General features: G+C 71.9%; 46 protein-coding genes, 1 tRNA gene and 1 pseudogene (1 of these 48 running past the window's edge). 16 read left to right on the top strand and 32 right to left on the bottom strand.

Features of this window, described 5'->3' with window-relative positions; all coding sequences use genetic code 11:
* Positions 1-67: 67 nt before the first annotated feature.
* The 3 genes from AB0C20_RS06275 to AB0C20_RS06285 form a co-directional block, all read right to left on the bottom strand.
* The gene (locus AB0C20_RS06275) at positions 68-1228 is read right to left on the bottom strand and encodes a branched-chain amino acid ABC transporter substrate-binding protein (protein ID WP_238686058.1); all 1161 of its coding nucleotides are present in this window, start codon (positions 1226-1228) and stop codon (positions 68-70) included.
* Between the two features lie 257 nt (positions 1229-1485).
* Positions 1486-2655: a hypothetical protein gene (locus AB0C20_RS06280; RefSeq protein ID WP_357567505.1), complete on the bottom strand. Its 1170-nt coding sequence runs from the start codon at positions 2653-2655 to the stop codon at positions 1486-1488.
* A gap of 13 nt (positions 2656-2668) precedes the next feature.
* Positions 2669-3289 (bottom strand): response regulator, encoded by a 621-nt coding sequence (locus AB0C20_RS06285; protein WP_112582684.1) that lies wholly within the window; start codon positions 3287-3289, stop codon positions 2669-2671.
* A gap of 105 nt (positions 3290-3394) precedes the next feature.
* Here AB0C20_RS06285 and AB0C20_RS06290 point away from each other — a divergent pair.
* Both AB0C20_RS06290 and AB0C20_RS06295 read left to right on the top strand, forming a co-directional pair.
* Positions 3395-3471: transfer RNA gene (locus AB0C20_RS06290), tRNA-Leu, on the top strand.
* A 518-nt stretch (positions 3472-3989) separates the two neighbouring features.
* Positions 3990-4253 carry a hypothetical protein gene (locus AB0C20_RS06295; protein ID WP_266304925.1) on the top strand — a complete coding sequence of 88 codons (264 nt, stop codon included), beginning with the start codon at positions 3990-3992 and terminating at the stop codon, positions 4251-4253.
* A gap of 8 nt (positions 4254-4261) precedes the next feature.
* On the opposite strand, the gene AB0C20_RS06300 is transcribed toward AB0C20_RS06295, so the two are convergent.
* The gene (locus AB0C20_RS06300; RefSeq protein WP_357567506.1) at positions 4262-5113 is read right to left on the bottom strand and encodes an alpha/beta hydrolase; all 852 of its coding nucleotides are present in this window, start codon (positions 5111-5113) and stop codon (positions 4262-4264) included.
* Between the two features lie 126 nt (positions 5114-5239).
* Between AB0C20_RS06300 and AB0C20_RS06305 the strand changes: the two genes are divergently transcribed.
* Complete coding sequence (locus AB0C20_RS06305) at positions 5240-5890, top strand: epimerase (protein ID WP_357567507.1); 651 nt, start codon at positions 5240-5242, stop codon at positions 5888-5890.
* 3 nt (positions 5891-5893) lie between these two features.
* Here AB0C20_RS06305 and AB0C20_RS06310 read toward each other — a convergent pair whose 3' ends face one another.
* Positions 5894-7072: an aminotransferase class I/II-fold pyridoxal phosphate-dependent enzyme gene (locus AB0C20_RS06310; protein ID WP_357567508.1), complete on the bottom strand. Its 1179-nt coding sequence runs from the start codon at positions 7070-7072 to the stop codon at positions 5894-5896.
* An 83-nt stretch (positions 7073-7155) separates the two neighbouring features.
* Here AB0C20_RS06310 and AB0C20_RS06315 point away from each other — a divergent pair, with 83 nt between their 5' ends.
* Together AB0C20_RS06315 and AB0C20_RS06320 are read left to right on the top strand one after the other, a co-directional pair.
* Entirely contained in the window at positions 7156-7635 is a 480-nt protein-coding gene (locus AB0C20_RS06315; RefSeq protein ID WP_357567509.1) for an Lrp/AsnC family transcriptional regulator, read from the top strand.
* Positions 7636-7707: 72 nt separating this feature from the next.
* Positions 7708-8718: an LLM class flavin-dependent oxidoreductase gene (locus AB0C20_RS06320; protein WP_357190391.1), complete on the top strand. Its 1011-nt coding sequence runs from the start codon at positions 7708-7710 to the stop codon at positions 8716-8718.
* A gap of 200 nt (positions 8719-8918) precedes the next feature.
* Here the strand turns inward: AB0C20_RS06320 and AB0C20_RS06325 are convergent, their stop codons facing one another.
* Positions 8919-11165: a cellulose binding domain-containing protein gene (locus AB0C20_RS06325; RefSeq protein WP_357567510.1), complete on the bottom strand. Its 2247-nt coding sequence runs from the start codon at positions 11163-11165 to the stop codon at positions 8919-8921.
* A gap of 219 nt (positions 11166-11384) precedes the next feature.
* Between AB0C20_RS06325 and AB0C20_RS06330 the strand changes: the two genes are divergently transcribed.
* Positions 11385-12845 carry a pyridoxal-dependent decarboxylase gene (locus AB0C20_RS06330; RefSeq protein ID WP_357190396.1) on the top strand — a complete coding sequence of 487 codons (1461 nt, stop codon included), beginning with the start codon at positions 11385-11387 and terminating at the stop codon, positions 12843-12845.
* A 171-nt stretch (positions 12846-13016) separates the two neighbouring features.
* Here the strand turns inward: AB0C20_RS06330 and AB0C20_RS06335 are convergent, their stop codons facing one another.
* Both AB0C20_RS06335 and AB0C20_RS06340 read right to left on the bottom strand, forming a co-directional pair.
* Positions 13017-14003, bottom strand: coding sequence for a sulfite exporter TauE/SafE family protein (locus tag AB0C20_RS06335; protein WP_357567529.1), 987 nt, complete (start codon positions 14001-14003; stop codon positions 13017-13019).
* 273 nt (positions 14004-14276) lie between these two features.
* The gene (locus tag AB0C20_RS06340; protein ID WP_091407884.1) at positions 14277-14741 is read right to left on the bottom strand and encodes an Rrf2 family transcriptional regulator; all 465 of its coding nucleotides are present in this window, start codon (positions 14739-14741) and stop codon (positions 14277-14279) included.
* Between the two features lie 291 nt (positions 14742-15032).
* Between AB0C20_RS06340 and AB0C20_RS06345 the strand changes: the two genes are divergently transcribed.
* A complete protein-coding gene (locus tag AB0C20_RS06345; protein ID WP_357190398.1) occupies positions 15033-15701 on the top strand; it encodes a YceI family protein in 669 nt (222 codons plus the stop codon).
* A 70-nt stretch (positions 15702-15771) separates the two neighbouring features.
* Here the strand turns inward: AB0C20_RS06345 and AB0C20_RS06350 are convergent, their stop codons facing one another.
* From AB0C20_RS06350 to AB0C20_RS06365, 4 genes are all read right to left on the bottom strand, one after another.
* Entirely contained in the window at positions 15772-16656 is an 885-nt protein-coding gene (locus AB0C20_RS06350) for an acyl-CoA thioesterase II (protein ID WP_112582692.1), read from the bottom strand.
* The gene (pyk, locus tag AB0C20_RS06355; protein ID WP_357190401.1) at positions 16653-18101 is read right to left on the bottom strand and encodes a pyruvate kinase; all 1449 of its coding nucleotides are present in this window, start codon (positions 18099-18101) and stop codon (positions 16653-16655) included. The genes AB0C20_RS06350 and pyk overlap by 4 nt, the downstream gene beginning before the upstream one ends.
* A 234-nt stretch (positions 18102-18335) precedes the next feature.
* Positions 18336-19835, bottom strand: a complete 1500-nt coding sequence (locus AB0C20_RS06360; RefSeq protein WP_357567511.1) for an FAD-dependent oxidoreductase — start codon at positions 19833-19835, stop codon at positions 18336-18338.
* Between the two features lie 15 nt (positions 19836-19850).
* A complete protein-coding gene (locus tag AB0C20_RS06365) occupies positions 19851-20213 on the bottom strand; it encodes a YciI family protein (RefSeq protein ID WP_357190405.1) in 363 nt (120 codons plus the stop codon).
* 240 nt (positions 20214-20453) lie between these two features.
* On the opposite strand from AB0C20_RS06365, the gene AB0C20_RS06370 reads away from it, so the two are divergent.
* Positions 20454-21326 (top strand): aldo/keto reductase, encoded by an 873-nt coding sequence (locus tag AB0C20_RS06370; protein WP_357190407.1) that lies wholly within the window; start codon positions 20454-20456, stop codon positions 21324-21326.
* Between the two features lie 67 nt (positions 21327-21393).
* Here the strand turns inward: AB0C20_RS06370 and AB0C20_RS06375 are convergent, their stop codons facing one another.
* The 3 genes from AB0C20_RS06375 to AB0C20_RS06385 form a co-directional block, all read right to left on the bottom strand.
* Entirely contained in the window at positions 21394-21786 is a 393-nt protein-coding gene (locus tag AB0C20_RS06375; protein ID WP_357190409.1) for a hypothetical protein, read from the bottom strand.
* Between the two features lie 14 nt (positions 21787-21800).
* On the bottom strand, positions 21801-24005 hold the full coding sequence (locus AB0C20_RS06380; RefSeq protein WP_357567512.1) for a M48 family metalloprotease: 2205 nt from the start codon (positions 24003-24005) through the stop codon (positions 21801-21803).
* A 174-nt stretch (positions 24006-24179) separates the two neighbouring features.
* On the bottom strand, positions 24180-24974 hold the full coding sequence (locus AB0C20_RS06385; RefSeq protein ID WP_357567513.1) for an alpha/beta fold hydrolase: 795 nt from the start codon (positions 24972-24974) through the stop codon (positions 24180-24182).
* Positions 24975-25178: 204 nt separating this feature from the next.
* Between AB0C20_RS06385 and AB0C20_RS06390 the strand changes: the two genes are divergently transcribed.
* Positions 25179-26537: a pentapeptide repeat-containing protein gene (locus AB0C20_RS06390; protein ID WP_357567514.1), complete on the top strand. Its 1359-nt coding sequence runs from the start codon at positions 25179-25181 to the stop codon at positions 26535-26537.
* Between the two features lie 15 nt (positions 26538-26552).
* Here AB0C20_RS06390 and AB0C20_RS06395 read toward each other — a convergent pair whose 3' ends face one another.
* Entirely contained in the window at positions 26553-27134 is a 582-nt protein-coding gene (locus tag AB0C20_RS06395; RefSeq protein ID WP_266304914.1) for a TetR/AcrR family transcriptional regulator, read from the bottom strand.
* Between the two features lie 221 nt (positions 27135-27355).
* Here AB0C20_RS06395 and AB0C20_RS06400 point away from each other — a divergent pair, with 221 nt between their 5' ends.
* From AB0C20_RS06400 to AB0C20_RS06415, 4 genes are all read left to right on the top strand, one after another.
* Complete coding sequence (locus AB0C20_RS06400; RefSeq protein WP_357567515.1) at positions 27356-28822, top strand: MFS transporter; 1467 nt, start codon at positions 27356-27358, stop codon at positions 28820-28822.
* Between the two features lie 105 nt (positions 28823-28927).
* Positions 28928-29914: an SEC-C metal-binding domain-containing protein gene (locus tag AB0C20_RS06405; protein ID WP_357190422.1), complete on the top strand. Its 987-nt coding sequence runs from the start codon at positions 28928-28930 to the stop codon at positions 29912-29914.
* 218 nt (positions 29915-30132) lie between these two features.
* Positions 30133-30600, top strand: a complete 468-nt coding sequence (locus AB0C20_RS06410; protein ID WP_357567516.1) for a nitroreductase family deazaflavin-dependent oxidoreductase — start codon at positions 30133-30135, stop codon at positions 30598-30600.
* A 67-nt stretch (positions 30601-30667) separates the two neighbouring features.
* Positions 30668-31075, top strand: a complete 408-nt coding sequence (locus AB0C20_RS06415; RefSeq protein WP_357567517.1) for a hypothetical protein — start codon at positions 30668-30670, stop codon at positions 31073-31075.
* Between the two features lie 120 nt (positions 31076-31195).
* On the opposite strand, the gene AB0C20_RS06420 is transcribed toward AB0C20_RS06415, so the two are convergent.
* From AB0C20_RS06420 to AB0C20_RS06445, 6 genes are all read right to left on the bottom strand, one after another.
* Positions 31196-31804 carry a DUF6244 family protein gene (locus AB0C20_RS06420; protein ID WP_357567518.1) on the bottom strand — a complete coding sequence of 203 codons (609 nt, stop codon included), beginning with the start codon at positions 31802-31804 and terminating at the stop codon, positions 31196-31198.
* A gap of 133 nt (positions 31805-31937) precedes the next feature.
* Positions 31938-32576: a hypothetical protein gene (locus AB0C20_RS06425; protein WP_357567519.1), complete on the bottom strand. Its 639-nt coding sequence runs from the start codon at positions 32574-32576 to the stop codon at positions 31938-31940.
* A 322-nt stretch (positions 32577-32898) separates the two neighbouring features.
* Positions 32899-33333 carry a hypothetical protein gene (locus AB0C20_RS06430; protein ID WP_357190067.1) on the bottom strand — a complete coding sequence of 145 codons (435 nt, stop codon included), beginning with the start codon at positions 33331-33333 and terminating at the stop codon, positions 32899-32901.
* On the bottom strand, positions 33333-34205 hold the full coding sequence (locus AB0C20_RS06435; protein WP_357567520.1) for a hypothetical protein: 873 nt from the start codon (positions 34203-34205) through the stop codon (positions 33333-33335). Before AB0C20_RS06435 ends, AB0C20_RS06430 begins: the two co-directional genes overlap by 1 nt.
* Positions 34202-36754 carry an FtsK/SpoIIIE domain-containing protein gene (locus tag AB0C20_RS06440; protein WP_357567521.1) on the bottom strand — a complete coding sequence of 851 codons (2553 nt, stop codon included), beginning with the start codon at positions 36752-36754 and terminating at the stop codon, positions 34202-34204. Before AB0C20_RS06440 ends, AB0C20_RS06435 begins: the two co-directional genes overlap by 4 nt.
* Positions 36755-36851: 97 nt before the next feature.
* Positions 36852-39548 carry a hypothetical protein gene (locus tag AB0C20_RS06445; protein WP_357567522.1) on the bottom strand — a complete coding sequence of 899 codons (2697 nt, stop codon included), beginning with the start codon at positions 39546-39548 and terminating at the stop codon, positions 36852-36854.
* 145 nt (positions 39549-39693) lie between these two features.
* Between AB0C20_RS06445 and AB0C20_RS06450 the strand changes: the two genes are divergently transcribed.
* Positions 39694-41226, top strand: a complete 1533-nt coding sequence (locus AB0C20_RS06450) for a M1 family metallopeptidase (RefSeq protein ID WP_357190059.1) — start codon at positions 39694-39696, stop codon at positions 41224-41226.
* A 134-nt stretch (positions 41227-41360) separates the two neighbouring features.
* Here the strand turns inward: AB0C20_RS06450 and AB0C20_RS06455 are convergent, their stop codons facing one another.
* The 4 genes from AB0C20_RS06455 to gltB form a co-directional block, all read right to left on the bottom strand.
* Positions 41361-41882: a hypothetical protein gene (locus AB0C20_RS06455; protein WP_357567523.1), complete on the bottom strand. Its 522-nt coding sequence runs from the start codon at positions 41880-41882 to the stop codon at positions 41361-41363.
* Positions 41883-41951: 69 nt separating this feature from the next.
* On the bottom strand, positions 41952-43349 hold the full coding sequence (locus AB0C20_RS06460; protein WP_357190055.1) for an MFS transporter: 1398 nt from the start codon (positions 43347-43349) through the stop codon (positions 41952-41954).
* A gap of 174 nt (positions 43350-43523) precedes the next feature.
* On the bottom strand, positions 43524-45059 hold the full coding sequence (locus AB0C20_RS06465; protein WP_357190053.1) for a glutamate synthase subunit beta: 1536 nt from the start codon (positions 45057-45059) through the stop codon (positions 43524-43526).
* Positions 45052-49764 (bottom strand): glutamate synthase large subunit, encoded by a 4713-nt coding sequence (gene gltB / locus AB0C20_RS06470; protein WP_357567524.1) that lies wholly within the window; start codon positions 49762-49764, stop codon positions 45052-45054. Before gltB ends, AB0C20_RS06465 begins: the two co-directional genes overlap by 8 nt.
* 144 nt (positions 49765-49908) lie before the next feature.
* On the opposite strand from gltB, the pseudogene AB0C20_RS06475 reads away from it, so the two are divergent.
* Positions 49909-50340: pseudogene (locus tag AB0C20_RS06475) on the top strand (GNAT family N-acetyltransferase); the annotation flags it as partial.
* 97 nt (positions 50341-50437) lie between these two features.
* Here the strand turns inward: AB0C20_RS06475 and ricT are convergent.
* The 6 genes from ricT to tmk all read right to left on the bottom strand — a co-directional run bounded on the left by ricT (position 50438) and on the right by tmk (position 56441).
* A complete protein-coding gene (ricT, locus tag AB0C20_RS06480) occupies positions 50438-51277 on the bottom strand; it encodes a regulatory iron-sulfur-containing complex subunit RicT (RefSeq protein ID WP_238684762.1) in 840 nt (279 codons plus the stop codon).
* Positions 51278-51640: 363 nt separating this feature from the next.
* The gene (locus AB0C20_RS06485) at positions 51641-52321 is read right to left on the bottom strand and encodes a hypothetical protein (RefSeq protein ID WP_328651296.1); all 681 of its coding nucleotides are present in this window, start codon (positions 52319-52321) and stop codon (positions 51641-51643) included.
* Positions 52321-52626 (bottom strand): hypothetical protein, encoded by a 306-nt coding sequence (locus tag AB0C20_RS06490; RefSeq protein WP_357188900.1) that lies wholly within the window; start codon positions 52624-52626, stop codon positions 52321-52323. The genes AB0C20_RS06485 and AB0C20_RS06490 overlap by 1 nt, the downstream gene beginning before the upstream one ends.
* A 1-nt stretch (position 52627) precedes the next feature.
* A complete protein-coding gene (locus AB0C20_RS06495; RefSeq protein WP_007454690.1) occupies positions 52628-52957 on the bottom strand; it encodes a YbaB/EbfC family nucleoid-associated protein in 330 nt (109 codons plus the stop codon).
* A gap of 122 nt (positions 52958-53079) precedes the next feature.
* A complete protein-coding gene (locus AB0C20_RS06500; RefSeq protein ID WP_357567525.1) occupies positions 53080-54342 on the bottom strand; it encodes a DNA polymerase III subunit delta' in 1263 nt (420 codons plus the stop codon).
* The gene (gene tmk / locus AB0C20_RS06505) at positions 54342-56441 is read right to left on the bottom strand and encodes a dTMP kinase (RefSeq protein WP_357188926.1); all 2100 of its coding nucleotides are present in this window, start codon (positions 56439-56441) and stop codon (positions 54342-54344) included. Before tmk ends, AB0C20_RS06500 begins: the two co-directional genes overlap by 1 nt.
* A gap of 307 nt (positions 56442-56748) precedes the next feature.
* Between tmk and AB0C20_RS06510 the strand changes: the two genes are divergently transcribed.
* Positions 56749-57671, top strand: partial view of an amino acid deaminase/aldolase gene (locus AB0C20_RS06510; RefSeq protein ID WP_357188896.1) — the 5' portion only. The gene runs 283 nt beyond the window's last position; 923 of the gene's 1206 nt are visible here — the first part of the coding sequence; the start codon lies at positions 56749-56751; its stop codon lies beyond the right edge, outside the window.

Consider the following 57671-nt stretch of genomic DNA (forward strand, 5'->3'; position numbering starts at 1 on the left):
GGCCGGGAGCGAGCAGCTCCCGGCCGCACCCGCGATCACAACTCAATCGCCGAAGCAGCGACCAACATCAGGACTTCGGAATCTCCTGGTCCGGGACAACCTTGCCGCCGGTGACCTTGAAGGCCCAGACCTTGACCTGAGCCGGGTCCAGCTCGCCGGTCTCGGTGAACTTGTAGCTCGCCGCGACACCCTCGCCGCTGTAGCCCTTCACGAACTCCAGCAGGCCCTCACGGGTGGTCTTGCCAGCCTTGATACCGGCCAGCAGGATGTTCGCCGCGTCGTAGGCGGTGTCGCTGTAGGTGCCCGGGTCGGTGCCGTTGAGCGCCTTGAACTCCTGCACGAAGGTGCCACGGGCCTCAGCGGCCGGCTGGCACGGGCAGGTGAGGATGGTGCCCTCGGCCGCCGCCTGACCAGCGGAGGTGATGTACGCACCGTCGTTGACGCCGTCGCCGGCGACCAGCGGCGCGGTGACCCCGGCAGCGGTGAGCTGCTTACGGATCAGGCCGGCCTCCTGGTAGTAACCGCCGTAGAAGATCGCCTTCACGTTGGCGGCCTTGACCTTGGTGACCACGCCGGAGAACTCGGTCTGCTTGCCCTCGCCCTGGACCTTGTCCGAGCCGACAACCGCCGGGCCGAGCAGCTTCTTGACCTCGTCGGCCAGGCCGGCGCCGTACGCGGACTGGTCGTCGATGACGTAGACCTTGTCGGCCTTCATCACGTTCTTCATGTAGTTGCCGGCCGCCGGGCCCTGGCTGAAGTCGTTGCCGACCGCGCGGAAGAAGGTCTTCCACTTCTGGTCGGCCAGGCTCGGCCGGGTCGCGGACGGGGTGATGGTCACCAGGCCGGCCTCGTTGAACAGCGGGCCGGCGGCCTCGGACTCACCCGAGTAGGCCGGGCCGACGACGCCAAGGATCTTGGTGTCGTCGATCGCCTTCTGCGCCAGACCAGGCGCCTGGTCGGGGCTGCCCTGCGAGTCCAGGGAGGCCAGCTCGACCTTGCAGTCGGCGTTTTCCTTGTTGTACTTGTCGACGGCGAGCTTGACACCGTTGTTCTCGTTGATGCCGAGCGCGGCCGAGCTGCCGGTCAGCGCGCCGAAGAATGCGATCTTGCTGCCGCAGGCGTCACCGCCCCCGCCTGCCGCATCGTCGCCACTGGAGCATGCGGTTCCGCCGGCGACGAGCGCCACCATGGCGACCCCACCGATAACGCGCGCGAGCTTTTGCCTCAAGGCCCGAACCCTCCTCGTCCCATGGTCCGAACCACCCGCTGGCTATTGGCCCTTGCGGGGGCGGACGAACCAGACCGTCGTCGCCGGTCTGGGGCCGGACGTTATCCCACCGTGGAGCTGTGACGTAAGCCCCAAGCGAGCGGGTTGACCGAACCGTTACACGCCGTGGCGGATTGGAAACGATCCCTGTAAGAACCTTCGGTCGTGAAGCCTTTTCACCTTTGTTTCGTCGGCACCGGCCAGCGGGCTTCCGTCAGCTACCGATCGAGGTCTGAAACCCCCGCCCACCAGGCACGCGACGTTTTCCCATCGTCCGCCACCAGCAACAGTCGATCTCCCGTCGAGGTCACCGCGACAGCAGTGTCTCCGCTGTCCGGTACCGGCTGCGGCAAGATCATCGGCCGCCATGACTCGCCCACATCGACCGAGAGCCACAGTGTGTGACGGTCCCCGCCCCTCGTCACCGCCACCAACCTCTGCCCGACGGCCACCAGCCCCGCCGCCGACGCCACACCCGGTCCGGCCGCCCCGAATCCGCCCGCCGACCGCCAGCCCTGCGCGGTCAGCCGCCAACTGCCGAACCCCGCCCGCACCGGCCCGACCGCCACCGGCACGTCGCCAACCACCGCCACCCGTTGCGCCTGCCCCCGCCCGTCCACCACCGGCAGGGCAGCCCGCCGCCAGCTCCGGCCATCCGCCGAGGACCAGGCCAGCGGCGTCAGCGCGGTACCCCCAGGCGGCAACAGCGCACCCACCACCAACCAACCCGACGGCACGGCGACCACGTCGTACGCCGCCGTCCGCCCCCGCTCATCACCGGCCAACTCCGGTGCGCCCTCCACCAGCGCGAACCCGGCCGCGTCCGAGGAGATCCAGACCGCCGCACCGTCGATCCGACTACCGGCGATCAACCAGCCCTGCGGCCCCGCCGCCAACCGGGCCACGTTGACAGCGCGCGGCCCGGCGTACCGCTCGAAAGGCGCATCCACCTCGTGCAGCGTGCCGTCCGACGCCTGCCTCCAGGTGCCGGTACGGGGATTGCCGTGCGCGCCACCGCTCTTCGCCCCGACCGCGGCCAGCCGTCCGTCCCGGCAGGCCGCCGCGGAGAGCACGTGCTGCTTGCCGTAGAACGTCACCGGCGCCGTCGGCAGCGGCACCCAGGAACTGGCGTCCGGGCTGCTCCAGGCGGCCGGGCGGGTCTCCCCGGCCAGATCGACCACGCCGCCGACCACGTACCACCGGTCGGCACAGGCGGTGACGTCGCGCAGCACCGGTCGACCCGGCACACCCGGCGTGTCCGGCAGGACCACCGACTGCCAGGCCGGCCGGACCGGTGGCGGCCCCTCGCAGTCGGGACAGGCCGAGGACTCACAGGCGGCCACCAGCACGGCGAGAACGCCGAGCACCGCCCCCATCCGCCTCGACACGGGTCGATACCGGTCAGGGTGCCGGCAGGGTCACCTCGCCGCCGGCGGTCTCCGCGAGGATCCGCTCGGCAACCTCCTTCATTGTCATCCGGTGATCCATCGCCGTGCGCTGGATCCACTTGAACGCCTGCGGCTCGGTCATCCCGTACGTGGTCATCAGCGCGCCCTTGGCGCGCTCCACCGACTTACGGATCTCCAGGCGGTCCGTCAGGCTCGCGACCTCCGCCTCCAGGGCCGCGACCTCCGAGTACCGCGACAGCGCGATCTCCACCGCCGGGACCAGGTCGCTCTTCTGGAAAGGCTTCACCAGGTACGCCATCGCGCCGGCCGCCCGCGCCCGCTCCACCAGATCACGCTGGCTGAACGCGGTCAGAATGATCACCGGGGCGATCCGGGCACCGGCGATGCGCTCGGCGGCGGCCAACCCATCCATGATCGGCATCTTGATGTCGAGGATGACGAGGTCGGGCTTCAGCTCCTCGGCGAGGCGTACGGCTGTCTCGCCGTCACCGGCCTCCCCCACCACCTCGTAACCCTCTTCGACCAGCATCTCGGCGAGGTCCAGCCGGATCAGCGCCTCGTCCTCGGCGATCAGTACGCGCCTACGCTCGGCATCCGTCGGCATCTCAGCCACCAGCCCTACCCCCACCAGTCATAAGCCGACACCAACCCGACCGGGTGTCGCCGCCCTCAGCGTAGTAGGTAACCTATGGGAGGCCACCAGAGCATTCGGCCAAGCGTCCCCGTATTCCAACCGGCAGAGAAGCGGAGCTCAAACCTCCGACAGTGTGGGTTCGAATCCCACCGGGGGCACCAAAATTGTCGTACGGCTGTTCCAAAATCGTGCTGTGCACCCACCTGAACTGCGCCTACGAGCACGGCGTCAGCACCTCGCCGGCAGCACGGTCGCTGAGGTCGCCCGAGGACTGAGACTTCCCTATCCAACCGTTCGCGGCTGGTGCAGGGGGCCGGCTGAGCCACAACAGCAAGGCACCGAGTCCCGCTGCTTCCGCTGCCGACCCAACGTCAACATTCAGACAGATCCGTCGTCATACCTGTACCTACTTGGCCTCTACCTGGGCGACGGTCATCTCGTCACGTCCACCCGGGTCCCGGTGCTTCGCATCGCCTGCAGCGATAGCTGGCCAGGCCTGATCGAGGCCTGTGACGCCGCTATGCGAGCAGTGCTCGCCGCGAGGGTGCAGCGCGTCCAGCAGGTCGGCTGCGTCAGCGTGCAGAGTTCCGGCAAGCACTGGCCCTGCCTGCTCCCTCAGCATGGCCCTGGCAAAAAACACGAACGCCCGATCATCTTGGCCAACTGGCAACGCGAACTCGTGACGGCACACCCGGGCGACTTCCTGCGTGGACTGTTCCACTCCGACGGCTGCCGGTTCGCCAACCGGGTGACGGTGCGCGGCAAGGCGTACGTCTACCCGCGCTACATGTTCGTCAACGAGTCGGCCGACATCATGCGGCTCTGCCAGTGGAGCCTCGACCTGCTCGGCGTCGCCTGGCGGATGAACCGACGCAACTCGCTGTCGGTGGCGCGACGCGACGCCGTCGCCACACTGGACCGGCACGTCGGCCCCAAGTCCTGACCTGGCGCTCAGGCACGGGCCATGGCTGGCGCGCCGATGAAGTCCATGATCGCCTTGTTGACCTCGTCGGCGTGCGTCCACGGGATGCCGTGCGGGGCGCCCTTGAGGGTGACGAGCTTGCCGTTGGGCAGCATCGGTGCGAGCCGCTGGCCGGTGACCGGGTAGGGCAGCACCGCGTCCTGGTCGCCCTGGACGATGAGAATCGGCACGTCGACGCGGGGCACGTCGGCCCGGAAGTCGGTGGCGATGGCGTCGATGCACTGGTACATGGCACTGGCGGAGGCGAGCCGCCCGATGGCCCAGTGCGCCTGGAACGCTTCCTCGCTGACCTGTTTGCCCTTGGTCTTGTCGTAGTTGAAGAAGCTGGTGCAGAAGGCGGTGAGGTAGGCGAACCGGTCTGCCGCGATGGCCTGCTTGAAGCCGTCGAAGACGCTTCCGTCGACCCCCTCGGGGTTGTCGGAGGTCTTGCGCAGGAACGGCGCCAGTGGGCTGAGCAGTACGCCTCGGCTGACCCGCTCGGAGCCATACCTGCTGAGGTAGCGGGTCACCTCACCGGTGCCCATGGAGTGACCGGCGAGGATGGTGTCGCGCAGGTCCAACTCCGTCATGAGGGTGTCGAGGTCGGCGGCCAGGGTGTCGTAGTCGTATCCGGTGTCCGGTTGGCTGGAGGCGCCGAATCCCCGGCGATCGTAGGTGATCACCCGGTGGCCGGCGTTCAGCAGTGGGTTGGCCAGCTTCTCCATGGTGGCGCCGTTGAACGGGAAGCCGTGGATGAGCACGACCGGCTGGCCGGAGCCGTGGTCCTCGTAGTAGATGTCGATGGCGGTGCTGTTCTCGGTGCCCACGGTGATGAACGGCACGTTCGTCCTCCCCTGCCGGTGTGGTGGATTCGGGTCGGCGGGGCTTTCCCCAGCCGTCGGTGGTCATGCCGATCGTGGGAGCCTGCGAGGACGCGAGTGGCGAGGGCGACGACAGGGGTGGATCTGATGCGGGTGGTTGTCTTCGGCGCGACCGGGATGGTCGGTCAGGGCGTGTTGCGCGAGTGCCTGCTCGCCGATGACGTGCGCGAGGTGCTGACTGTCGGCCGGCGGCCGACTGGTGTGCGGGATCCGAAGCTGCGGGAGCTGACGGTGGCGGACGTGGGTGAGTTGCACGCGGTGCGGGCCGAGCTGACCGGTGTCGACGCGTGTTTCTACTGCCTGGGGGTGTCCTCATTGGGTCTGGACGAGGCCGCGTACACGCGGGTCAGCTACGACTACCCGATGGCGGCGGCACGATTGTTCGCGCAGGTGAGCCCACCTGTCACATTCGTCTACGTCTCGGGTCAGGGGACCGATTCGTCGGGTCGGGGTCGGGTGATGTGGGCGCGGGTCAAGGGGCGTGCCGAGAACGCGATCATGGATCTGCTGCCCAACGGTTACGCGGCGCGGCCGGGGTTCATCCAGCCGACGTACGGGGCGGTGTCGAAGACGCGGTGGTACCGGTTCGGGTACGCGGTCACCCGTCCGCTGTTTCCGGTGTTGCGTCGGTTGCTGCCGAATCAGGTCACCACTACAGACGGGATCGGTCGGGCGATGTTGCGGGTGGCTCGGCAGGGTTCGCCGGTGCGGGTGTTGGGCAACAGCGAGCTGCGCTGAGGGTCAGGCGATCGTGTCGAGGGCGTGGGCCAGGTCGGCGCGCAGGTCTTCGGGGTCTTCGAGGCCGACCGAGAGGCGCAGCAGGGCGGCGGCGGGTTTGGCGTCGCCCTCGACCGGCCGGTGGGTGAGCGAGGCGGGGTGCTGGATGAGGGTGTCGACGCCGCCGAGGGACACCGCGTGGGTGATGAGGCGGCAGGCGCCGGCGACGGCGGCCGCGGCGGGAGCGCCGCCGCGTACCTCGAAGGCGAGCAGGCCGCCGGGTCCGGACATCTGCCGCCCGACCAGCGCCGCCGGGTCGTGCACCGAGGGGTGGTGCACCCGGTGTACGGCGGGGTGGTCGGCGAGCCAGCCGGCGAGTTTCTCGGCGCTGGCCTGTTGGGCGCGGACCCGCAGCGGCAGGGTTTGCAGGCCGCGGTGCAGCAGGTAGCCGCCGAGGGGGTGCAGGATCGCGCCGGTGACCGCGCGGACCTGGCGTAGCCGTACGGCCCAGGTCTCGTCGCAGGCGACGACGCCGGCGAGGACGTCGCCGTGTCCGCCGATGCTCTTGGTGGCGCTGTGCAGGACGAGGGTGGCGCCGTGCCGGGCGGGTTGTTGCAGTACCGGGGTGGCGACGGTGTTGTCGACCAGTAGTGGGATGTCGCCGGCCGCGGCGGCGAGGGCGGCGATGTCGACCAGGTCGACTGTGGGGTTGGCGGGTGTCTCGACGATGACGAGTGCGGTGTCGGGGCGGATTGCGGCGGTGACCTCGTCGGGGCGCGTCCAGGTGACTGTGGTGCCGAGCAGGCCGGTGGCGAGGACGTGGTCGGTGCCGCCGTAGAGGGGTCGGACGGCGACGACGTGCCGGCGGTCGTCGCGGGCGGCGGCGAGCAGTGTGGCGGTGAGGGCGGCCATTCCGCTGGCGAAGGCGACGGCCTGGGCGGTGCCTTCCAGTTCGGCGAGGGCGGTTTCGAAGCGGGCGACTGTGGGGTTCCAGAGGCGTTGGTAGACGGCGCTGCCGTCGGTGGGGAGGGTGCCGCCGGTGGCGAGTTGCTCGTACGCGGCGCCGCCGTCGTCGACGGAGGGCAGCGGGTTGGTGGTGGACAGGTCGATGGGTGGTACGTGCACGCCGAGGGTGCGCAGGTCGTCGCGGCCGGCGTGTACGGCCCGGGTGTCCATCGTTGTCATGGCGGTAGCGTCGAACATATGGCGGCTGGTGGGCAATGGTTCGGCAGATGATTCTGCGGATCGGCTTGGTTTCCGTCATGGGTTCGGGCGAGGATGGCGCAATGCCCAGTGAGCCGAATGATCTGCGGCCGTACCCGGCCCTGGATGAGGTGGACCGCGCGATCCTGACCGAGCTGGCGGCGGACGGCCGACTGCCGAACAACGCCCTCGCCGAGCGGGTGGGTGTGGCGCCGTCGACGTGCCTGACGCGCACCCGGGCGCTGCGCGAGCGTGGTGCGATCCGTGGTTTCCACGCCGAGGTGGATCCGGCGGCGCTCGGTCTGCCGTTGCAGGCGTTGGTGTCGGTGCGGTTGACGGCGCACGAGCGGGCGGCGGTGGACGCGTTCCGGGCCCGGTCGGTGCGGCTGCCGGGGGTGGTGTCGGTGTTCCACGTGGCCGGCGCGGAGGACTACGTGTTGCATGTGCGGGCGGCGTCCGGCGACGCGTTGCGGGACTTCGTGCTGGACCATCTGGCGGTGGACCCGGTGGTGCAGCACACGCAGACCAGTTTGATCTTCGAGCAGGCGCGTGGGGTGGGCTGAGCGGCGGGTGAGGTGGCCGACGAAAACCCGGATGCCGGAACAAAGCCGGTCGGTGACGGGTTGGCTGACCGTGTGATCACCGTACCGTTGTCTGTTCTTGATCTTGCCCCGGTCGCCAAGGGCACCACCGCTGGCCAGGCGTTGCAGGCCACCACCGAGTTGGCCCGCCGCACTGAGGAGTTGGGCTATCACCGGTTCTGGGTGGCCGAGCACCACAACATGCCGGCGATCGCCAGCTCCGCCCCCGCTGTGCTGCTGGCGCACCTGGCGGCGAACACCTCGACGATCCGGCTGGGGTCGGGCGGGGTGATGCTGCCCAACCACGCGCCGTTGGTGGTGGCCGAGCAGTTCGGCACCCTGGAGGCGCTGCACCCGGGTCGGATCGACTTGGGCATCGGGCGGGCGCCGGGCACCGACCAGGTGACCGCGCTGGCGTTGCGGCGCACCATGGAGGGCCTGTCGGCGGAGGGTTTCCCGCGCGAGCTGACGGACCTGATGAACTACTTCAGCGGGGAGAAGCCGGGGCAGATCATCGCCACGCCGGGCCGCGGTGAGCAGCCGGCCGTGTGGCTGTTGGGCTCCAGCGGTTTCAGCGCCCAGCTCGCCGGTCTGCTCGGTCTGCCGTTCTCCTTCGCGCACCACTTCAGCTCGCAGAACACCCTGCCGGCGTTGGCCCTGTACCGGCAGAACTTCCGGCCGTCGCAGTGGCTGGACAAGCCGTACGCGATGGTGGCGGTCAACGCGGTGTGCGCGGAGACCGACGAGCGGGCCGAATGGTTGGCCGGGCCGAGCGCCCTGTCGTTCCTGAAGTTGCGCTCCGGGCGGCCGGAGCCGCTGTCCACGCCCGACGAGGCGGCGGCATACCCGTACTCGGAGATCGAGCGGGAGTTCGTCGTGGCGCGCCGTGACGGGCAGGCGATGGGCTCACCGGAGACGGTGCGTCGGCAGCTGACCGACCTGGTGGAGCGCACCGGCGCGGACGAGCTGATGCTGACCACGCTGGTGTACGACGTGCAGGACCGGGTGCGGTCGTACGAATTGATCGCCGAGCAGGTGGTGGGCGGTCTCCGCCAGAGCGCGTGAAACACGATCTTCACGTCAGCGTCACCCCGCCGACCCGGACGGTGCCTAATGTTGGTGCCGGTGGTGGTACGGCATTCCCGGTCGGGACGGGTTGGGAATGCCGCGGTGTGGCGCACCGGGCCGGAGCTGAGCGGATTCCGCGGCTGCGGCCCGGTGCCTGCCACCCTAGGCGACCCCACTCGGGACCGCTAGGGGTTGCATCAACGTAGGTAGATGTCTGGCGTGGGTGGGGTGCCCATTCCGTTGCCGATGAAGAACCCCGGGTGCGGCGGTTGGTTGTAGGCGGTGTTCTGCCACGCGATCGCCACCCGATACTGCGGGTCGTGCATCAGGGTGTAGATCCGGGTGCTGGTCGGGGTGGGTGTGCTGTAGATGCGCAGCGCACGGCTGTCGGTGGTCCGCCAGATCACCTCCTCGCGCCAGTCGCCCAGGATGTCGCCGGAGAGCGCCGGCGTGGACTTGGTGCCGTTGTTGGACGCCACCTGACTGCCGTCGAGCAGCCGGGTCTCGCCGCCGGTGCCGTACTTGTCGATCTTCGTGCCGTCGAGCAGTTCTCGCACCGGGTCGCCGTCCCACCAGGCGAGGAAGTTGGCCGAGGACGGCTTGCGGCCCACGTTCTGTCCCCTGGTGTTTGCCAGTCCGGCGACCGCTGACGACCACGACTCCGCGCCGGGGCTGCCCGCCCAGATGTCCGCGGAGACGCCCCGGCCGTTGTCGCCGGACGCCGGCGTGGACCAGAGGACCTGACCGGTACGGGCGTCGGCGAAGTAGGAGCTGGGCTTGCTGGCGTCCTCGTCGACCTTGAACACCTCCAGGCCGGCGCGGCCCGGGTCCAGGTCCCCCACGTGCATGGCGTCGCCGTGGCCGTTGCCGGTCGAGTGGAGCAGCCGGCCGTTGTCGTCGATGGTGGCGGCCCCGTACACGATCTCCTGGCGACCGTCGGCGTCGACGTCGGCCACGGAGAGCTGATGGTTGCCCTGACCGGCGGCGGCGCCGTTGCCGGAGGAGTTCGAGTCGAACGTCCAGCGCTTGGTCAGCGTGCCGTTGCGGAAGTCCCAGGCGGCGATCACCGCGCGGGTGTAGTAACCCCGGGCCATGATCAGCGAGGGGCGTTGCCCGTCCAGGTACGCGGTGCCGGCGAGGAACCGGTCCACCCGATTGCCGTACGAGTCACCCCAGGACGACACGGTGCCGCGCGGCGGGTCGTAGGTGACTGTGGAGGCGATCGCGCCGGTCTGCCCGTTGAACATGGTCAGGTACTCCGGGCCGGACAGCACGTAACCGCTGGAGTTGCGGTGGTCCGCCGACGACGAACCGATGAGCTGGCCGGTGCCGGAGCGGGTGCCGTCGGCGGTCTTCATTGCCACCTCGGCGCGGCCGTCGCCGTCGTAGTCGTACACCTGGAACTGGGTGTAGTGGGCGCCGGCCCGGATGTTGCGGCCCAGGTCGACCCGCCACAGCCGGGTGCCGGTGAGTGTGTACGCGTCGACGTAGACGTTGCCGGTGTAGCCGGACTGGGAGTTGTCCTTGGCGTTCGACGGTTCCCACTTCAGCACGATCTCGTAGGTGCCGTCGCCGTTGAGGTCACCGACGGAGGCGTCGCTGGCGCTGTACGAGTAGCTCTCGCCGCTGGGGGTGCTGCCCCCGGCCGGGACCTGCAACGGCACGTCCAGGTAGCCCGCGCCGAACTGCAACGCCGCCGCCGACGCCGCCTGCTCGGCGCCGCCCACCACGGCCCGCACCGTGTACGCCGAGCCGGCCGCCGCGCCACTGTCGAGGTAGTTGGTGGCACCGGTGATCGGGCTGGCGTTGACCCTGGTGGCGCCCCGGTAGAGGTTGAACGCCACCCCGGAGGTCTCGGTGCCGAGCAGCCGCCAGGAGACCAGGTTGCCGCTGCCGGAGCGGACGCTGATCAGCCCTCGGTCCAGCTTCTCCATCTGCACCACACCGGCCGACGGCGGAGGCGTGGTCGGAGGTGGCGTAGTGGGTGGCGGGGTGGTGGGCGGCGGGGTGGTCGGCTCGTCGGTGGGCGGTGCTCCGGTGCAGGTGGTGCCGTTGAGCGTGAAGCTGCCCGGCACCGGGTTGCTGCCGGTCCACGAACCGTTGAAGCCGAACGAGGCGCTGCCGTTCGTGGCGATGGCGGTGTTGTGGTCGACGTTGCGCGCTGTCACCTGGGCGCCGGACTGGGTGACGGCGGCGTTCCACGCCTGGGTGACCTGCTGGCCCGCTGTGTACGACCAGGCGACGGCCCACCCGGTGACCGGGTCGCCGAGGTTGGTGACTGTGACGTTGGCGCCGAAGCCACCCTGCCACTGGTTGGTGATCTGATAGTCGACCCGGCAGCCGACGGCGGCGGCCGAGGCGACGACCGTGCCGAGGGTGCCGGCCACGACGGTGGCCGCCGTCGTGGCGGCGAGCAGGATCAGCCGATGTCTGGACGGGTGCATGCACTGCCTCCGGGGATCCGGTGATGATCGCCACGACCCACCGGCCCTGCCCGGGAAGCACAGTGGACCGAACCCACCGCGACGGCGATGGACGGCGATCTGATCGGGGTGAAACGCCCTGGAACTCACGGATCCGACTCACCGCGCATCGTAAGGCAAGCGCTTTCCGCCCCGCAACATCGATGATTGCTGATCTTTACGGTCTTGCCCTCGCGATCGATGCCTGATCAACTCGTCCGGGTGAGCGCTCACCACATGGACCCTGACGAGTTTCGTCGAGCAGGCCACGCCGTCGTCGACTGGATCGCCGACTACTGGGCGACAGTGGAGCAACGACCGGTCGCCCCGGCCGACCCCCCGGGCACGGTGGCCGCCGCCCTGCCCAGCGAGCCGCCCACCACCGGCGGCGAGCCGGTCGAGGCGATCCTCGCCGACCTGGACTCGATCGTCGTACCGGGGCTGACCCACTGGCAGCACCCGGGCTTCTTCGGCTACTTCCCCGGCAACACCTCCGGCCCGAGCGTGCTCGGCGACCTGGTCAGCTCAGGGCTCGGCGTCCAGGGCATGCTCTGGGCCTCCAGCCCGGCCTGCACCGAGCTGGAGACCGTGATGATGGACTGGCTGGCCCACCTGATGGACCTGCCACAGCGGTTCCGCTCCACCGGCACCGGCGGTGGGGTCATCCAGGATTCAGCCTCCTCGGCGACGCTGGTGGCCACCCTGACCGCACTGCACAGGGCCAGCGGCGGCAGCTGGCGGCACACCGGCATCGACCGGCGCTACCGCGCCTACACCTCCGTCCACGGGCACTCGTCCATCGAGAAGGCCGTACGGATCGCCGGGCTGGGCAGCGACGGAATCCGGTCGATCGCTGTGGACCCGGACACCCAGGCGATGCTGCCGGGCGCGCTGCGCGCCGCCATCGAGACCGACCTGGCCGCCGGTGACGTGCCGGCCCTCGTGGTGGCGACCATCGGCACCACCTCCACCACCGCCGTCGACCCGCTGCCGGAGATCGGGGCCATCTGCGCCGAGTACGGGATCTGGCTGCACGTGGACGCCGCGTACGCGGGCTCCGCCGCCGTCTGCCCCGAACTGCGGTGGACGCACGCCGGCCTGGAGTACGCCGACTCCTACTGCTTCGATCCGCACAAGTGGCTACTCACCGGCTTCGACTGCGACGCGTTCTGGGTGGCCGATCGGGCCGAACTGATCGAGGCGCTGACCGTACTGCCGGAGTTCCTGCGCAACGCGGCCTCCGAATCCGGCGCGGTGATCGACTACCGGGACTGGCAGGTGCCGCTGGGCCGGCGGTTCCGGGCCCTCAAGCTGTGGTTCGTGCTGCGCTGGTACGGCGCCGAAGGGCTACGGGCGCACATCCGCTCCGGCGTGGCACTGGCCGAACGGTTCGCCGAGCGAGCCCGCGCCGACAACCGGTTCGAGTTGGCCGCGGCGCACCCGTTCTCGCTGGTCTGCTTCCGACTGCGCGCCGACGACGACACCAACGCGGCGTTGCTGGCCTCGGTGAACGCCACCGGACGGGTCCACCTCACCCACACCCGGGTCGCCGGCCGCTACACGCTGCGGCTGGCGGTCGGCTCACCCCAGACCACCGAAGCGCACATCGACGAAGCCTGGACCCTGCTCTCCGAGGCAGCCAACACCCTGCTCACCCCCTAACCCGCCGTCGCCCCGCGCCCCGCGCCAAGATCCGCGCAACTTCCCGGATGTTGCTGCCTCAGGCGCGCGAGAGACAGCAACATCCCTGATGTTGCGCGGATCTTGGTGACTCAACCTTGGCGATGACGACGTTTGACCGGGCATCGGCGGGTGGGTGGGCGCAACGGGGGTTCAGCGTGGGGTGGGCGTACCCGTCGCGGCCAGATCGGCCGGGGCCTCGCCGGCGGATACGGCGTCGGAAGCCTCGGCGGGCGCACCGCCAGCGGTGGCGGGAACGGCGATGGCGGCCTCGGCGCGGGCGCGGCGGGTACGGCGTAGGGCACGTAGGGCCAACACCAGGGCGGCCAGCCAGCCGGCGGCGAGCAGGGCGTAGAGGGCGGGGCGGGCCGGACCGTCCAGTTCGGCGGAACGCATCAGGGTGCGGGCGTTGGTCAGCACGATCACGCCGCCGACTGCCGCGCCGAGCAGTTGGGCGGGCACGATTCGCACCAGCCAGGCGGCCAGTGGGGCGGCGATGAGGCCGCCGATAAGCAGTGCGGCGACGGTGGGGAGCAGGAATCCCTCCGAGCCCAGCCCGATCAGGAAGCCGATGCTGGCCGCGCCGGCCACGACGAACTCGGCGGTGTCCACGGAGCCAATCACCTTGCGGGGTTCCATGCGGCCGGAGACCAGCAGCGCGGGGGTGGCCACCGGGCCCCACCCGCCGCCGCCGGTCGCGTCGACGAAGCCGGCGACCAGGCCCAGGGGGCCGAGGAAACGACCGCGGAGCCGTCCGCCGACCCGGTCGGTGCGCAGTGGTCGGGCGAAGCGGATCAGGAGGTACGCGCCGAGCGTGAAGAGGATGCCGGCCATCCAGGGTGCGGCGGCCTCGGTGGAGATCGAGCTGAGCAGGGTGGCACCGGCGAAGGCACCGATAGCGCCGGGTAGGGCGATGCGGGTCACCACCCGCCAGTCGACGTTGCCGAACCGCCAGTGCGCGACCCCGGCGGCGAGCGTGGTGCCGATCTCGGCCAGGTGCACCGAGGCCGAGGCGGCGGCCGGGGCAACCCCGGCGACCAGCAGCAATGTGGACGAGGTCAAGCCGTATGCCATGCCGAGCGAACCATCGATCAGTTGCGCGACGAGCCCGACCAGAGCGAGGACCAACAGCTTGCGCACGAGCGCCCCCAGACTTTTCGGCATCTCCTATCGACTTGGTCGACAATGCGGGATGGGGCAGCCGAGGTCAAGCCCCCGATCGGTGGATGGGACGCGTCCGGGCGGTGCGCCGGGTCAGCGGCCAGTGGCGCAGGGCCGGGAACCGAGCGGCGGCAATCCAGGCGCGCCGGGCCAGGGATCAGGCGACGCCAGGCCGGAAACCTGGCCGGCGTACAGGCCCAGGCGAAGGAGGCAGCTACCAGGGAACGTGGAGCCGGGAGGGCGAGCCGGCGCTCAGATCCAGGCGCGCGGGTCGGCGGCCAGCTCGGTGACCCGCGCGGGCAGCGTGCCGGCGGCCACGTCGGCGACGCTGACCAGTTCCAAGATTTCCCGCTCGCTTGCCCGTAGCGCGATCCAGACCTCCTGGAGAGCGTGCGCCGGGCCGTGGTAGCCGAGCTGCTCGGGACGCTGCCCGCGTACGTGGGCGAGGGGCCCGTCGATCACCCGGATGACCTCGGCGAGGGAGATCTCCTCGGCGGGGCGGGCCAGCCAGTAGCCGCCCTCCGGGCCACGCTGGGCGTGCACGATGCCGCCCCGGCGCAGCTGGAGAAGGATGCTCTCCAGGAACTTCGGCGGGATCTCCTGGGCGCGGGCGATCTGGTCGGCCGTCACCGGCCGGCCGCGCCCGGGGCCGCTGGCCGTCGCGGCAAGCTCGGCGGCCGCGCGGAGGGCATAGTCGACCCGAGCGGAGAGGCGCATGTCGGCAAGGTTAGTCGCTGGTCAACCGGGCAGGCGGGCGACCCTCGACCGATCGGCCACGCATCGATGGGAAGTAGCGCCGCTGACACCAGTCGAAGCCGCCGACGGGGACCGAAGAACGGCCACCGGTGGGGCCTGGTGAAGTACGTCATGATCCACCGTACGGTGGCGGCCGAAATGCTGGTCCGGAGCGTCCCTATGCTGGGCGTGAGTACGAATGTCTGGCCGTTTACCCGGCCGCCAGCAACATATTGATAAACACCCGGGTGTGCTCGGGGGGAAGGCAACACGATGACCGATATCGCCACACGTACCTGGGATGGCATGACCATCCCGGTGGCCGGCACCTATCTTCTCGATCAGGCGCACAAGCGGATCGGTTTCCTCTCCCGGCACATGATGGTGAGCCCGGTGCGCGGCGAGTTCGCCGAGGCCACGGCGGAGATCTTCGTGGCGGAGGATCCGCTGCTCTCCTCCGTGACGGCCACCATCATGTCGGCCAGCATCACCACCGGGAGTGTCGACCGGGACACGCATCTGAAGAGTGCCGACTTCCTCGATGTGGAGCGTTTTCCCACCCTCGAATATCGAAGCACCGGAATCAAATGGCAGGGCAACGAGGACCCCATATTCCAGTGGGCGCGTCTGCGCAACCACCGGTTGGGCGGACGAGGCCGAAGTCACATTGTTCCGCCGCAGTCCGACGGTATTCCCGGACGATTCGTCCTCACTGGCGAGTTGACAGTGAAGGGGATCACCCGGGCCGTCGACCTGGAGGTGAATTTTGGTGGTGCTCGTCAGGATCCGTACGGGCAGAACATCTTCGGATTCAGCGCGACGGCCGAGATGAACCGTGAGGACTACGGCCTGCTCTGGAATGTCGCCCTGGAGAGCGGCGGGGTGCTGGTCGGCAAGACGGTGCAGATCGAGATCGCCGGTGAAGCCATCTACCAGGCCTGAAACCACGTCATCCCCGCCAGTTGCCTGGCGGGGACGAGCGACGACTACTCGGCGGGGATGAGCCGGAGCGTCAGGCGCCGACGCGGCGCAGCAGACCCTCCTGGACGGCGCTGGCGATCTGCTGGCCGTCAGTGGTGAACATCCGGCCGGTGGCCAGCCCACGCGCGCCGGACGCCGACGGGCTCAGGCAGTCGTAGAGGAACCACTCGTCGGCCCGGAACGGCCGGTGGAACCACAGCGCGTGGTCCAGGCTCGCGCCGACCAACCCGCCCGGCCCCCACACCTCGCCGTGCGCGGAGAGCACCGAGTCCAGCAGGGTGAGGTCCGAGGCATAGGTGAGCGCGCAGGCGTGCAGCAGGGGGTCGTCGGGCAGTTTGCCGTCGATGCGCATCCAGACGCGCTGGTGCGGGTCGGCGGGCCGGTCGCCGGGGCGGACCCAGCCGGGCTCACCGACGTAGCGCACGTCGATCGGCCGTGGGATCTGGCCCCAGATTCCCAGCCGCTCCGGGTAGCGGGAGAGCCGGTCGGTCATCGTCGGCACGTCCTGCGGCGGGGGTACGTCCAGCGGGGCCGGGGCCTGGTGGTCCAGCCCCTCCTCGGCCCGCTGAAACGACGCCGACATGAAGAAGATCGGCTTGCCGTGCTGGAGGGCGACCGCGCGGCGGACCGAGAAGGACCGGCCGTCGCGGATGTTCTCCACCTCGTACGCGATCGGTTCGACCGGGTCGCCGGGGCGGACGAAGTAGCCGTGCAGCGAGTGCACGAACCGCTCCGGGTCGACGGTGCGGCCGGCGGCGACCAGGGCCTGACCGGCGACCTGGCCGCCGTACACCCGTTGTGGACCGACCGGGGGGCTCATCCCCCGGAAGGTCATCTCGCCGGTCGGGTCGAGGTCCAGCACTTCCAGCAGCTGGTCCACCGCCGCCTGGCCGACCGCGACCCGACCGTCGCTCACTGCAGGGCCCGCGCCGACGCGGCGTCGACCAGCGAGCCGAGCTGGTGTACGCGCAGCGTGTTCGTCGAGCCGGGGGTGCCGGGCGGGCTACCGGCCACGATCACCACGTAGTCACCGGGGTTGGCCCGGTCGAGGCCGAGCAGCGCCTGGTCGACCTGGCGGAACATGTCGTCGGTGTGCTGCACGAACGGCATCAGGAAGGTCTCCACGCCCCAGGTGAGGGCGAGCTGGTCGCGCACCTCAGGGACCGGCGTGAAGGCCAGCAGCGGCAGGTCGCAGTGCAGGCGGGACAGCCGTCGCACGGTGTCGCCGGTCTGCGAGAAGGCGACGAGGGCCTTGGCGTTGATGGCCCGGGCGATCGACGAGGCGGCGACGGTGAGGGCGCCACCGTGGGTACGCGGGTCGTGCTGCAAGCGCGGCACGCCGATGGAACCGGCCTCGGTGGTCGTCACGATCTTGGCCATGGTGCTGACGGTGAGCACTGGATACTTGCCGACGCTGGTCTCGCCGGAGAGCATCACCGCGTCCGCGCCGTCGAGCACGGCGTTGGCGACGTCGGAGGCCTCCGCCCGGGTGGGGCGGGAGTTCTCGATCATGGAGTCGAGCATCTGGGTGGCCACGATGACGGGCTTGGCGTTCTCCCGGCACAGCTGCACGGCGCGCTTCTGCACCAGCGGGACCTCGTCCAGCGGCATCTCGACACCAAGGTCACCGCGGGCGACCATGACGCCGTCGAAGGCCAGCACGATGGCCTCCAGGTGCTCCACCGCCTCCGGCTTCTCGACCTTGGCGAGCACCGGGCGGAACACACCCTCCTCGGCCATGATGTTGTGGACGAGCTTGATGTCCTCGGCCGAGCGGACGAAGGAGAGCGCCACCAGGTCGACACCGAGCCCCAGGGAGAAGCGCAGGTCCTCGGCGTCCTTGTCCGACATGGCGGGCACGCTGACCGCCACGTTGGGCAGCGACACGCCCTTGTTGTTGGAGACCGGGCCGCCCTCGGTGACGAGGCAGCGGATGTCGTTGCCGGTGACGTCGGTGACCTCGACGGCGACCCGACCGTCGTCGATCAGCAGCCGGTCGCCGGGCTTCACCTCGTGCGGCAGCTTTGTGTAGGTGCAGGAGACCCGCTCCTTGGTGCCGATGATGTCGTCGCCGGTGATCACGACCGAGTCGCCGGTGCGCCACTCGTGCGGGCCGTCGGCGAACTTACCGAGCCGGATCTTGGGGCCCTGCAGGTCGGCGAGGACGGCCACCGGCTTACCTGCCGCCTCCGACGCCTCCCGGACCAGTCGATAGACCGCCTCGTGGTCGGCGTGGCTGCCATGGCTGAAGTTGAGTCTCGCCACGTTCATGCCGGCCTCGACAAGACCCCGGATGCGCTCCGGGGACGAGGTGGCGGGACCCAGAGTGCAGACGATCTTTACGCGGCGTGTCACGCCCATCAGGCTAGTCTCTCCTTCAGGTCGGACTCGGGGCCGACCCCTTGCAGGCAGCGGAACAGTTGTCCAACGACGCGCGGCGCGCGTCGGGCCGGCGGGCGGAACCGCACCGGGAACGTTGTGGCGACGGGCATCAGCGACCGCGCGCCGGGAATCGTACGCCTCCGTTGGGGTGCGCTGTCGGGGTGCTCCCGGCGGCGGCCCACTCCGGGTGCCCCGAGGGCAGCGGGCGGCGGGTCATTCCCTGTGCCCTGAGGGCGGCAGGGTGGGCACCGCGTGCAGCAGGTCGCGGGGGTCGTAGCGGCGCTTGGCCCGGCGCAGCCGCGCCCAGTTCGCGCCGTAGGCGAGTCGGACCCGGTCGGTCTCCTCCGGGGCGAGCAGGTTGGGGTAGCCACCGGGCAGGGCGTGCGGGGCGAGCGCCCCCGAGGTCCGCTCGGCCCACTCGCGGTGCGGGCCTGCCTGGTCGCCGGGCGCCCACACCGCGATGATCTCGGCCATCAGGTGATCGGTGCGTAGCCCGAACGCCGTGTCGGAGGGTCGGATCCGGGCGGCCGCGCCGTGGAAGTGGTGTACGGCCAGCGCGGAGAACGGCGAGGTGACCTGCCGGGCCGCGTCGACGAGTGTGTCCACCGTGCCGTCGGGGAGCGCTGGCAACCATCGGGTCCGCAGCAGGTAGTGGTTGCCGTCGACCATCCCGCCGTCGAACATCCGCAACGCGTCCGCGTACGGCATCGGGCCGATCTGGTCGACCAGCGGGGTGCCCAGCGCGCGCAGCCGGTCCATCCACGGCGTCCCGGCGTCCAGGTCGGGGCCGCTGTAGAACGGGCAGACGAAGATCACGGGTTCGCCGGCCGGGCCGGGCAGGAAGCCGGCCATCACGGTCAGCTCGTCCGGCGCCTCGGCGACCAGCGCGCCGTAGCCGCGCAGCACGGCCGGCGCCTCGGAGAGCGCGAACATGATCATGCCGGCCAGCACGCCGGGCAGCCGGTGCGCGCGGAAGCGCAGCTCGGTGACGATGCCGAGGTTGCCACCGCCGCCGCGCAACGCCCAGTACAGCTCGGCGTCGTGCCGGGCGTCGGCGGTGACCCGGCGACCGTCGGCGAGAACCACCTCAGCGCCGAGCAGGCTGTCCACTGCCAGACCGAACCGGCCGCACAGCGGGCCGTACCCGCCGGCGAGGGTGAGCCCGGCCATCCCCACGGCACCGACCACGCCGGTGGGCACCACCAGGTCGTACGGGCGGGCGGCGGCGAGCAGTTCGGCCGCCGTGGCGCCGCCGCCGATGGTCACCGTGGCGGCGTCCGGGTCGACCCGGACGGAGCGCAGCCCGGTCAGATCGAGCGCCAGGGCGCCGTCGCGCAGCGCCCGGCCGGCCCAGTCGTGCCCTCCGGAACGAACCGAGAGGGGCAGGTGGCACCGCGTGGCGATGCGGACCGCCTCGGCCACCTCGTCGGAGTCCTGGCACTCGGCGACAAGCGCGGGCGTGCGCGCCACAGCGCCGTTCCAGAGCCGGGTGGTGGCGGCGTAACCGGGTTCGCCCGGTTCGTGCAGCCGGTCGCCGAGCAGGGCACGTAGTCGGGCGGCGGCCGACGCGACATCGGGGGTGGCGGCGGAGATCATGGCGACTCCTCGACCGGGGCCGACCCACGACACCGGGTACGCCCCGGCGGCGGCCCGCGCTGGGCGCGACCGTAGCACCGGCAGGCGGGCGAGCGCCGTCACCATCACGACAGCCACCGATGGATTCGCTGCTCAGCTGCCCGTCTTGACCAGCGGGAACTCCAGGGAACCGGCCGGGCAGAGGAAGGTCAGCACCTCCACCCGGTAGAGCCCGGCCTGCACCGCCGGGTCCGCCTCAAGCACGCTGCGCACATCGTCGACGCTCCCGGTACGGGCCAGCCCGAAGCCGATCGGCGGATCCGGCTCGCGCGCCGGCCCGTCCACCGAGCCGGCGACCAGGACGATGCCGCGTCGCTGCAACGCCTGCATGTGTTCGGCGTGCTCGGCCTGCAACCGCTGCACGGTCTCGGCGGGCAGTGCCCGCCCGGCCGCGCCGGGATAGATCACGATGCACTCGTACGTGTCGAGCGCGAAGTTGACCTGCGGCACTCCCATGGGTGCTCCCTTCGCCGTCGCGCCGGAACGCACCGGCTCCGGCCAGCGTCGCACGGACACCCCGGTCGTACCGGGCGCTTCCCGGCAACTCGGGTCGGCGCGCTGACGGCGTGTCAGCGCCCACAGTCGGCCGACCGGCGGCATGGCGGCGGGGTTCCGGGGGATGATCCATCGGCGGTGGGTGGGCTCTTCACGCCCGCTGTCCACGCCCGCCACGACGAGACGATTGGGGATCGGGCAATGGCGACAAATATCAGTGAGCAGCCCGCGAAGGCGTCCGGCACGTACCGGATCGGTGGCGATGTCACAGTCAACCGGCTCGGCTACGGGGCCATGCAGATCACCGGCCCGGGTGTCTGGGGTGACCCGAAGGACCCGGCCGAGGCGGTTCGCGTGCTGCGCCGTGCGGTCGAGCTGGGCGTGACGTTCATCGACACCGCCGACTCGTACGGGCCGTTCGTATCGGAGTTGCTGATTCGGGAGGCGCTGCACCCGTACGCCGATGATCTGGTGATCGCGACCAAGGGCGGGTTCACCCGTTCCGGACCGGGCGACTGGCGAGCGGTGGGCCGCCCGGAGTACCTGCGCCAGCAGTGCGAGCTGAGCCTGCGTCACCTCGGCCTGGACAGCATCCCGCTGTACCAGCTGCACCGGATCGACCCCAAGGTGCCGCTCGCCGACCAGCTCGGTGAGCTGGCCCTGCTGCGGGAGGAAGGCAAGATCCAGCACATCGGGCTGTCCGAGGTGAGCGTCGCGCAGATCGAGGAGTCCCGGGCGATCACCACCATCGCGTCGGTGCAGAACCTGTACAACCTCGCCAACCGCAGCGCCGAGGACGTGCTGGAGTACTGCGAGCGCAACGACCTCGCGTTCATCCCGTGGTTCCCGATCGCCACCGGTGAGTTGGCCCGCCCGGGCGGTCCGCTGGACGCCATCTCCACCGCGCACGGCGCGTCGCCCGCGCAGCTCGCGCTGGCCTGGCTGCTGCGCCGCTCGCCGGTGATGTTGCCAATCCCCGGCACGTCCTCGGTGGCGCACCTGGAGGAGAACGTGAGCGCGGCCGACGTGCGGCTCACCGACGACGAGTTCGAGGCGCTCGCCAAGGCGACCTGACCCGCCGCCCCGGGCGCCGTCGGGTCAGTCGACGGCGTCCGGACACGGGCTCCCGGGCGCCGTCGGGTCAGTCGACGGCGTTCGGACCGGGCTCTCGGGCGGCGCGCAGCGCCTCGGTCGCCTGGGCCAGCAGGCGAGCGGAGTCGGTCCGCCCGCTCACCTGCAACTCCACCTCGGTGTCCCCGGTCTGGATCCGGATGCTGGCCTCGGTGCGCTGCTGGTCCACCCAGGACTGCAGCAGGTTGAACAGTCCGGGAAGCAGACCCTGGGCGAGCACCGCGATGATCACCGCGTCGCTGAATCCCGGCCGGCCCCCGCCGCCGCCGGCCGGGCGGACTCCCGGCCGGTACTCGGGACGGCGGTGGATCCAGGTCAGCAGGTCGACCGACGGAGGCTGCCGCTGCCGGGGGTTGATGGTCAGCCGGACGGGCAGCCGGGCTGCGGTGTCGCTGTCGGTCACTGTCGGTCTCCCAGTCAGTCGGCGGCGGGTCGGAACGTCACGTTGTCACCGTCGGCGGTGGCGACGCCCGTGACGGTGAACGCGTTGTCGTCCTTGAACGGCGAGCTGCCGCCGAAGTAGGTGGTAGTGCCACTGGCCTCCACCCTGCCCTGGGTCTCGGTCGGGGTGGAGACCTGGGCGCTGGACGGGCCGGTGAGTTCGACGGCGAGCTTCGGGTACTCCAGGATCTTCCAGGTGATCTTCTGGGTGGAGCCGCCGTAGTAGCGGAACGGACAGCCCGGCGGGGCGGCGACCGTCTGCTTCGCGCACTCGTCCAACCAGGCGCGTACCTGCGCCTCGACGGCCTCGGTCGCCGCCGGCTTGAGCACCGGCGCCAGTTGCAGGACGGCGGCGGTCTCCCCCGGGCCGACCAGCATCGTCGTGCTCGGCGTCTCGCTGAGCGCACTGGACGGGCCGGTCGCCGTGTAGCCGCCGGGCAACAGCACCAGCGGGGCACCCTCGGTCGCGACCGGCAGCTCCACCCCGTTGAGCCGTACGCCTGGGTCGGCGATCGCGGCGTTGAACGGGGTCGGCCCGCCGCTCAACCGCCAGCCGTGGAACAGCCCGGCGGTGGTCTCGTCCTCGCGGCGCAGGGTGAGGGTGGTGGTCTCCCGCGCGTCACCCAGCCGGTACGCCACTGTGGCGGTGGCGCTGTCACCGTCGCGCTCCAACGAGCTGATCTCGACGTCGGTCGGTGGTTGGTAGCCCTTGCCGCGCAGCAGTTGGGCGAGCAGCTTGGTGTCGGTGTCGCTGCCCTGGTCGGTCAGGTAGCCGAGCGCGGCGTCGCTGTCCCGGTCGGCGAGCGCGGCGAAGTAGCCGTCGATCGCCGCCTGGGGCCGGAAGAACGCCCACTGCACCACGCCGAGCCCGCTGGTGCCGAGGCAGGCAACCAGTGTGAGGACGCCGACAAGCAGCCAGGCGCGGCGGGTGCCGACCTGGCCGGCGGAGTTGAACAGCCCGTCGACGGTGACGGGCTGTGCCGCTCCGGCGGGCGCGCCGGCCAGCGACGCCCGCTCCAACGCGTCGAGCCGCAGCTCGTGCGGCGGGTGGGTGGCGCAGACCGCCTCGTCCCAGCCGCTGCGTCCGGTCTCGAAGGACAGCCGCCGTTCCAGGATGCGCCGCAGGCCGTCGACGTGCCCGGTGAGCACGGCGCCGAGGTCGGCCCGGTACTCGGCCGCCCGCACGTCACGGGCGTGCAGTGGCAGCACCACGTACCGCATGGTGAGCAGCACCGGCCAGAAGAACACGAAGACCACGAAGTTGGTGCCCGGGTGCGGGAACGTCCGCATCAGCCAGGTCGGCAGGGCGTGCGCGAGGGTCAGCGGCAGGCCGACGCCGCGGACGAAGGCGCTGGTGATCTCGTCCCCGGTGCGCCAGTGCACCAGCTCGTGGCTGAGCAGCGCGGCCACCTCGTCGTCCGGTTCGGTCAGCACGGCCGTGGTGACCACCACGTGTCGGGCGTACGTGCGGGCGTTGCTCAGGACCGGGTCGTCCTCCATGAGTAGCCGGGGCACGCTGGGCAGGCCGAGCCGTCGGGCGCAGTCGTCGAGGATGGGGCGCAGCCGCGCGTACTCGCGGCGGCTGGGCTGGCGCGCACCCGAGACGACCAGTAGGCGGGGTTCGAGCAGCACCCGGTAGAGCGTGTAGAGGACACCGATCAGCGCCGCCGCGACGACAGTGCCGATCAGGCCGGTGAGCAGCGCGAAGGGCTCGTCGGCGACGCCCATCCAGGGCAGCGCCAGCACGGCGAGGAAGCCGACCAGGAAGCCGATGGCGAAGCCGGCGATGCCGCCGAGCAATCCACCGGAGCGGGTCAGGAACGCCTCGACCAGGGAGCCGATCAGCGGGGCGTCGCGCAGCACCTGGGGCACCTGGTCGTCGGCGCCGGTCCCGACGGCGAAGAGCCCGACGATGCCGAACGTGAGACCGCCCCAGAAGGCCAGGAGCAGCGCGACCGGCAGGTAGAACCAGGTGGCGAGGAACGCGCCGAGCACGCCGCGCCAGTCCCGCAGGATCCCGGCGCGCAGCCAGACCAGCGCGCTGGGGTAGCCCGGTGGGCGGTCGGCGAACCCGCCGGTGGGTGGCGGGGTGTCGGCCGACGGCGGCTGGGCGGCCCGGACGTCGAGCTGCGGCACTGTCGGCGGGGTGTTCTCCGGCGGCACTGTGGGCGGCTCGGTCATGAGCGCTGCTCCTTCTCGGAGGATGGCGTCCACTGTCGGGAATGGACAGCCGAAGCAGGCTATCGAGGACATCTGATGTCTGCCACACCGTTTGAGGGGATCGTCGCCCACCCGACACTCACCGTCGGGGGTTGCGGTGCGGCGGCCCCTCCGGGACCGCCGCACCGGAGCGGGTCAGAGCGCGAGGCAGTTGGGTCGCACCGGGCCGTCGACCAGGGCGCCGCGGACGATGGTGTACGCGGTGCCGTCGAGCACCAGACCGAGGTGCCCCACCACCCGCAGCGGGCAGTACGCCTGGATCAGCACGTTCGTCGCGCCGTCGTTGACGGCGGCGTTTCCGGTCGGCCGGACCAACTCGTCCTGCACGGTGCGGATGGTGGTGTAGCGCACCGCGCCCGGGGTGTCGTCGCCGGAGTTGAGGTCGGCGAGGAACGCCGAGCCGATGGCCATCTGTTGGCAGGCCACGACGCCGGCGCAGCCCCCCAGGCCCAGGAACGCCACGATGTTGGCGACGTATGTGCCGTACTGCGGTGTGCCCAGGCTGACGTAGCGACCGACGGTGGCGGTGCCGCCGAGCCGCTTGAGGTAGTACCTGCTGACCAGGCCCCCTTCGGAGTGGGCGACGACGTCCACGCTCGCCGCGCCGGTGCTGGCGCGGACCTGGTTGACGTAGCTGGCGAACGCGCGGGCCGAGGTGGGGATGTCACCGAGGCCCAGCCCGGGTAGCTGGTAGATGAAGGTGCGGTAGCCATCGGCGCGCAGGCGGGCGGCGATCGGCTCGTACGCGACGGCGACGCCGCTGAGCCCGCCGACCACGATGACGGGGTTGGCCGCCGCGGCGGCGAAGGGTGTCGTGGGGCCGGCGGTGGCCGGGGCGGGACGGGCGGGGGCGGCGGTCGCCGTGGCGGTGGACGCGAGTAGCGCGGCGGTGGCGAGGGCCAGCACGAGGGCGGTCTTTCGGAGCAGCATCGCTGCACCTCCGGGGGGAGGCACCCGGCGAACCGGGCAGGTGGGTGGGGGTGTCCGGTCGACCGTGCGACGATCATCCCCGCAACAATTCAGAAACGTCAATGACTTGTTACGCGCCGGTAACCCGTTGTTCCGACGGAGGCGTAAACGGTCATACCGTCACGCTCCATATCGGACGTCAACGCCGGCTGGCATGCTGTGGCCGTGGCTGTCGACGAACCCACCGAGCGCGAGCTGCGGGTGATGCCGTGGTGGCTGGTCCTGGTCGGCCTGCTGGTCGCCATCGCACTGGGCTGGCTGGTGCTGGACCTGCTGCTCACCGAGGCCGATCGGGCCAGCCAACCGGACACCCGCGCCACGCTGCGCATCGACGCGATCCGCACCGGCCTGACCGTCGTCGCCGGCACCGGCGGAGGGCTCGCGCTGCTGCTCGCCGCCCGCCGCCAGTGGATCACCGAACGCGCGCAGCGGCACCAGGAGAGCATCGCCGCACGGGACCAGGTGCACCGGGACCGGGTGCAGGCGCACGCCGAAGCGGTGGCCGAGGCCGCACAGCGCCACCAGGACCGGCAGTCCGGGGCCGCCGAGCACGACGCGGCGGAGCGCCGACTGACCGAGCTCTACACCCGGGCGGTCGAACTGCTCGGCAACGACAGCGCCGCGGTACGCCTCGGCGGCCTGCACGCGTTGGAGCGCCTCGGTCAGGACAACCCGGGGCAGCGCCCGACGATCGCGGCGGTGCTCTGCGCGTACCTGCGGATGCCGGCGCCGAACGGCGAGCCGCGCGAGACGGAGGTCCGACGCAGCGCGCAGCGCGTGCTCACCCGGCACCTGCGCGCGGACGACGCGGCGCACTGGCCGGAGCTGAGGCTCGACCTGGCCGGCGCCACGCTCGTCGACTTCGACGCCGCCGGCTGCACGCTCGTCGACGCGACCTTCACCGAGGCGGTGTTCACCGGCACGACCTCCTTCGCGGGCGCGACGGCGCGCGGGCGGCTCCTGCTCGGGGCGGCCACCTTCGGCGACGTGGTCTTCGACGATCTCACCGCCGAGGCGGAGGTCTTCCTGGACGCCGCCCGCTTCGAGGGTCAGGCCAGCTTCGACCGAGCCGGGTTCGCCGACGGCCTGTCCTGCCGGCGGTCGCGCTTCGCCGGCCCGACGTCATTTCACCGGGCGGTCTTCGACCAGTCGACCAGTTTCGACGCGACCCACTTCGGTGACGGGGCCAGGTTCCGGAAAGCCACCTTCCTCAGCGGCGTGTCGATGGAGCGCACCGAGTTCGCCGGGTACGCCGGGTTCAGCGCGGTCCGCTTCGCGGACATGGCGCTCTTCCGATGGACCGTGTTCGCCACCGAGGCGTGCTTCGAGCAGACCCGCTTCGAGGGCGCGGCGAACTTCGGCCGGGCGCGATTCCAGGGTGCGGGCAGGTTCGACGGTGCCGAGTTCAGCCAGCCGCCGCAGGTCGACCAGGCGCGGGCAGCGGCCGGCGGCGATCACGCGTGGCCCGCCGGCACGACTGTCGAACGGGTCGACGACGAGTGGCTGCTGCTGGTCGACAGCTGACCGGCCGGCTGGGTGTCAGCGCGGGGTGGCTGGCGGGCGCAGGCCGTCCAGGGCCACGCCGAGGACCCGGTCGCGCTGCTCGGGTGACGGGAACTGGGCCATGGTGAGGCCGCTGATCAGCCGCACCACGTCGTCGAAGCCGATGTCGTTCCGGACCACGCCGGCGGCCTGTGCGCGACGCATCAGCGGCTCACCGGCGGAGAAGATCTCCGCCCGGCAGCTGGTGAAGATCTCGGAGTCGTGCAGCAGTTGCTCGGCGAGCGCCCGCTTGGTGGCGACGTACGCGACGAAGCGGTGCAGCCAGGCGACGAGCGCGTCCCAGGGTGGCAGCTCGGCCAGCCCTTCGGCGGAGTGGCACAGCGCCCGGACCTCCTCGACGTAGACGGCCTCGAAGAGGTGCCGGCGGGTCGGGAAGTTGCGGTAGAGCGTGCCGATGCCCACGCCGGCCCGGCGGGCCACGTCCTCCAGGGAGGCGGCGGCGCCGTTCTCGGCGAACGCCTCGCGTGCCGCCGCGATCAGGGCGTCGTAGTTACGCCGCGCGTCGGCCCGCTTGGGCCGCTGGGCGAAGACCTCGGGCGCCTGCCCCGCGCTGGTCATGACGTGCGTCACCTCACTCTAGTTGCATCCGGAGGATGCCCTCCGCTAGCTTAGCGGAGGCACCCCTCCGGAATCCCGGAGGCCTGCCTCCGGTTACTCTACCTCGGGACCCGCCCGATCGTCGCCTGGCCACCCGATCGCCCGGACCCCGACAGACCACCCCGTCACAGACGACGGACGACAAGCCTTCATTCCCGTACGTAATCAGGGAGTTTTCTCTCGTGGCAGTGACCTCCCGACGCAGCTCGCGTCGGCTCACCTTCACCGTGCTCGCGGCCGGCGCCGGGTTCTTCGCGATGCTCCAGTCGCTGATCACCCCGGTGCTGCCGACCATCCAGCAGGACCTGCACACCTCCCAGAACACAGTGACCTGGGTCCTGACCGCCTACCTGCTCAGCGCGTCGATCTTCACGCCGATCCTCGGACGCGTCGGCGACATGGTCGGCAAGGAGCGGATGCTCGTCGTCTCGCTCGCCGCCCTCGCCCTCGGCTGCCTGCTGGCCGCCATCGCGCCGAACATCGGCATCCTCATCCTCGCCCGGGTCGTGCAGGGCATCGGCGGAGCGGTCTTCCCGCTGTCGTTCGGCATCATCCGCGACGAGTTCCCGGCCGCACGGGTCTCCACCGCGGTGGCCGCCATCTCGGCGATCGTCGCCGTCGGCGGTGGCCTGGGCATCGTGCTGGCCGGCCCGATCGTCAGCACGCTGGACTACCGCTGGCTGTTCTGGATCCCGATGGTCGTGGTCGGGCTGACCGCCGTGGCCGCGCACCTGTTCGTGCCCGAGTCGCCGGTCCGCACCCCCGGTCGCATCGACTGGCGCGCCACACTGCTGCTCTCCGGCTGGCTGGTCGCGTTGCTGCTGCCGATCAGCCAGGGCGCCACCTGGGGCTGGACCTCCACCCGGGTACTCGGTCTGCTGGCCCTGGCCGTGGTGCTGCTGGCCGGCTGGCTGGTCACCGAGTTGCGGTCCAACAACCCGCTGATCGACATGCGGATGATGCGCCTGCCCGGCGTCTGGACCACCAACCTGGTCGCCCTGCTCTATGGCGCGTCGATGTTCTCCATGTACGCGTTCCTCCCGCAGTTCCTGCAGACCCCTACCGCCGCCGGTTACGGCTTCGGCGCGAGCATCAGCCAGGCCGGTCTGCTCATGCTCCCGATGGTCAGCGCGATGTTCGTCGCCGGCGTCATCGCCGGGCGACTCCAGGCCGTCTTCAGCGCCAAGGCGCAGCTCGCCACCGGTGCCACATTCAACGTGGCCGCCTCCGCGATGCTCGCCACCGCGCACGACACCCGCTGGGAGGTCGCCATCGCCGGTGGCCTGGTCGGCCTCGGCATCGGCCTGGCCTTCGCGTCGATGGCCAACCTGATCGTCGCCAGCGTGCCCGCCAGCCAGACCGGCGTCGCGACCGGTATGAACGCCAACATCCGCACCATCGGCGGCGCGATCGGCGCGGCAGTGGTCAGCGGCGTGATCACCGCCCACCCGCAGGCCAACGGCCTGCCCCGGGAGGCCGGCTTCACGATGGGGTTTCTCGTCCTCACGGCGATCGCCCTGGCCGCCGCGCTCGCGGCCCTCGCCGTCCCGTCCGCCCGGCGGCCGTCGGCCGGTCGCCGGCCGTCCGCCGCGACGATCGTCGAGTCGGAGCTAGCCGGCGAGTTCGCCACCATGCCGGCGACCCGCTGAGGGAACGTGACGCAGCCCGGGCGGTTCGCCGCCCGGGCTGCTCCATGTCCAGGAGTACGCTGACCGCTCCCCCACCCACCGACAGTCGTCTTTCAGGATGCGCCCATGTCCGAGTTGCTGACCGCCGACCGCATCGACGAGATCGGCGTCCTGGGCTCCAAGAGCCCCGACCCGGCCGCGCTCGTCGCCGAACTGGTGGGCGCCGTCGACGAGGGGCGGGTCGCGGACCCCGACGACACCGGGTACGCCCTGCTGGTCGCCGCGGACATCCTGGAACAGGCCGGTGACCTGGCCGACGCGCTCGCCCTGGCCACCCGCGCCATCGCCGAGCAGCCGGACGACAACGCGTACGCCCGAGCGGTCCGCGGCGGTCTGCTGCTGCGTCTCGACCGCTCGGACGAGGGCATGGCCGAGCTGACCGCCCTGCGTCCGCTGCTGGAGACCGACCCCGCGGCCACGTACCTGATCGACGAGCTGGCCGAGTCCGGCCACGCCGACACGGCGCTGGAATGGCTCACCGGGGCACTGGACGCCATCCTGGAACGGACCCGCACCCAGCAGCACGAATCCGAGGACGCCCAGGACGAGGCCGCAGCCATGATCTACGGCCTGGCCCAGCGGCGGCACGACCTGCGCGAAGAGCAGGGCCTACCCCACGACGAGTACGACAACCTCGCCGACCGGCTGCGCGCCGCGAGCACCCACGCGCTCGACGCCCTGGACGACGGCCCGGCGACGCTGCTGTTCTGGCCGCAGGCGGAGTTCACCGCGCTGCTGCTGCGCTGGCCCACCCTGATCGACAGCTACCCCGCCACCTGGGACGAGCACCGCGCCCAGATCGAACGCGCCCTCGTCGACGCTTCCGGGATGGGCGGCGCCGACCTGGGCGTGGTCGTCGGCACTGTCGCCGACCTGGCGGCCTTCGCCGAACGCACCGGCAGCGACCCCACCAGCGAGGAAACCCTCGACGAGTACGCCGACAGCCTCGACGAGTCGGGCGTGACAGCCTGGCCGCCCGGCCGCAACGACACCTGCTGGTGCGGATCCGGCGCCAAGTACAAGAAGTGCTGCCTGCCGCGCTCGCGCGCCTGACCCTCCCCCGCCGGCTCGGTCCCTGCGGCCCGGGGAGCCTGCGGCCCCGGGAGGCCATGTCCCTGGAGAGCCTGATGTCTGTGAGTCATCACGATGACTCACAGACATCACGTTCGACCACAACCGCCGGCACCCTCTTGAGCGCCGGCCACCGCATAAGCCCCGCGTATGATCGACACCCCGTTCGACCGTCCGGGCTCGACGATGGAGGCGATGGCGTGACCACACACGAGCAGAACGAGACGGTCGAGGACAGCCCGGTCGGCTGGGTCGCCAGCCACATCCGGCGCTACGTACGGACCGACGGCGCCGACGGGGGCACCTTCCACGGCGTACCCTCGCTGCTGCTCACCACCCGCGGACGCCGATCGGGCACGCTGCGCCGCACGGCCCTGATGTACGGGCGCGACGGCGACAACTACCTGCTGGTGGCGTCCAACGGCGGCGCGGCCACGCACCCCGCCTGGTACCTGAACCTGAGCGCCGACCCGGCGGTGGAGATCCAGGTCGGCGCGGAGCGGATCACGGGTCGGGCCCGGACCGCCTCCGGCGAGGAGCGCGTCCGGCTGTGGCCGGTGATGACGAAGGTCTTCCCGACGTACGCCCGCTACGCGAAGGAGACCGACCGCGAGATCCCGGTCGTCGTCATCGAGCGCGCGCCTCGGAAAGAATCTCCCGCTGATTGATCTCCGTCACTGTCGGAGAGGGCTATGGTGACGCCAGGTAAGCACCCACTCCGGCAAGGAGAACCTCGTGCGCCGCATCATCACCACCATCGCACTACTCGGGCTGTCACTGTTCGTGATGCTGGCGCCCACTCCGGCCAGCGCGGCAAGTGACGGCGAGGTCACATCCGCGACCCTGGTCGCGCGCGGCGTCGCCGTGGACGTCAGCATCGCCGTGACCTGCCAATCCGGCCTGTCCGGTGGCGTCGAGCTGATCATTCGACAACGGTCGGGCGACAGGGTCGCATACGCCTCCGGTTGGGGTCCTGTCCACTGCACCGGCCAGCCGCAGATCGCGACCGGGCGGGCGTGGGTGGAGGGTGGCGGCCTCGTCATCAAGCCCGGTGTGGCCCTGATCAGCGGAGGCTTCGACCTGTGCGGCGACGTGGGCTGTGGCGGACCGCGGTTTGAGCAGACGTTCCGCATCACCCGCTGAACCGGCAAATCGAGGGTCAACCCGACCGCCGTCGCCAAGAGCGTCCCGGCGACCGCCTTCGGCAGCACGGCATGAACTCGGTGACTGTTGCCCAAGCGGCCCCGCTGCCACCACCCGTGGTCAGTTTCCCAGCGCTCGGACCTTGGCGATCGTCTCCTGCACATGCTGCTTGGCCGGGTCGCCACCCTGGGACGCCTGCGCGAGCGCCTGACGGTACGCATCGATCATGCCGACCAGTGGACCGGCGGCCACACCCTCCAGCGCGCCGGCGACGAGTGCTCGCGCCTCGGCGGCGTCCTGGGCTGCCGCTGCGGTCTTGGCCTTCGCCTCGTCCAGCTTCTGCGACGCCGCCGCCAACCTCGCGATGATCTGTGCTGCGCTCACGCGCACCTCCCCGTGATCGACCATCGCCTCCACCACCGCACCGGCGGAGACCACATGGGAGCGTACGAGATCCGCGCACCCCGCGCGACCGGCCGCTTGCTCCCGGGCCATCTGATGGACACTGGTCGCCCCAGCGAGCGGCTTCGACGGAGTTCGCCCAGCGGACACCCGACCGAGCACGAACGGCGACGAACACGCCGACGCCACCGACACCGGACGGTGCTGCTGCTCGGCCTGCTCGAAGACGAAGGTCTCACCGACCGCGAACTCGACGAAGTCCTCGTGGCCGCCGCACAGGCCGCCGACGACACGGAGCACGGCGCGGATCGGCAGCGACAGGCCCACCGGCCGACCAAACCAGCCCAAGATCGACACTAGATAGCTGAAGTCGGGGTATCCCGCTGGCGGGGATACCCCGACTTCCGTGAAACCGAGTGGATCATGCCCGCCGGCGAGCTCAGCCGGGCCGGCAAAAGCGCTACGGCGACGGCGGGCCGTTCTGGGCCCGGGTGATCAGGTCGTGCAACGGCTTGGTGCCGCTGCCGACCATCACACCGGTCACGACGGCGTCGACCCAGACCGCGATTCCGTTCCAGTCGGCGCCGGCGACCGCGTGCAGAACGTAGAACCCGCCGGCGCTGGACGCCACGGTGGCCATCCCGCTGGCGAGACCCCAGGCGACGATTGTGCGGTTCGCCTTCGCGCGCGCGACCTTGGCGGTGGCCACGGCGACGGCCTCGCGGTCAGCCTCGGTGGGGCCGTCGACCCGGCTGTTCACGTCGGTCACCGTTCGGGACAGCGCGGCCTCGGCGGCGCGTCCTGGCAGCCACCGGGAGAACGGTTCCAGGATCCGCTCGACCGCTGCGGCGAAGACCAACAGGGTGAGGAAGACGCCAGTGGTGTCCTCGGGCTGGATCTTCGCCGCGGAGGCGCCGCTGCGCCAGATCGCCCAGCCGGCGACCGCGCCGACTGCGATCAGCCCGAAACCGGCGACCACCGCGCCCGCGCCGGCCTGCTGTGACGCGGCGACGACCGACGGCCCTGGCTCCTGCTCGGGTCGGGGCGTCGCCGCACCGGCGTTGACCGGCGAAACCGCAATCCCGCCCCCTGTCGACATCGGCTCGACCTGGGTGGACGTCTGTCCCTGCAATTCCCTGACCAACCTTTCGACGGCCGCTCGCGAGACGTCGAGGCGTGATGATCCGGACCCTCGGCGAGCGGGTGGCGCACCGACTGCGCTCGGGGCGCGAGACTACGGCACTGAGGCGAACACAGTGGATGGCCGGGTTGGGTGGTCAGCCGGCCGATGTTCGACACGGGTTTCAGGATGTCGGGGTTTCCCACCGGCCCAGACACCCCGATTTCCGCAAAGCCGAGTGGATCATGCCCGGGACCAGTCGAGCCGGGGTCAGCGTGTAGGCGCCGCGGAGGTCTCGCCCCTACAGCAGGCTCCCGTGGGCGGTGACGACCAGTCGCCACTCCGGTGTTCGGAGGGTTCGCAGATCCGGGGCCACGACAGGTTCGCCGCCGGGCGCGCAGACCCCGTACACCTGCGACGCGACTGCCTCGGTGAGGAGGTGGTCGAAGTGGAACGAGCCTTCGAAGCCGAGCCAGACCACTGTGTCGCCGGCGGCACAGGCGACCCGCAGGCAGTGGGCCAGGTAGCGGTGCAGGAGCGGTGGCAGTTCGTCGAAGACCAGGTCGTACTCGGCGACACGGGCGTACGGTTCGTCCCGCTCGAGGGAGTAGGTCTGCACGTCGAGCGGCACGACGCCGCCGTCGGCGAATTCCGGCACCCGGGCCGTGACGCCCGGCACGAACACGCTGACGACCGGCTGCGCGGCGAAGCGCAGACCGGATGCCAGGTCAGTCATCAGCGCAGGCCGCGGACCATCAGCAGGTACGCGCAGTAGGCCATCGGCACCACCAGGAAACAGATCAGGAACCCGAGCGGCAGGTAGCGCGGCGGGGTGCCGGCGACCATCGCGGGTCGCCCCCACCGGCCCAGCACCAGGTACCCGCCGAAGAACGCCACCGCCGGCAACCCCGCGCAGATCCACGCGCCGAGGGTGAACCCGTCCACCAGACCGACACCGGAGGCGAGCACCAGCATCAGCACGAGCACCCCGGCCGCCGCGCCGCACCCGGCGTAGACGGCGACCGCCCGGGCCAGCGGCGACCACGTCGGCAGCAGCGCCGGCCGCTGGGCCAGCAACTCCGCCTGCTGCCCGTGCCGGTCGGCCTCGTCGGCCATCCGCCGGGCCAGCTCCAACTCGACCGCCGGGTCGGCCGCCGCCGCACGCTGCGCGGGTACCCCGCCGCCCGCCGGGCTCACCGCCGTCGGCAGCGCCAGCCGCGCCTCCCCCGCCGGCAGTTGGGGGTACGCCCCGACCCCCGCCCGCCCCGGCGCGCCGGCTGCGCCGGCGGGTTCCCCGTCCCCGGTTCCGGGTGCGGAGAAAGGGCCACCGGCAGCGGAGGGCGACCCGGGTGGACCGGGCCAGGCAACGGTCTCGCCGGGCCGTCCCGCCGTTGCGGCGGGGGTGGCGGGTGGTTGGTCGATGCCGATGGCTCGGCCGAGCTGGTCGAGGCGCTGCCCCTGGGCGGTCAGCCGCTGCTGGAGGTAGTCGACGGCGGCGTGCAGGTCGCGGCGGCGCGCGGATTCGGCCGCGGCGTGTTGTTCCCCGGCGCGGTGCTGGTCGGAGAGTTGTCGAGCCAGCGCCGCGTACTCCTCGAAGGACACTGTCACCGCTCCCCGTCCGGGTCGTGCCCGTCGCCGACGAACGGGACGATCAGCCGGGTGCGCTGGTCGTGCCGGTCGATCAGCAGCGCCCGGTCGGGGCGGGGCGTGTAGGTCAGGTCGTGCGCGCCGAGGTGCAGGGCCAGCTCGGCGCCGGGCACGTTGAGCGCGACCAGGCAGGCGACGTCGTCGCGGTTCTGGGTGCCGCCGAGGTCGTCGGCGAGTCGGCGGAGGCCTCGCCACCAGCCGAGCAGGTGCACTCCCTGCGCGGGCCCCTGGCGCAGAACGGTACGCAGGTCGTCCAGGCCGGAGCGGAACGTGCCGGGGTCGGTGGCACCGAGCACGGGCGCGGCGGCGTCCATGCCGAACACCACAAGGTATTCGCGGCCGGTGGGCTCGGCGGCCAACACGGCGATCCGGTCGCGCAGCCCGGCCGCGTCGAGGCGGTGCACCGGGTGGCCGGCGGCCCGCAGCAGCGTTTCGGTGTCGTCGGCGACCGGGTCGGCGACGGTGACCAGGCAGGCCAGGTGGAACCGCGCGTCGCCGGGGGTGTGCTGGCGGGCCAGGCTGAGTGTCGCGGCGCGCAGCACGTCCGCGCCGGTCGGTGCGGTGCCCACCACGGCGAGGTGCCGGCCGGGGGTGGTGTCCATCAGGAACAGTGCGGTGGTGCCGTGCACGTCGACGGTTCGGCCGACCAGGGCCATCGGGCGTCGACCACCGGGGCGCAGGCCGCCGAAGGTGGTGTCGTCCTCGATCCGCGCCGCTTCGTACCCCTTGAAGACCGCCGGTGCCCGCGAGCCCGGCGGGCGGGCCTGCCACAGGTCGTGGCGTAACGCGGCAAGGTCCGCCGCGGCGGCGTGCGCGTCGGGGAAGCGCAGCACGGTGTCGGCGCCGACCGCGCCGGCGGCGGTGTTGACCACGGCGGAACCGATCGGCAGGGCCGCCGCGGCGTCGTTGAGCTGGTCGAGCACCCCGCCACCGCCGGGCAGCGCCACCCGCAACGCGAACTGTCCGAAGATCGCCTCGGCGCGCCCGTAGAGGGCTTCGATGCCTGTCATGCTCTGGCTGGCGAGCACCAGGTGGATGCCGTACGAGCGGCCCTTGCGGGCCAACTCCTCCAGCAGGTCGACGGACTCGCGGGCCAGCGCGTCGTTGCCGGCGAGCAGCACGTGGAACTCGTCGATGACCGTCACGATGCGCGGCAGCGGATTGTCAGGGGGCAGGTCGGCGAGCTTGGTGACGCCGTGCCGTTTGAGCGCGGTGGCCCGGCGCTGCGCCTCCCGGCGCAGTTCGCGCAGCACCGCGAGACCGTACTCGCGGTCGGATTCGATGCCGACGGCACGGGCGTGCGGCAGCCAGGACGGGTCCCGACCGGTGGGCACGAACTCGGTGAAGCTCACGCCCTCCTTGAAGTCGAGCAGGTAGAGCTGCAACTCGGCAGGCGAGTAGCGGGCGGCCAGCCCGTAGAGGACGTCGAGGAGGAAGACGGTCTTGCCGGCGCCGGTGCGCCCGCCGACCAGCCAGTGCGGGGTGGCGTCGTCGAAGGCGAGCGTCAGCGCGGTGTCGCCGGCCACCGTCGAGGCGCCGCCGGCCCGGCCGATCACCGTCCGCAGACCGTTGCCGGCGGACTCGGCCCAACGCCGTTCGGGCAGCAGGTCGGTGAAGGGCAACGCGTCGGCGCGACGGTTGGCGGCGCCGAGGTGCTCGGCGAGCGCGCGTACCGAGGCGGGCGGCGGGTCGCCATCGAGCAGGACGGGCGCGGCGAGCCCGCTGCCGTCGGGGCTGAACGGGGTGCCGGGCGGGTCACCGACGTGCGCGTACCCCTGGTTGAGCCGCACCGCTGTGGTGCCGCCCAGCGGCGGCGCGGTCTCGCCGGGCAGCCGGGGCGGGTGGCCGGCGAGCAGCACGCACACGGCGGCGGCCGGGCCCGCGTGGGTGAGCGCGGCGAGCCGGGCCAGCTCGCGCGGCGGCGGTGCGGCGGTGGCGACCACCACCAGCAGTCGGCGGGCGGCCTGCTGGCCGTGCTGCGCGGCGCGGGCGTGCTGCTCGGCGGCGTCCAGCAGCGCGGCCACCTCGGCCTCACCGGTGGCCGGCGGGTCGAGCACCCCGGCGTCGAGCAGCGGTCGCAGCGGGCCGAAGGTGGCACCGAGCGCTGCGGTGTCGATGCCGGCGACGCGGACCTGACCGGGCGGCGCGGTGGCGACCAGCCGCAGCACCAGCGCCCGCAGCAGCCCGGCGACCTGCGGGTCGCGGGCGTCGGTGTCCACTGCGAGGTGGTGGCCGCCGCCGAGCGGGACCAGCACCGGAAAGGCGCCGTCCGCTGTGGACGCCTCGCCGATCCGCACCGCGGCCGGATCGTCGGTCAGCGGGGTGACGCCCGGGGCGGGGGTTGCCAGGGCCGCGCCGAGGCGGGCGAGGCGGGTCACCAGGTCGTCGGCGCCGACCGGCGCGACGGTGGTCGGTGCCGCCCCCAGGGCGCTGCGGGCGGTGTCCAGATGCGCCCGAGCCGCCCGGTGGGAGTTGACCGCCTGCCCGTACGCCGACGCGAGCCTGCCCACCCTCTGCCCCCAACGCCACGGCCGCCTGGTCCCAGGAACCCTAACGGACACCGGCGGCACCCGGACAGTCCTGCGAGGACGTGTCACGCGGGACCGGTCAGGCGGGGCCGCACGCCGCCGGGCCGGAGGCGTCGGCGGCCCCGCAGCGGAACACCTCCACCGGCGCCCTCGCCACGTCGGGCACCTGCTCCACACGCATCAGGGCCAGCCGCTTGTCGACCGGCTCCCCCGAGTCGGGCGTGAACCGGATCAGCCCGGCCACGCCCGGGTAGCCCTGCCCGGCGTTCTGCCGGAGCACCTCCGCGTGCACGCCCACCGGGTTCACCGAATCCGGCTTCCAGCGTTGCCGGGGGTCGGCGTGGTGCAGCCGGGCGGCGAGGCTCTCCACCGCCCGGACCAGCATCATCGACGCGTCGTAGGCGAGGCTGACCCGCTCGCCGACCTGCTCCTCGGAGCCGGGCCGGCAGCGCGGCGGGTCGAGCAGGTCGTCGGCCTGGATCCAGGACAGGAAGCTGGCCCGGGCGTCGTCGTCGCGCCGGTCCTGGGCGGCCCGCAGCGCAGCGCAGGTGGCCAGGGCCGCCTTGGAGACGTACGTGACGGGCAGGTTGCCGGGTGCTGCGGCGCGCAGCCCCGGGTTGGCCATGTACCGGTTGGCCGAGTCGTCGGCGACGAGGTGTCGGGGCGGGTTGCCGCCGCACTCGCGCAACGCCCGCAGGAAACCGTCGAACTCCGACCACCGACCCGCGTAGAAGAGCATCCCGGTGTAGCCGCACTCGTCGGTCAGCCGCTGCCCGGTGCGCCACGCGTCGAGGCGGGTGAGCCGGGGGCCGAACTGTTGTCGGAGCCCGTCGACGAGGGTGCCCACGTAGAGGTCCTCGGTGAGAGTGCTGCCCTCCAGAGTGGTGTAGAAGACGTGCGCCTCGTCGACCTTCAGCACCTGCTTGGCGTACGCGTCGACCAGCTTCACCTGGTCCTTGTTCGGTGCGGAGATCTGGAGGTAGAGGCGGGAGTTGGCGTCCATCTTGTCGGCGGAGAGGGTGGGCGCCAGCACCGGCAGCCCGACCTGGTTCAGCTCGCGCAGCGCGCGGGCGGTGCTGGTGCGGCTCTCCACCAGCCCGACCACGCCGAGCACCGTGGGGTCGTCCCGGGCCAGCTCGGCCAGCATCGCCACCGCCCGGTCGGCGTAGATCATCTGGCGGCCACCGTTGGCCACCACGATCCGCAGCAGCGCGGCGCCGTTGGCGCCGGCCGACTCCTTCAGCAAGGCGTACTGGGCGGTGGCCATGCCTTCGAGTTCCTCGCGCTCGGAGACGTACGACTCCTCGTCCGCGCGGGTCAGATTGCCGGTCAGGGTGCCCAGGTAGACCAGGGTGAGGAAGGGCCGTCGTCGGTCGCTGCGCTGCCAGACCTCCTCGGCGGCGCGGTTCTGCGCGAAGATGCGCTTCTGGACTGTGCGCAGCCGGTCCTGGCCGGGGTCGTTGTTGAACACCTGCGAGGCGCTGTCGCTGTAGCCGACACACTCGCCTTTGCCGACCACCTCGACCGAGACCTGGCCGGTGAGCGAGGGGTGACAGCCCGGTCCCCACCGGCTGGCCACCCACAGGCCGAGCACCGCCACCAGCACCAGGCAGAGCGCCGTCGGCAGGAAGCGTCGCGACCACCACGGCGGGTCGGGCGCGGAGAAGGGGCGCACCCCGGCACGGGAGGGTGGGCCGGTGTCGGTGTCGTCGGGGCGCAGCGCCACGAGCCAGGCGGCCGGGCGGCGCAGGCGGCGCATCTCCGGCAGCGCCTCGACCCACTCGTCGAATGCCTCGTCGGCTTCGGTCAACGGGTGCGGCTCGGGCAGTTCCGGCGGGGGCCGCCCACCGGACGCGATGACGAGCAGCGGGTCGTTGCGGCCGGTCTCGGTACGGACGTCGCCGATCAGTCGGACCAGGTCCCCGCCGACGTTGCCGGGGGCGACGTGGTCGATCAGCAGAGCCGGGTACGCGGTGCGCCGCCAGTCCGACGGGCGCCACGGCCGACGCCGGTACGCCTGCCGCAGGTCCTCCAGGAACGCGTGCAGCAGCAGCTTGTTGACCTGGTCGGGTTGCTCCCCGTCGCGCCAGCCCGCGGTGAGGCGCTCGGCGAAGCCGAGGAAGGTGACCGACTGCCGGGGCGCCAGGTACTGCTGACGCATGAACCAGTTGTAGTGCCGCCCGAGCACCGGCACCCGACCGGAGACGGCAGCCCGGAAGACCACCCCCGGCACGGCCCGACGGACCAGCCAGAGCAGCACCTGGGAGACGATGCTGACCGCGTCGCCGCCGGAGGGCAACGCCTCCGGCGTGCGCGGGCCCCTGCGGTCGCGCAGGCGGCGGACCAGGGCGGCGCGGCTGTCGTCGGCGTCGACGCCCAGGCTGAGGCTCTGCTGCATCAGCCAGTCGGCGAGCGGATAGTGCCGGAAGCGCAGCCGGGCGGCGCCGAAGGCCTCCAGGGAGAGCTGCCGGTGCAGCTCGCGCAGCAGCGCCGGCACGTCCCCGGCGCCGGGCGGCGCGTCGGCGTCCAGCACGGCGTGCGGGACCCGCCGCCGTGGGCCCTGGCCGAGGAACCGGCGCAGCGGCACCATCAGATCCGCGGTGTCGGAGCGGACCAGCCACAGCAGCGGCAGCCGGCGATCGCCGCGACGGGGTCGCCGCAGCAGCCGGGCGAGCAGCGCGAACAACTCCAGGCCGCCGGCCGGCAGCCGTTCCCGGCCCGCTGTCGACTGCCGTTGGCCGATCAACTCCCGATTGGGTAACTCCGAGCGTCGCACGTGTCACCTCCGATCAACACAGTGTGACCTTGCGGTGCAAGGGACGCCAGAGCGCGACGACCGCCGATGGGTGTGGCAGGCCGACGACGTTCACAGTTGTCGATTAGGTTGGCCTGGCGAACACCCGATGGAGGGAGTCCACCCCGTGCGACGAGTCCTCACGGCGGCCACCACCGCCCTGACCCTCACCACCGCCGGCACCATGCTCGCCGGCACCCCCGGCCAGGCCGCCCCGACGGGCTGGGGCCGTCCGGTCGTCTCGGCCGCGCCGCAACCCGGCGCGCCCGGACTGGGCGACAGTTACTTCCCCGACTACGGCAACGGCGGCTACGACGTCGAGCACTACGACGTCCGGCTGCGCTACGAACCGGCCACCGACCTGCTCACCGGCACCACCACCATCCTCGCCACCGCCACCGCGGACCTTTCGACGTTCAATCTGGACTTCCTGCTCGACGTCGAGTCGGTTCGGGTCAACGGTTGGGCGGCGAGCACCAGCACCGCTGGTGCGCACGAGTTGGTGGTCACCCCGGCCCGCACTGTGACCCGGGGCCAGCAGCTCACCATCGTCGTGCGCTACTCCGGTGTCCCGTCGGAGGCCCTGGTCAACGGCTACACCGGCTGGACGCGTACCGACGACGGCGCCCTCGCCGTCAACGAGCCCGAGTCCGCGTGGTGGTGGTTCCCGAGCAACGACCACCCGCTGGACAAGGCGACCTACGACATCTCGGTGTCGGTGCCCACCGGCGTCGAGGTGATCAGCAACGGCGTGCAGCCGAGCCCGCCGCTGGCCGAGGCCGGCAACCGCACCCGGTGGATCTGGCGGACCACCTCCCCCACCGCCACCTACCTGGCGTTCATGGCCATCGGCCAGTACGACATAGTCACCGACACCGCCCCGAGCGGCCAGCCGGTGATCAACGCGTACAGCACCTCGCTGGGGGCCCTCGGGCCGGCCGCGCGGGCCAGCATCGAGCGGACCGCCGAGATCGTCGACTGGGGGAGCGGGATCTTCGGCCCGTACCCGTTCGAGGCGCAGGGCGGCGTGGCCGGGCCGATCGACGGCATCAGCTTCGCGCTGGAGACGCAGACCCGCCCGGTGTACGGGCCGGGCTTCTGGCGACGCGGCGCCAACACCTACGTGGTGACGCACGAGCTGGCCCACCAGTGGTTCGGCGACTCGGTCTCGGTGGCCGACTGGCGCAACATCTGGCTCAACGAGGGCTTCGCCTCGTACGCCGAGTGGCTCTGGTCGGAGGAGCAGGGCGAGGGCACCGCCCAGGAGGTCTTCGACTTCACCTACGCCAGTTACCCGGCCGACGACGGGTTCTGGCAGGTGCTGCCCGGCGCCCCGGGTGCCGCTCGGATCTTCGACAACGCCGTCTACGACCGGGGTGCGATGACCCTGCACCAGTTGCGGCTGGCCGTCGGCGACGACGCGTTCTTCGAGATCCTGCCGACCTGGACCGCCGAGCGCCGCTACGGCAACGGCACCATCGAGCAGTTCCAGGCACTGGCCGAGCAAATCTCCGGGCTGGACCTGGACGACCTGTTCACCACCTGGCTGTTCACCGCCGGCCGGCCCGACGTGGCGAGCGCCGCCCGTAAGGCCGCCCCGCCGACCGAGCCGAAGTCCTGGGCCAAGATCCGCGAGTCGCACCACCTGATGTCGCACTAGCCCCACGCCCGCGTCGATCATGGAGTTGTGGTGCCTCACAGACCGGGCACCGGTGGGCATTCCGCCCACCACAACTCCATGATCGACGCGGCGGGGGTGCGGCAGCTCGTCCGACGGTGCTGGCGGGTGGGGTTCTACGGGGTTTGGGCCGGCCGGGCGTTTGTCGCCTCGGTCGTGCTCGCCTCGACGGCGCGGATGTGCCGGTACGCGAACCAGAGCGGCGGGAACGCCCCGACCGCGAAGGACAGGTCGACGACCGTCCAGAACCAGGGGATGTCCCGGATCGGGCCGCAGATCAGGGCCAGCGGAACGATGCCGGCACAGGCGATCATGCCGACCTGCACCACCCAGACGTTGCGCACCGGGTCGCGCAGTGGCCCCCAGAAGGCCACCGCCAGCACCAGGTGGGCGAAGGCCAACCAGTCGGTGCCGTAGAGCAGGAACGGGTAGTCCTCGCCGGCCGTCACGAGCCCGGTGTGCACCCGCTCTATCCAGGCGACCAGAGCGGGCAGTTGACCGGCGAGCGGATCCAGTACGCGCAGCAGCCAGCGCACCTCGATCTCCAGCGGGAAGGCTGTGACACCACTCAGGAAGAGCCCGATCAGCACGATCCACAGCCATCGGCGGGTTCGCCGTAGCCGCTCCTCTATGTCCATGATCGCAGCGTAACGATGATCTTCGTGTCGCCCTGTCCCGGAAGCGGGCCGCTGGGGGTGACCGCTGTCTCAGCGGTTCGCGACCGGCCCGGCGGTGACCAACTCCCGGAGCCGAACTCCGCCCGACCGCATCGCCCCGGCTTCGGCGGGCGCGATGACGCAGACCGCACCGGCGGGCCGGACCATGCGGGCGGCCCGGAACGCCGCTCGTCGTACCGGATGGCGGGGCCGCGGAACGACGAGCGCGAGGGTCGCGGCGCGGCCACGCTGCCGATCCAGGGCGACGCCGGCCGCCGTCGTGGCGATCGCCGCTGCGGCTCCGGCGAGGACGAGCGTCTGCCGGGGCCCGGCGTGTTCGGCGAGCCAGCCGAGCAGCGGGGCGCCGACCGCGGCGGAGACCGAGCCGGTGACCGCCAGGGCGGCGAGCACCCGGCCCCGCATCGCGCCGTCGGTGTCGAGCTGGGCGCGGGTGCCCACTGTGGTGTCGATGACCACCGCGGCGGCGGCGATCGGCAGGATCACCGCGGCGAAGCTCCAGGTGCCCGGTGCGAGGCCGGCGACGATCTGCAACCCGCTGGCGAGCAGGCCCGCGACGACGAGCGTCCGGTAGCCCAGGGAACGCCGGCGGGCCGCGACGAGCGCGCCCACCACAGTGCCGACCGCGAACACCGTCGACAGCAGGCCGTACCCGGAGGCGCCGGCGTTCAGTGGCCCGTCGCTCATCGCGGCCATTGTCACCTGGTAGTTGCGGCCCAGGCTGCCGAGCACGAACGACAGGGCGAGCGCGAGGAGCAGCACCGGCTGCCCACGCAGGTAGGCGAACCCGGCGCGGACACCGCCCCGTGCCCGGCCGGCGTCCAGGGCCGAGAGGCCGGGCACGGCTCCCGGGCGTACGGCGAACAGCGCCACCACCACTGCGGCGAAGCTGGCCGCGTTGATGCCGAACAGCAGGGCGGGTCCGACGGCGGCCACCACCACGGCACCGAGGCTCATGCCGAGGATGCGGCCGGCGGAGTTGGTGAGCGAGCCGAGCGCCAGCGCGTTGCCCAGCGTCTCCCGGTCGACGAGGCTGGCGGCCCAGCGCCCCATCACCGGCCCTTCGATCGCCGAGACGGCACCGGTGGCCAGCGAGATCGCGAAGATCAGCGGCAGGCCGCCGACCCCGGTCACTGCGACCGCCGCCAGTCCGGCGGCGAGCACCGCGTGGGCGCCCTGGGCGGCGATCAGCAACGGGCGGGCGGGCAGCCGGTCGGCCAGCACGCCGCCCCAGACGCTGAGCAGCAGCGTGGGCGCCGCCTGGAGCAGCACGGCGAAGCCCATTGACGTCGCCGAGCCGGTCTCCTTCAGGACGTACCAGTTGACCCCGAGGACCTGCATCCAGGTGCCGATGACGGAGACGAAGCCGGCGAGCGCCCAGATCCGGTAGTTGCGGTGGCGCAACGCGGCGAAGGTGGCACCTCTGGCCACGACGGACCTCCAGCGATCGGCAGCATGATCATTCACACCGATCGCGGCGCGGTTCGGCAGCCGACAAGTCTTGCCGGCTTAAACCTTTTTGCCCACCTTTGTGAGCGGCTTCACCAGCGGGAATGCCCGGCCGGTGCGGTGGCGGACCTGCCGCACCGACCGGGCGCCCGTACCTCAGCGAGCGGCGAGAGCCTGCGCGGCCGGGCCCACCGGGGCCGGCAACGCACCAACACCGCCCAGATAGCCGTGGATGGCGGCGGCGACCGCCCGCCCCTCGGCGATGGCCCAGACGATCAACGAAGCGCCCCGGTGCATGTCACCGGCCACGAACACCCCGTCGGCGTCGGTCTGCCAGTCGTCGCCGGCGTCGATGGCGCCCCGAGGGTTTCGGGCCACGCCGAACTGCGCCAGCAGCGGCTGCTGCTCGGTGCCCTCGAAACCGATCGCCAGCAGCACCAGGTCGGCCGGCAACTCCCGCTCGGAGCCCGGCACCACAGTGACGACCCGCCGGCCGTCGCGCTTCTCCACTGTCACCTCGGCGATCCGCACCGCCCGCACCTGACCGGTGCCGTCGTCCACGAACTCCTGCACCGCCACGGCGAAGACCCGCTCGCCACCCTCCTCGTGCGCCGGGTAGCTGCGCAGCACCCACGGCCAGGTCGGCCACGGGTCCCGTGCCTCGTCGCGCTCCTGCGGCGGCTGCGGGTACAGGTCGAGCTGGTGCACGCCCGCGGCGCCCTGGCGGTGCGCGACGCCGAGACAGTCGGCCGCCGTGTCACCGCCACCGATGATCACCACGTGCTTGCCGGCCGCGTCGATAGGGGTGCCGTCCGGCAACACCGCCCGCGCCAGCCGACGCTCGGCGGTGGCCACCACGCCGGCCTGGTCGGTGGCCGCCGTGGCGACCGCGCGATTCGCCGCGACCAGGTGCGCCATCGCCTGGTGTACGCCCCGAAGCGCCCGCCCCGGGGTCTCCGGCGTGTCCCTGCCCTGCAACGCCCCACAGGCCAGCAGCACCGCGTCGTGCTCGGCACGCAACTGCTCGGCGGTCACGTCCACCCCGACGTTCACGCCGGTACGGAAGCGCACCCCCTCGGCGGTGAGCTGGGCCAGCCGGGCATCGATGTGCCGCTTCTCCAACTTGAAGTCGGGAATGCCGTACCGGAGCAGACCACCGATCGCGTCGTCGCGTTCGTACACAGTCACCGCGTGACCGGCGCGGGCCAACTGCTGGGCGGCGGCGAGGCCGGCGGGCCCGGAGCCGACGACGGCGACCGACCGGCCCGACGGCGCCGGCACCGGACGGGGGGTGAACCCGCGCGCCGCGGCGGCGTCGGCGATTTCCACCTCGACCTGCTTGATGGTCACCGGTTGACCGCCGGAGATGCCGAGCACGCAGGCCGCCTCGCAGGGCGCGGGGCAGAGCCGACCGGTGAACTCCGGGAAGTTGTTCGTGGCGTGCAGCGACTCCGCGGCGGCGTCCCAGTTGCCGGTGCGCACCAGGTCGTTCCAGTCCGGGATGCGGTTGCCCAGCGGGCAGCCGTCGTGGCAGAACGGGATGCCGCAGTCCATGCATCGGGTGGCCTGCTCACGGACCAGTTCCTCACCGGCCGGCGGGTACACCTCCCGCCAGTCGCTGATCCGCACCGGCACCGGGCGGCGGGCCGGCAGCCGCCGGTCGTAGCGCAGGAAACCGTTCGGGTCAGGCACGTGCCACCTCCTGGGCAGCCACCCGCGGGGCGGGCGGCACCGGCATCGCCGGCACAGCGGGCGCGGTCAGTTCTGTCATGACCGCGTCGTCGACGTCGCGGCCGGCTGCTTCGGCGGCCCGCATGATCTCCAGCACCCGGCGGTAGTCGCGGGGTACCACGGCGGTGAACTCGGCCACCGCCTCCGGCCATCGCTTGAGCAGCTCCTCGGCGACCGCCGACCCGGTCTCGGCCACGTGTCGTTGGACCAACTCGTGCAGGAGCGACTGCTCCTGCTCGCCCAGCGGCAACAGGTCGACCAGCTCCGCGTTGACCCGGGCCTGATCCAGGTGGTGCACGAACGCCGTGCCGCCGGACATGCCCGCCGCGAAGTTCCGGCCGGTCGCGCCCAGCACCACCACGGTGCCGCCGGTCATGTACTCGCAGCCATGGTCTCCGACGCCCTCGACCACTGCGGTAGCGCCGGAGTTGCGCACCGCGAACCGCTCCCCCACCCGGCCGCGCAGGAAGACCTCGCCCGCCGTGGCCCCGTACAGGATGGTGTTGCCGGCGATGATCTGATCCTCGGCCCGCTGCCCCGGCTCGGCGTCCGGGTCGAGGAACGGCGCGGCGGCGTCCGGACGGACGATGAGCCGACCCCCGGAGAGGCCCTTGCCGACGTAGTCGTTGGCGTCGCCGTGCAGACGCAGGGTCACCCCGCGCGGCAGGAACGCGCCGAAGGACTGCCCAGCCGTGCCGTGCAGCACGAACTCGATGGTGTCGTCGGGGAGGCCGGCACCGCCGAAGCGACGGGTCACCTCACCGCCGAGCATCGCGCCGACGCTGCGGTGCTCGTTGCGCACCGCCACCTCGACGCGCACCGGCGCCCCGTCCGCCAGAGCCGGACGGGCCAGCGCGATCAGCTCGTTGTCGAGCGCCTGATCCAGGCCGTGATCCTGCGCGCGGATCCCGCGTCGGGCCGCGCCGGCCGGCAGCTCCGGCAGGTGCAGGACGGGCGCCAGGTCCAAGCCGTGCGCCTTCCAGTGCGTCAGCGCCGGGGCCACGTCGAGCACCTCGGACTGCCCGATCGCCTCCTCGATCGACCGGAAACCCAGCTCGGCCAGGTACCCCCGGACCTCCTCGGCGAGGAAGAGGAAGAAGTTCTCCACGAACTCCGGCTTGCCGGTGAAGCGCTCCCGCAGCACCGGATTCTGCGTGGCGATGCCGACCGGGCAGGTGTCCAGGTGGCAGACCCGCATCATCACGCAGCCCTCGACGATCAGCGGCGCTGTCGCGAAGCCGAACTCCTCCGCGCCGAGCAGCGCCGCGATCAGCACGTCCCGGCCGGTCTTGAGCTGGCCGTCGACCTGCACCGTGACCCGGTCGCGCAGCTTGTTGAGCAACAACGTCTGCTGCGCCTCGGCCAACCCCAGCTCCCACGGGGTGCCGGCGTGCTTGAGCGAGTTCATCGGGGAGGCGCCCGTGCCGCCGTCGTGGCCGGAGATCAGGATGACGTCCGCCTTGAGCTTCGCCACCCCGGCGGCGACGGTGCCGACGCCGACCTCGCTGACCAACTTGACGTGCACCCGGGCCGCCGGGTTGACGCACTTCAGATCGTGCACCAGCTGGGCGAGGTCCTCGATGGAGTAGATGTCGTGGTGCGGAGGCGGCGAGATCAGACCCACGCCGGGGGTGGCGTGCCGGGTCCGGGCGATCCACGGCCACACCTTGTTGCCGGGCAGCTGACCGCCCTCACCCGGCTTGGCGCCCTGGGCCATCTTGATCTGGAGGTCGTCGGCGTTGACCAGGTATTCGCTTGTCACACCGAAACGGCCGCTGGCGATCTGCTTGACCGCCGAACGCCGGGCCGGGTCGTGCAGCCGCTCGACGTCCTCGCCACCCTCACCGGTGTTGGACTTGCCGCCGAGCCGGTTCATGGCGATGGCGAGCGTCTCGTGCGCCTCCGCCGAGATCGACCCGTACGACATGGCGCCGGTGGCGAACCGCTTGACGATCTCGGTGGCCGGCTCGACCTCCTCGATCGGCACCGCCGGACGAACTCCGGTGCGCACTGTGAACAACCCGCGCAGCGAACCGGCCTGCGCCGCGAGCGCGTCGACCTTTGCGGTGTACTGCCGGAAGACGTCGTACTGCCGGCTGCGGGTGGCGTGTTGCAGCAGGAAGACCGTCTCCGGGTTGAACAGGTGCAGCTCACCCTCGCGGCGCCACTGGTACTCGCCACCGACCTCCAACCGGTCGGAGGCGGCGGCGCCGGCCGGCGGCCAGGCCAGCGCGTGCCGGGCGGCCACCTCGGTGTGCACGCCCGCGAGACCCACCCCGCCGATGCGGCTGGGGGTGCCCCGGAAGTAGCGCTCGACCAGCCGGCTGTCCAGGCCGACCGCCTCGAAGACCTGCGCACCGCAGTACGAGGAGACCGTCGAGATGCCCATCTTGGACATGATCTTCAGGACGCCCTTGCCGAGCGCCTTCGCGTAGTTGCGCACCCCGGCGGCGGGCTCCACCCCGGCCAACGTGCCGGTGGCGATCATGTCCTCGACCGACTCGAACGCCAGGTACGGGTTCACCGCCGCCGCGCCGTAGCCGATCAGCACCGCCGCGTGGTGCACCTCCCGGCAGTCCCCGGACTCGACGATCAACGCCGCCCGCGTACGGGTCTGCTCGCGGACCAGGTGCTGGTGCACGGCGGCGGTGAGCAGCAGCGACGGGATCGGCGCCAGGTCGGCGTTGGAGTCCCGGTCGGAGAGCACCAGGATGCGCACGCCGTCCTCGATCGCCTCGGAGACGTGCCGGCAGATCTCGGTCAGCCGCGCCTTGATCCCCGCGGCGCCCTCCCGGATCCGGTACAGCCCGGAGACCCGGACGGCCTTGAAGCCGGGCAGGTCGCCGTCCTCGTCGATGGAGAGGATCTTCGCCAGCTCGTCGTTGTCGATGATCGGGTGCGGGAGCACGATCTGCCGGCAGCTCGCGGCGCCCGGGTCGAGCAGGTTGCCCTCCGGCCCGATTGTCGACGCCAGGCTGGTCACCAACTCCTCGCGGATGGCGTCCAGCGGCGGGTTGGTGACCTGGGCGAAGAGCTGGTGGAAGTAGTCGTAGAGCAGCCGCGGCCGGGTGGACAGCGGCGCGATCGGGGTGTCCGTGCCCATCGAGCCGAGCGGCTCGACGCCGGTGCGGGCCATCGGCCCGAGCAGGATCTTCAGCTCTTCCACGGTGTAGCCGAAGGTCTGCTGCCGGCGGCGCACCGAGTCGTGCGTGTAGACGGTGTGCTCGCGGGCCGGCAGGTCGTTCAGCTCGATCAGCCCGGCGTGCAGCCACTCGCCGTACGGCTGGGCGGCGGCCAACTCGGACTTGATCTCCTCGTCGTGCACGATCCGCCCGGCCACCGTGTCGACCAGGAACATCCGGCCCGGCTGGAGGCGCCCCTTGGCGACCACGTGGGCCGGGTCGAGGTCGAGGACACCCGCCTCGGAGCCGAGCACCACGAGCCCGTCGTCGGTCTGCCACCAGCGCCCCGGGCGCAGCCCGTTGCGGTCCAGCACCGCGCCGACGATCTCGCCGTCGGTGAAGGCCACCGACGCCGGACCGTCCCACGGCTCCATCAGGCTGGCGTGGAAGCGGTAGAAGGCGCGTTTGGCCGGGTCCATCCCCGGGTCGTTTTCCCAGGCCTCGGGGATCATCATGAGCACCGCGTGCGGCAGGCTCCGGCCGGCCAGGTGCAGCAACTCCAGGACCTCGTCGAAGTTCGCCGAGTCGGAGGCGGCGGGGGTGCAGACCGGGAAGACCCGCCGGATGTTGCCCGGCACGTTCGGCGAGCGCAGGAGCGCCTCGCGGGCCTGCATCCAGTTGCGGTTGCCCCGGATCGTGTTGATCTCGCCGTTGTGGGCGATGAACCGGTACGGGTGCGCCAGCGGCCAGGACGGGAAGGTGTTAGTGGAGAAGCGGGAGTGCACCAGCGCGATGGCGCTGTCCACCCGCTCGTCGCGCAGGTCCGGGTAGAACGCCGGCAACTGGTCGGGCGTGAGCATGCCCTTGTAGACCATGGTGCGGCTGGACAGCGACGGGAAGTACGCCGGGACGCCGCGCTCGGCGGTCTCCCGTTCGGCCTGCTTGCGCAGGCAGAACGCCACCCGGTCCAGTTCGAGGCCGCGCAGCGGGGAGCCGGCCGGCCCGTCGGGCGTGTCGGTGAGGCGGTGCGCGGCCAGGAAGAGCTGCCGGACCCGGGGCATCGCCGCCAGGGCGGTCTCGCCCAGGTCACTCGGGTCGATCGGCACGTCCCGCCAGCCGAGCAGGTCGGCACCCTCGACCAGCGCGTACTTCTCGACCACCCGGCGGGCACGCGCCTCGGCGGCATCGTCGTCCGGGAGGAAGACCAGCCCCGTGGCGTACTCGCCCGCTGGGGGAAGCACGACGTCGGCCACCGCGCGCAGGAACGCGTCGGGCACCTGGATCATGATGCCGGCGCCGTCGCCGGTGTTCGGCTCCGCGCCACGGGCGCCCCGGTGGTCCAGCCGACAGAGCGCGCCGAGCCCATTGGCGACGACCGAGTGTGAACGCCGGCCGTGCAGGTCCGCCACGAAGGCCACGCCGCAGGCATCGTGCTCCTGCGCTGGGTCGTAGAGACCCTGGGCGGACGGACGGGGGTGGGGCGTCGGGGACGCCTGCGGGCTGTGCGGGTGCGGCTGTTCTGTGTCCGCGTACGGCTGAGCCACCGGGCCTCCTGTCGTCACTCAGGTTGGATCATGGTGGGGACGACGTCGGCCCGTGGGTCTATTGAGTCTACGTTAGGGCCGGGGTCGCACGGCCACCCGAGATTGATCACACCGTCCACTGGCTGGGACGTGTAGTCTCGCGCGGTGGATCCGCTACACAAGCACGTCTTCGACCGGTTGGAACGCTTCTACGACGCGGTGCCCCGCGACGTCGCCGGTGCGGAGGAACATGGCGCGCTGGTGCTGTTCGTCCGCGAAGGTGCCGGCTGGCCGTTCTACGCCCGCCCACGGATCGACGCCACCGAGCCGCCGTCGCTGGCCGACGTGGTCTCGGTCCGCGAGCGCCAGCGGAAGCTGGGCCTGCCAGAAGCCTTCGAATGGGTGCACGAGACGGCCCCCGAGCTGCTGGCGGTGGCCCGCTCGGCGGGGCTCAGCGTGCTGGAGGCACCGCTGATGGTGCTCGACCCGAGCGCGCTGCCCGACCCGGCGACGCTGTCCGACGCGGCGGTGCGGGTGCTGGCGGCCGACTCCCCCGGCTTCGCCGCCGACGTCGCCGCACGGCGTGCGGTGGCAAGTCATGACGGACCCGATTCCTGACGCAAACTTCTTGATCAACTGGGCTAAGCGGCGGGCGGGAGCCGGGGGGGCGGGCGGGAGGGGAACGGGCGCGGGGTTAGGGGGTGTATTGCTGGTCGTGGGCTTGGCGGGAACCGCAGACGTCGGCGCGGGAGCACATTGAGCGGGAGCCGTCCGCGTCCAGGCGTACCGTCACCGCGTCTCTCGGGACGCTGTGGCCGACGACCCGGCCGTCACCCTCGGGGGTGGAGACCCGACTGCCGACCGCCGGGGCGGTCTCCTGAAAGCGCTGGTACAGCGGGTGCTCGTACTTGAGGCAGCACATCAGTCGACCGCACGCGCCGGAGATACGCAGCGGGTTGAGCGGTAGGTCCTGGTCCTTCGCCATCCGGATGGTCACCGGCTCGAAGTCGGTGAGGAACGTGGCGCAGCACAGGTCCCGACCGCAGGAGCCGATGCCGCCCTGCACCCGCGCGGAGTCGCGTGCGGAGAGCTGGCGCAGCTCCACCCGGCAGTGCAGGGTCGCGCCCAGGTCACGGACCAGGGACCGGAAGTCCACCCGGTGCGGAGCGGTGAAGTAGACGGTGCTGCGCTCACCGCCGCTCTCGGCGGAGCCGAGCACATGGTCGACCGCCACCACCTTCATCGGCAGGCCGTGCGAGCGGATCAGCCGTTTCGCGGCGACCTTGGCCTCGGCCTTGCGCCGACGCAACGCCTCGTCCCGGCGGAGGTCGTCGTCGCCGGCCAGCCCGACCAGGCGGGGGAAGCCGTCGGTCTCCTCGGTCACCCACTGCGCGGCCCACACGCACTCCGCCACCTCGGGCCCGTCATCGGTGGGAACCAGCACCCGGTCGCCCACCTGCGGACGCAACTCGCCCGGGTCGAGGTAGTAGAGCCGCCCGTACCGGTTGAAGCTGACCGCGCAGAGCATGCCCATCCCCCCACCCTACGACGGGTCACGCCGCGAAGCGCAGCGGCCGGCTACGCCCCGCTCCCATTCATGACCGTCGACTCGACCTATTGCCGAACGTCCCGTCGTGCCGTTGCTGCTCGCCCGGACGGTTGAATCCGGGGCCGGGCAGGAGACAAGACGTGCCTCGGCGGCGTTGAGTGGAGGCAGACCTGCGGGGGTGCAGGGGGAAGACCACGGCGTCGCCGTGGGCGCCGGCTTCAGGTCAGGTGCCCGCGAGCGACGCCGTGGCCTGTCCGGGGCAACGCGATCGCAGCCAGAGGACCAAGAACCGGGGCAACGCGAGCGCAGCCAGAGGCAACACCGCCTCGGCCGCAGGGCCGGGCTCGGTTACCAGCCGACCCGGGTGGGCTGGTCGTAGCGGGGTCGGCCGTCCGTTGGCGGGCGCCACGCGGTCTCGGCCAGGCTCGGCGCCCACTGACGCAGCAGCGTCTCCGCACCGTCGTACGCGACGCAGAGCACCGCCAGCACCCGTGCGGCGATTTCGGCGGCGTCGGCCACACCGGGCCCGACCGGCCCGGGGCGCGTCGACGCACCGGTGGCGGTGGCGGCGACCACGGCGACCGCTTCGGCCGAGCGGAGCACGTCGGCCAACGTGCGGGCCAGCGCAAGACGGCTGCCCTCCACCCAGTCGGCGAGGGCGTCGGCGTAACCGGCTGTGGATTCGAGTCGCCCGACCAGGCTGTCCGGCCCCTCGTCGAGGTGGCGTAACAGCGCCGCCCGTTGTTGCCCGTACGCAGTGGCGGCCGGACCGGACCAGAGCACCGAGTCGGTGAGCGCGGCGGAGACGTCGTCGTACCCCCGGACGAGCCGGCGCACCGCGTGGCCGGCGCTGGCGAGCGGCACCGGGTGCAGGTCGAGGAAGCTGCGAACCGCGTCGCCCGGCAGCACCTGCATGCGGCGCAGCAGCGGCCAGACCCGGTGCCCCTCGGGGACGCCGGCCGCGATCAGTCTGTCCACCCGGCGAAGCAGGTCGAGGCCGGGCTCGGCGAGCCGGTCCAGCGCGTCCATCACGGTTCCCCGGTTAGCCGGCGGCGGGCCGCCCGGTCGACCTCGGCGTAGCGATCGGCGGCCTCCCGCACGGCAGCCGCGGCGGCGGCCAGTCGACCGGCAGCGGCGCGGGCCTCCCGGGCCCGATCGTCGGTGGCGGTGGTCCACTGCCGGTGCAGCGCCCGACCGATCTCGCCCGGGCGGCCCGGTGCGTCGGCGCCGAACGCGGCCTGGGCCGGATCGGTGGCGGTGACGGTGTGCGAAACGACTGTGAGCGTGGCGCTCGCCTCGTCCAGTCGGGCGGAGAGCGCGCGCAGTGTGTCCATCTCAGGCCCCCGCGAGCGGTCGGTAGGCGGCGAACGTCTCGTTGTGCAGCTTTTCCCGGGCCCATTCGGCGGCGTCGGCTGCCGCGGTGACCGCGGCCTGCACGGAACCGGCCACGTCGCGCGGACTGCGGGTGTGCAGCGGCCCGAGGAACCGGACGTCGGTGATGCGTCCACCGGCGGTGACCACCACCTCGACAAGGCCGTCCGGCGAGCGGACGGTCACCTCGACGGTCGACACCGCCTGGTCGAACTCGGCCTGGAGGGACTCGATCCGGCGGTAGCGTCGCACCGCCTCCTCGATCCAGGCTTCGTCGATCTCCCCCCGCGGCATCGGCCGACTCCTCCCGGGTGATCCATCACTCAGTGTGGTGCCACCGTCACCACGGCACAGGGACCGTACCGCACCACAATCGGGCCTGTCGATGCCTGTGGACAACGGCCGGGGAGTGCGGGTCAGCCCTTCCAGAGGGCGAGCATCATCGCCTCGACCGCGATCCTCGGCTTGACGTTCGCCTCGATCGCCGCACGGCAGGCGAGCACTGCCTCCAACCGGCGCAGCGACCCCTCGGAGTCCCACTTCTGCGCGCCGGCGCCGGCCAGGGCAGCCGTGTCGGTGTGCACCGGCGCGACGGGTGCGCGCAGCGCCATGGTGAGCGCGTCCCGGTAGAAGCCGGCGAGGTCGACCAGCGCTCGGTCGAGTGCGTCCCGCTGGGCCCGGGTGGCCCGGGACTTCTGCCGCTTCTCCAGCTCCTTGAGCTGCCCGGCAGCGCCTCGCATGGCGCTGGCCGCGCCCCGGCCGGTGCCGCCCGCGCCGAGCGCGGTCTCCAGTGCCGCACGCTCGGTCGTGTCGGCCTCGGTGACCGACGCCTCGGCCTCCGCCTCGGCCGCCTCGATCAGCGCGGACGCCGCGTCGAACGCCGCGCCGACACCTGTCAACCGGCGGGGCACCGCGAGCACCGCCTCGCGTCGTTTGCGGGCCTCCGGGTCGCGGGCCAGCCGGCGGGCCCGACCCACGTGGCCCTGCGCGGCCGCCGCCGCCCACTGCGCCACGTCGGGCGCGATGCCGTCCCGACGAACCAGCACCTCGGCCACCGCGGCTGCCGGCGGCTGCCGCAGGGGTACGACCCGGCAGCGCGACCGGATGGTCACCGAGATGTCGTCCGGGTGGGTGGACGGGGCGCAGAGCAGGAAGACCGTCCGCGGCGGGGGTTCCTCGATCGCCTTGAGCAGCGCGTTGCCGGCGGCCTCGGTGAGCCGGTCGGCGTCCTCGATGACCACCACCTGCCAGCGCCCGCCGGACGGGGTGCTGGCCGCGCGGAGCACCAGGGCGCGCATTTCGCCGACGCCGATGGAGAGCCCTTCCGGCACTACCATCCGCACGTCGGCGTTGGTGCCGCCCATCGTGGTGTGGCAGCCGGGGCACTCACCGCAGCCGGTGCCGTGCGCGCACTGGAGTGCGGCGGCGAACGCCCGTGCGGCGACCGAGCGGCCGGAGCCAGGAGGCCCGGTGAAGATCCACGCGTGCGTCATCCCGGTGGACGGGTCCACCCCGCCGGTCACTGCGTCGTCGGCAGCCTGCTCGTCACCGCTGGCCGGGCCGGCGGTGACCAACGCGGCCGCGCCAGTACGCAGCACGGCGGCCGCCGCGGCGGCGGCGCGCCGCAGCTCGACCACCGCCTCGTCCTGACCGACCAGGTCGGCGAAGACGTCCGGCATCAGGTCTTGTGCTCCATCGTCACCAGCTCCGCGTCGGATAACTCAGGCTGCACCGAGGTGTCCGGGCCCTGTGCCGGCCGCGGGTGCACGATGCCACCCGGCTTGCCGAGCATCTCCTCGACCCGCCGGACCACCTGCCCGGTGATCTCGTCGGCCGGCCGGGACGCGTCGAGCACCAGGTAGCGCTTCGGGTCGGCGGCGGCGAGGTCGAGGAACGCGTACCGGACGCGTTCGTGGAAGGCGACCGACTCGGCCTCCAGCCGGTCGGTGCCGGTGTTGCGCGAGGCCACCCGGGACAGGCCGGTGCGCGGTTCGATGTCCAGCAGCACCACCAGGTCGGGCTTGAGCCCTCCGGTGGCCCAGGAGGAGAGCCAGGAGACCTCGTCGACGGGCAGTGTCCGGCCGGCGCCCTGGTACGCCAGGGACGAGTCGACGTACCGGTCACTGATCACCACGCCGCCCCGAACCAGCGCGGGCCGGACGATTGTGGCCACGTGGTGCGCCCGGTCGGCGGCGTAGAGCAGCGCCTCGGCCCGGGGGGAGGGCGCGTCGTCGCCGGAGGTGTCCAGCACCAGCGACCGGATTCGCCGGCCGACGCCGGTGGCCCCGGGCTCGCGGGTGACCACTACCTCTCGGCCGTGACCGCGTAGCCGCTCGGAGAGCGCGGTGAGCTGGCTGGACTTTCCCGCGCCCTCGCCGCCCTCGAAGACCACGAAGAGCCCGGCGGAGACGAACGGCTCGGCGGGCATCAGCGGACGGCCTCGGATGGAGCCCCACAGGTCGGCGAGGACCGGGACACCCTTCTTGTCGTCCATCTGGCCGAACGCGCTGATCCCGGCGAAGATGCCGGCGGCACCGGCGGCGAGCAGCAGCAGTCGGGTGGAGGAGACGGAGATGCCGAGGTCGGCGATTGTCAGTTTGCGGGAGCCGCCGACACCGACCAACACGCTGCTCAGCCCGATGGCCAGGATCAGCACCAGTCGGGTGCCGATCTGCACCACCGCGAAGACCCGGCCACGCACCTCGTCGGCCACCTCGCCGCCCAGCAGCGTGGTGCCGGCCAGGAAGGCCATTCCGGCACCGGCGCCGACCAGCACCGCGCCGACGATAGCCATGGACAGGTGGATGGCGAAGGCGAGGGTCATCACAGCGGCGCTGGCCAGCACGATGCTCATGCCGAACCAGCGGCGCCGGGACATCTCCTTGACGACCATCGGGCCGAGCCCGATGCCGAGCGCCAGGCCGACGAAGATGGCACCGAAGAGCAGTGAGAACGCCGCGTCGCCAGCGCCCAGCGAGTTGGCGAAGAACTTGGCAGTGCCGACCACGATGCCGCCGCCGGCGAACGCGCCGAAGATGCCCAGCACCAGGCCGCGGACGAGCGGGGTCTGGCCGATGTACTTCCAGCCCTCGGAGAACTGCCGGAACATGCTCTGCTCGGCACGCTCGGCCTCACCGCGTTGCGCCTCGCTGATCTCCTTGATCCCGAATGCCACCACCAGCGCGGTGGCGAGCCGTGAGAAGGAGTTGATCCAGAGCGCGAGCTGGGCCGGCTCGGCCCAGGAGGGCAGGTCGCCGCCGACGGCACCACGGACGCCACGGTCGAGCACGGCAAGGCCGATGGCGGCGGCGACCGGGGTGAGGCCGTAGGTGGTGATCAGGGTGAGCTGGTTGGCCGCTTCCAGCCGGGCCCGCGGGATCAGGTTCGGGACCGCGGCCTCCTTGGCCGGGATCCAGAGCAGGGTGAGCGACTCGATCAGGAAGGTGGCGATCAGCGCCCAGCCGACCACCAGACCGCCTGCGGCGCCACTGAGGGCGTAGAGCGGAATGGAGGCGAAGAGCACGAAGCGCAGCAGGTCGCAGATGACCATCGTCCAGCGCCGGTCGAACCGGTCGGCGAAGACGCCGGCCACCGGGCCGAGCACCAGCGCGGGCAGCAGCCGGATCGCGGTGACCCCGCCGAACGCCGCGCCCTGGGCGGTGCTGCCCTGCACCTGCGAGGCGGCGAAGAGGGCGGTGGCCAGCAGGCCGAGCCAGTCACCGAAGGAGGCCGCGCCGAGCACGATCCACAGCCGGCGGAACGGCCGGATGCGCAGCACGGACCGGATTGCGGCATAACCGGACGGATCAACCTGACCGCCGTTGGGCTGCTTGGCGGCGTTGTCCGACTGGTCACCCGAGCGCGACACGCCGGGCGACTCGCCGCTGTTCTGGCTTTCGATGGCCGTACCTCCACGTGCCGGCCCATCGCTGGGCACCTCCGGTGCAACACTCTAGACCCGGTGGGGGCCACCCCCCGGGCGACATTCTCCTGCTCGCTGAGCCTAGGCCGCCGGGGGTACCGACCGCAGCCCGGACGTACGCGAGGGTATTTCGCATTCTCCGTCCGACAGTTAGCGTGCACACGTGGCCATCGAAAGCGACAAACTTCGCGAGCGCCTGGATCGGGCGACTGCCCACCTCGACCCCCCGTACGCGGTGGTCGACCTCACCGCCTTCGACGCCAATTCGGTCGCCCTGGCCGATCGCGCCGCCGGAAAGCCGGTCCGCCTCGCCAGCAAGTCGGTCCGCAGCCGGGAGTTGATCAGTAGAGCCCTCGCCCGGCCCGGCTGGCAGGGCGTGATGGCGTTCACAGTGCCCGAGGCGATCTGGCTGGTCCGCGCCGGCGTCAGCGACGACGTGCTTGTCGCGTACCCGAGCGCGGACCGGGCCGCCCTCGCCGAACTGGGCGCCGACCCGACGCTCGCCGCCGCGATCACCCTGATGATCGACAGCACCGGCCAACTCGACCTCATCGACGCCGTCGAGGCTCCGGGGCAGCGCGCCGAGCTGCGACTCTGCCTGGATCTGGACGCCTCCTGGCGACCGCTGCGTGGGGTGCACGTCGGCGTCCGCCGCTCGCCGGTGCACAGCGCGCGGGCAGCCGGCACGCTCGCCGCAGCCGTCGCCGGCCGGCCCGGCTTCCGGCTGGTCGGGCTGATGTCGTACGAGGCGCAGATCGCCGGCCTGGGTGACGCGCCGCCGGGCAAGACGCTGCTGGCGGGCGCGATCAGGCTGGCCCAGCGCGGGTCGTACCGCGAGTTGCTGGCCCGCCGTGGCGCGGCGGTCGCCGCGGTACGCGAGCACGCCGACCTGGAGTTCGTCAACGGCGGCGGCACCGGCAGCGTGGCCGCGACCAGCGCCGATCCCGCGGTCACCGAGATCACCGCGGGATCGGGCCTGTACGGGCCGACGTTGTTCGACGCGTACCGCGCCTGGCGGCCCACTCCGGCAGCGTTCTTCGCCTGCGCTGTGGTCCGCCGACCGACGCCGGAGCTGGCGACCGTGCT

It is taken from the genome of Micromonospora sp. NPDC048843 (assembly GCF_040649965.1).
Lineage (GTDB): Bacteria > Actinomycetota > Actinomycetes > Mycobacteriales > Micromonosporaceae > Micromonospora > Micromonospora hortensis.

Bases quoted from the DNA above. Each gene is read 5' to 3' on its own strand.
- AB0C20_RS06305 (WP_357567507.1), top strand. From the start codon at position 5,240: ATGCGGGTGGTTGTCTTCGGCGCGACCGGGATGGTCGGTCAGGGCGTG.
- AB0C20_RS06310 (WP_357567508.1), bottom strand. From the start codon at position 7,072: ATGTTCGACGCTACCGCCATGACAACGATGGACACCCGGGCCGTACAC.
- AB0C20_RS06315 (WP_357567509.1), top strand. From the start codon at position 7,156: ATGCCCAGTGAGCCGAATGATCTGCGGCCGTACCCGGCCCTGGATGAG.
- AB0C20_RS06325 (WP_357567510.1), bottom strand. From the start codon at position 11,165: ATGCACCCGTCCAGACATCGGCTGATCCTGCTCGCCGCCACGACGGCG.
- AB0C20_RS06330 (WP_357190396.1), top strand. From the start codon at position 11,385: ATGCCTGATCAACTCGTCCGGGTGAGCGCTCACCACATGGACCCTGAC.
- AB0C20_RS06340 (WP_091407884.1), bottom strand. From the start codon at position 14,741: ATGCGCCTCTCCGCTCGGGTCGACTATGCCCTCCGCGCGGCCGCCGAG.
- AB0C20_RS06345 (WP_357190398.1), top strand. From the start codon at position 15,033: ATGACCGATATCGCCACACGTACCTGGGATGGCATGACCATCCCGGTG.
- pyk (WP_357190401.1), bottom strand. From the start codon at position 18,101: ATGGGCGTGACACGCCGCGTAAAGATCGTCTGCACTCTGGGTCCCGCC.
- AB0C20_RS06365 (WP_357190405.1), bottom strand. From the start codon at position 20,213: ATGGGAGTGCCGCAGGTCAACTTCGCGCTCGACACGTACGAGTGCATC.
- AB0C20_RS06370 (WP_357190407.1), top strand. From the start codon at position 20,454: ATGGCGACAAATATCAGTGAGCAGCCCGCGAAGGCGTCCGGCACGTAC.
- AB0C20_RS06380 (WP_357567512.1), bottom strand. From the start codon at position 24,005: ATGACCGAGCCGCCCACAGTGCCGCCGGAGAACACCCCGCCGACAGTG.
- AB0C20_RS06385 (WP_357567513.1), bottom strand. From the start codon at position 24,974: ATGCTGCTCCGAAAGACCGCCCTCGTGCTGGCCCTCGCCACCGCCGCG.
- AB0C20_RS06395 (WP_266304914.1), bottom strand. From the start codon at position 27,134: ATGACCAGCGCGGGGCAGGCGCCCGAGGTCTTCGCCCAGCGGCCCAAG.
- AB0C20_RS06405 (WP_357190422.1), top strand. From the start codon at position 28,928: ATGTCCGAGTTGCTGACCGCCGACCGCATCGACGAGATCGGCGTCCTG.
- AB0C20_RS06425 (WP_357567519.1), bottom strand. From the start codon at position 32,576: ATGTCGACAGGGGGCGGGATTGCGGTTTCGCCGGTCAACGCCGGTGCG.
- AB0C20_RS06430 (WP_357190067.1), bottom strand. From the start codon at position 33,333: ATGACTGACCTGGCATCCGGTCTGCGCTTCGCCGCGCAGCCGGTCGTC.
- AB0C20_RS06455 (WP_357567523.1), bottom strand. From the start codon at position 41,882: ATGGACATAGAGGAGCGGCTACGGCGAACCCGCCGATGGCTGTGGATC.
- ricT (WP_238684762.1), bottom strand. From the start codon at position 51,277: ATGGGCATGCTCTGCGCGGTCAGCTTCAACCGGTACGGGCGGCTCTAC.
- AB0C20_RS06485 (WP_328651296.1), bottom strand. From the start codon at position 52,321: ATGGACGCGCTGGACCGGCTCGCCGAGCCCGGCCTCGACCTGCTTCGC.
- AB0C20_RS06490 (WP_357188900.1), bottom strand. From the start codon at position 52,626: ATGGACACACTGCGCGCGCTCTCCGCCCGACTGGACGAGGCGAGCGCC.
- AB0C20_RS06495 (WP_007454690.1), bottom strand. From the start codon at position 52,957: ATGCCGCGGGGGGAGATCGACGAAGCCTGGATCGAGGAGGCGGTGCGA.
- AB0C20_RS06500 (WP_357567525.1), bottom strand. From the start codon at position 54,342: ATGCCGGACGTCTTCGCCGACCTGGTCGGTCAGGACGAGGCGGTGGTC.